The sequence below is a fragment of the Sulfitobacter marinus genome, from assembly GCF_900116285.1.
Taxonomy (GTDB): Bacteria; Pseudomonadota; Alphaproteobacteria; order Rhodobacterales; family Rhodobacteraceae; genus Sulfitobacter; species Sulfitobacter marinus.
In genome coordinates this window covers 1-57,671 of the sequence record NZ_FPAJ01000006.1, presented here as the reverse complement: position 1 = coordinate 57,671, position 57,671 = coordinate 1, and the positions used below count along the sequence as shown (strand labels likewise).

At 57.3% G+C, this 57,671-nt stretch carries 54 protein-coding genes and 1 tRNA gene (1 of these 55 running past the window's edge); 39 read left to right on the top strand and 16 right to left on the bottom strand.

Translation table 11 applies throughout. The features are described 5' to 3' along the window. The 11 genes in view from argF to BM347_RS15285 are tightly spaced (at most 3 nt apart) and all read left to right on the top strand, a layout consistent with a single transcriptional unit that may run on beyond the window. Positions 1-630, top strand: partial view of an ornithine carbamoyltransferase gene (gene argF, locus BM347_RS15335; RefSeq protein WP_093917381.1) — the 3' portion only. 372 nt of this gene lie to the left of the window's left edge; 630 of the gene's 1,002 nt are visible here — the last part of the coding sequence; the start codon falls outside the window, past its left edge; it ends in the stop codon at positions 628-630. Further along, positions 630-1,550 carry a carbamate kinase gene (arcC, locus tag BM347_RS15330; RefSeq protein ID WP_093917380.1) on the top strand — a complete coding sequence of 307 codons (921 nt, stop codon included), beginning with the start codon at positions 630-632 and terminating at the stop codon, positions 1,548-1,550. Before argF ends, arcC begins: the two co-directional genes overlap by 1 nt. Beyond that, positions 1,550-2,947: a F0F1 ATP synthase subunit beta gene (gene atpD, locus BM347_RS15325; protein WP_093917379.1), complete on the top strand. Its 1,398-nt coding sequence runs from the start codon at positions 1,550-1,552 to the stop codon at positions 2,945-2,947. The genes arcC and atpD overlap by 1 nt, the downstream gene beginning before the upstream one ends. Beyond that, on the top strand, positions 2,944-3,354 hold the full coding sequence (locus BM347_RS15320) for an ATPase (RefSeq protein WP_093917378.1): 411 nt from the start codon (positions 2,944-2,946) through the stop codon (positions 3,352-3,354). The genes atpD and BM347_RS15320 overlap by 4 nt, the downstream gene beginning before the upstream one ends. Further along, the gene (locus tag BM347_RS15315) at positions 3,351-3,638 is read left to right on the top strand and encodes an AtpZ/AtpI family protein (protein WP_093917377.1); all 288 of its coding nucleotides are present in this window, start codon (positions 3,351-3,353) and stop codon (positions 3,636-3,638) included. Before BM347_RS15320 ends, BM347_RS15315 begins: the two co-directional genes overlap by 4 nt. Continuing rightward, positions 3,635-3,934, top strand: a complete 300-nt coding sequence (locus BM347_RS15310; RefSeq protein WP_093917376.1) for an N-ATPase subunit AtpR — start codon at positions 3,635-3,637, stop codon at positions 3,932-3,934. Before BM347_RS15315 ends, BM347_RS15310 begins: the two co-directional genes overlap by 4 nt. Then, on the top strand, positions 3,931-4,620 hold the full coding sequence (locus tag BM347_RS15305) for a F0F1 ATP synthase subunit A (protein ID WP_093917375.1): 690 nt from the start codon (positions 3,931-3,933) through the stop codon (positions 4,618-4,620). Before BM347_RS15310 ends, BM347_RS15305 begins: the two co-directional genes overlap by 4 nt. After that, positions 4,617-4,904, top strand: a complete 288-nt coding sequence (locus BM347_RS15300) for a F0F1 ATP synthase subunit C (protein ID WP_093917374.1) — start codon at positions 4,617-4,619, stop codon at positions 4,902-4,904. Before BM347_RS15305 ends, BM347_RS15300 begins: the two co-directional genes overlap by 4 nt. A 3-nt stretch (positions 4,905-4,907) precedes the next feature. After that, positions 4,908-5,678 (top strand): F0F1 ATP synthase subunit B family protein, encoded by a 771-nt coding sequence (locus BM347_RS15295; RefSeq protein WP_093917373.1) that lies wholly within the window; start codon positions 4,908-4,910, stop codon positions 5,676-5,678. Next, positions 5,668-7,206: a F0F1 ATP synthase subunit alpha gene (locus BM347_RS15290; RefSeq protein ID WP_093917372.1), complete on the top strand. Its 1,539-nt coding sequence runs from the start codon at positions 5,668-5,670 to the stop codon at positions 7,204-7,206. Before BM347_RS15295 ends, BM347_RS15290 begins: the two co-directional genes overlap by 11 nt. Beyond that, positions 7,190-8,098, top strand: coding sequence for a F0F1 ATP synthase subunit gamma (locus BM347_RS15285; RefSeq protein ID WP_093917371.1), 909 nt, complete (start codon positions 7,190-7,192; stop codon positions 8,096-8,098). Before BM347_RS15290 ends, BM347_RS15285 begins: the two co-directional genes overlap by 17 nt. 160 nt (positions 8,099-8,258) lie before the next feature. On the opposite strand, the gene BM347_RS15280 is transcribed toward BM347_RS15285, so the two are convergent. From BM347_RS15280 to BM347_RS15265, 4 genes are read right to left on the bottom strand one after another with little or no spacing between them, the layout of a single operon-like run. After that, a complete protein-coding gene (locus tag BM347_RS15280) occupies positions 8,259-9,044 on the bottom strand; it encodes a heme ABC transporter ATP-binding protein (RefSeq protein WP_093917370.1) in 786 nt (261 codons plus the stop codon). Next, complete coding sequence (locus tag BM347_RS15275) at positions 9,041-10,105, bottom strand: FecCD family ABC transporter permease (RefSeq protein WP_175498600.1); 1,065 nt, start codon at positions 10,103-10,105, stop codon at positions 9,041-9,043. The genes BM347_RS15280 and BM347_RS15275 overlap by 4 nt, the downstream gene beginning before the upstream one ends. A 4-nt stretch (positions 10,106-10,109) precedes the next feature. Next, a complete protein-coding gene (locus BM347_RS15270) occupies positions 10,110-10,976 on the bottom strand; it encodes a heme/hemin ABC transporter substrate-binding protein (protein ID WP_093917369.1) in 867 nt (288 codons plus the stop codon). Continuing rightward, entirely contained in the window at positions 10,976-12,031 is a 1,056-nt protein-coding gene (locus tag BM347_RS15265; protein WP_093917474.1) for a hemin-degrading factor, read from the bottom strand. Before BM347_RS15265 ends, BM347_RS15270 begins: the two co-directional genes overlap by 1 nt. A 225-nt stretch (positions 12,032-12,256) precedes the next feature. Here BM347_RS15265 and BM347_RS15260 point away from each other — a divergent pair, with 225 nt between their 5' ends. Then, the gene (locus BM347_RS15260) at positions 12,257-14,287 is read left to right on the top strand and encodes a TonB-dependent receptor domain-containing protein (RefSeq protein ID WP_093917368.1); all 2,031 of its coding nucleotides are present in this window, start codon (positions 12,257-12,259) and stop codon (positions 14,285-14,287) included. A gap of 160 nt (positions 14,288-14,447) precedes the next feature. On the opposite strand, the gene BM347_RS15255 is transcribed toward BM347_RS15260, so the two are convergent. From BM347_RS15255 to BM347_RS15230, 6 genes are all read right to left on the bottom strand, one after another. After that, positions 14,448-15,755, bottom strand: coding sequence for a TRAP transporter large permease (locus BM347_RS15255; RefSeq protein ID WP_093917367.1), 1,308 nt, complete (start codon positions 15,753-15,755; stop codon positions 14,448-14,450). After that, entirely contained in the window at positions 15,755-16,261 is a 507-nt protein-coding gene (locus BM347_RS15250) for a TRAP transporter small permease (RefSeq protein WP_093917366.1), read from the bottom strand. The genes BM347_RS15255 and BM347_RS15250 overlap by 1 nt, the downstream gene beginning before the upstream one ends. Positions 16,262-16,324: 63 nt before the next feature. Further along, positions 16,325-17,320, bottom strand: a complete 996-nt coding sequence (gene dctP, locus BM347_RS15245) for a TRAP transporter substrate-binding protein DctP (RefSeq protein WP_093917365.1) — start codon at positions 17,318-17,320, stop codon at positions 16,325-16,327. A gap of 84 nt (positions 17,321-17,404) precedes the next feature. Beyond that, complete coding sequence (gene leuD, locus BM347_RS15240) at positions 17,405-17,995, bottom strand: 3-isopropylmalate dehydratase small subunit (RefSeq protein ID WP_093917364.1); 591 nt, start codon at positions 17,993-17,995, stop codon at positions 17,405-17,407. Beyond that, positions 17,992-19,389, bottom strand: a complete 1,398-nt coding sequence (gene leuC, locus BM347_RS15235; protein WP_093917363.1) for a 3-isopropylmalate dehydratase large subunit — start codon at positions 19,387-19,389, stop codon at positions 17,992-17,994. Before leuC ends, leuD begins: the two co-directional genes overlap by 4 nt. Then, entirely contained in the window at positions 19,386-20,201 is an 816-nt protein-coding gene (locus BM347_RS15230) for a GntR family transcriptional regulator (protein WP_093917362.1), read from the bottom strand. Before BM347_RS15230 ends, leuC begins: the two co-directional genes overlap by 4 nt. 140 nt (positions 20,202-20,341) lie before the next feature. Between BM347_RS15230 and BM347_RS15225 the strand changes: the two genes are divergently transcribed. From BM347_RS15225 to BM347_RS15175, 11 genes are all read left to right on the top strand, one after another. Next, the gene (locus BM347_RS15225; RefSeq protein ID WP_093917361.1) at positions 20,342-20,908 is read left to right on the top strand and encodes a DUF4440 domain-containing protein; all 567 of its coding nucleotides are present in this window, start codon (positions 20,342-20,344) and stop codon (positions 20,906-20,908) included. Further along, entirely contained in the window at positions 20,905-22,599 is a 1,695-nt protein-coding gene (locus BM347_RS15220) for a hydantoinase B/oxoprolinase family protein (RefSeq protein ID WP_093917360.1), read from the top strand. Before BM347_RS15225 ends, BM347_RS15220 begins: the two co-directional genes overlap by 4 nt. Further along, a complete protein-coding gene (locus tag BM347_RS15215) occupies positions 22,596-24,662 on the top strand; it encodes a hydantoinase/oxoprolinase family protein (RefSeq protein ID WP_093917359.1) in 2,067 nt (688 codons plus the stop codon). The genes BM347_RS15220 and BM347_RS15215 overlap by 4 nt, the downstream gene beginning before the upstream one ends. Continuing rightward, entirely contained in the window at positions 24,659-25,261 is a 603-nt protein-coding gene (locus BM347_RS15210) for a cysteine hydrolase family protein (protein WP_093917358.1), read from the top strand. The genes BM347_RS15215 and BM347_RS15210 overlap by 4 nt, the downstream gene beginning before the upstream one ends. Further along, complete coding sequence (locus tag BM347_RS15205; RefSeq protein ID WP_093917357.1) at positions 25,258-26,118, top strand: isocitrate lyase/PEP mutase family protein; 861 nt, start codon at positions 25,258-25,260, stop codon at positions 26,116-26,118. Before BM347_RS15210 ends, BM347_RS15205 begins: the two co-directional genes overlap by 4 nt. Then, positions 26,105-27,475 (top strand): FAD-dependent oxidoreductase, encoded by a 1,371-nt coding sequence (locus tag BM347_RS15200; RefSeq protein WP_093917356.1) that lies wholly within the window; start codon positions 26,105-26,107, stop codon positions 27,473-27,475. The genes BM347_RS15205 and BM347_RS15200 overlap by 14 nt, the downstream gene beginning before the upstream one ends. 128 nt (positions 27,476-27,603) lie before the next feature. Continuing rightward, positions 27,604-27,680: transfer RNA gene (locus BM347_RS15195), tRNA-Arg, on the top strand. A gap of 276 nt (positions 27,681-27,956) precedes the next feature. Next, positions 27,957-29,585 carry an OpgD/OpgG family glucan biosynthesis protein gene (locus BM347_RS15190; protein ID WP_093917355.1) on the top strand — a complete coding sequence of 543 codons (1,629 nt, stop codon included), beginning with the start codon at positions 27,957-27,959 and terminating at the stop codon, positions 29,583-29,585. Between the two features lie 14 nt (positions 29,586-29,599). Then, positions 29,600-29,809 carry a hypothetical protein gene (locus BM347_RS15185; protein WP_093917354.1) on the top strand — a complete coding sequence of 70 codons (210 nt, stop codon included), beginning with the start codon at positions 29,600-29,602 and terminating at the stop codon, positions 29,807-29,809. Continuing rightward, positions 29,810-31,618 (top strand): glucans biosynthesis glucosyltransferase MdoH, encoded by a 1,809-nt coding sequence (gene mdoH, locus BM347_RS15180; RefSeq protein ID WP_093917353.1) that lies wholly within the window; start codon positions 29,810-29,812, stop codon positions 31,616-31,618. It abuts the gene before it with no gap. Then, a complete protein-coding gene (locus BM347_RS15175) occupies positions 31,521-32,762 on the top strand; it encodes an OpgC family protein (RefSeq protein WP_139226507.1) in 1,242 nt (413 codons plus the stop codon). The genes mdoH and BM347_RS15175 overlap by 98 nt, the downstream gene beginning before the upstream one ends. Before the next feature lie 5 nt (positions 32,763-32,767). Here the strand turns inward: BM347_RS15175 and BM347_RS15170 are convergent, their stop codons facing one another. Then, positions 32,768-34,642: an FAD-binding monooxygenase gene (locus tag BM347_RS15170; protein WP_093917351.1), complete on the bottom strand. Its 1,875-nt coding sequence runs from the start codon at positions 34,640-34,642 to the stop codon at positions 32,768-32,770. A gap of 108 nt (positions 34,643-34,750) precedes the next feature. On the opposite strand from BM347_RS15170, the gene BM347_RS15165 reads away from it, so the two are divergent. The 9 genes from BM347_RS15165 (at position 34,751) to BM347_RS15125 (ending at position 46,399) form a co-directional block, all read left to right on the top strand. Continuing rightward, on the top strand, positions 34,751-35,179 hold the full coding sequence (locus BM347_RS15165; protein ID WP_093917473.1) for a MarR family winged helix-turn-helix transcriptional regulator: 429 nt from the start codon (positions 34,751-34,753) through the stop codon (positions 35,177-35,179). Positions 35,180-35,221: 42 nt separating this feature from the next. After that, positions 35,222-36,502 carry a flavin-dependent oxidoreductase gene (locus tag BM347_RS15160; protein WP_093917350.1) on the top strand — a complete coding sequence of 427 codons (1,281 nt, stop codon included), beginning with the start codon at positions 35,222-35,224 and terminating at the stop codon, positions 36,500-36,502. A 120-nt stretch (positions 36,503-36,622) separates the two neighbouring features. After that, positions 36,623-37,384: an SDR family NAD(P)-dependent oxidoreductase gene (locus BM347_RS15155; RefSeq protein WP_093917349.1), complete on the top strand. Its 762-nt coding sequence runs from the start codon at positions 36,623-36,625 to the stop codon at positions 37,382-37,384. A gap of 26 nt (positions 37,385-37,410) precedes the next feature. After that, on the top strand, positions 37,411-38,571 hold the full coding sequence (locus BM347_RS15150; protein ID WP_093917348.1) for an acetyl-CoA C-acetyltransferase: 1,161 nt from the start codon (positions 37,411-37,413) through the stop codon (positions 38,569-38,571). Between the two features lie 107 nt (positions 38,572-38,678). Beyond that, positions 38,679-39,656, top strand: a complete 978-nt coding sequence (locus tag BM347_RS15145) for an NAD(P)H-dependent flavin oxidoreductase (RefSeq protein ID WP_093917347.1) — start codon at positions 38,679-38,681, stop codon at positions 39,654-39,656. A 91-nt stretch (positions 39,657-39,747) separates the two neighbouring features. Then, a complete protein-coding gene (locus tag BM347_RS15140; RefSeq protein ID WP_093917346.1) occupies positions 39,748-41,313 on the top strand; it encodes a gamma-glutamyltransferase family protein in 1,566 nt (521 codons plus the stop codon). Positions 41,314-41,327: 14 nt separating this feature from the next. Next, positions 41,328-42,599: a glycerate kinase type-2 family protein gene (locus BM347_RS15135; protein WP_093917345.1), complete on the top strand. Its 1,272-nt coding sequence runs from the start codon at positions 41,328-41,330 to the stop codon at positions 42,597-42,599. 367 nt (positions 42,600-42,966) lie between these two features. Further along, entirely contained in the window at positions 42,967-45,948 is a 2,982-nt protein-coding gene (locus BM347_RS15130; protein WP_245764292.1) for a CHASE domain-containing protein, read from the top strand. An 85-nt stretch (positions 45,949-46,033) separates the two neighbouring features. Next, positions 46,034-46,399 (top strand): response regulator, encoded by a 366-nt coding sequence (locus BM347_RS15125; protein WP_093917471.1) that lies wholly within the window; start codon positions 46,034-46,036, stop codon positions 46,397-46,399. A 9-nt stretch (positions 46,400-46,408) separates the two neighbouring features. On the opposite strand, the gene BM347_RS15120 is transcribed toward BM347_RS15125, so the two are convergent. Together BM347_RS15120 and BM347_RS15115 are read right to left on the bottom strand one after the other, a co-directional pair. Further along, positions 46,409-46,726 carry an Hpt domain-containing protein gene (locus tag BM347_RS15120; protein WP_245764291.1) on the bottom strand — a complete coding sequence of 106 codons (318 nt, stop codon included), beginning with the start codon at positions 46,724-46,726 and terminating at the stop codon, positions 46,409-46,411. A 56-nt stretch (positions 46,727-46,782) separates the two neighbouring features. Beyond that, the gene (locus BM347_RS15115) at positions 46,783-47,766 is read right to left on the bottom strand and encodes a response regulator (RefSeq protein WP_093917344.1); all 984 of its coding nucleotides are present in this window, start codon (positions 47,764-47,766) and stop codon (positions 46,783-46,785) included. Between the two features lie 169 nt (positions 47,767-47,935). Between BM347_RS15115 and BM347_RS15110 the strand changes: the two genes are divergently transcribed. The 3 genes from BM347_RS15110 (at position 47,936) to BM347_RS15100 (ending at position 50,793) form a co-directional block, all read left to right on the top strand. Next, complete coding sequence (locus BM347_RS15110) at positions 47,936-48,925, top strand: aldose epimerase family protein (protein WP_093917343.1); 990 nt, start codon at positions 47,936-47,938, stop codon at positions 48,923-48,925. A gap of 129 nt (positions 48,926-49,054) precedes the next feature. Further along, entirely contained in the window at positions 49,055-49,528 is a 474-nt protein-coding gene (locus BM347_RS15105; protein ID WP_093917342.1) for a MarR family winged helix-turn-helix transcriptional regulator, read from the top strand. Beyond that, a complete protein-coding gene (locus BM347_RS15100; protein WP_093917341.1) occupies positions 49,525-50,793 on the top strand; it encodes a multidrug effflux MFS transporter in 1,269 nt (422 codons plus the stop codon). The genes BM347_RS15105 and BM347_RS15100 overlap by 4 nt, the downstream gene beginning before the upstream one ends. A 75-nt stretch (positions 50,794-50,868) precedes the next feature. Here the strand turns inward: BM347_RS15100 and BM347_RS15095 are convergent, their stop codons facing one another. The 3 genes from BM347_RS15095 to BM347_RS15085 are packed head-to-tail and all read right to left on the bottom strand — an operon-like array spanning position 50,869 to position 53,373. Then, the gene (locus BM347_RS15095) at positions 50,869-51,339 is read right to left on the bottom strand and encodes a MaoC family dehydratase (protein WP_093917340.1); all 471 of its coding nucleotides are present in this window, start codon (positions 51,337-51,339) and stop codon (positions 50,869-50,871) included. A gap of 12 nt (positions 51,340-51,351) precedes the next feature. Further along, positions 51,352-52,356, bottom strand: a complete 1,005-nt coding sequence (locus BM347_RS15090) for an NADP-dependent oxidoreductase (RefSeq protein WP_093917339.1) — start codon at positions 52,354-52,356, stop codon at positions 51,352-51,354. Positions 52,357-52,374: 18 nt separating this feature from the next. Beyond that, positions 52,375-53,373 (bottom strand): NADPH:quinone oxidoreductase family protein, encoded by a 999-nt coding sequence (locus tag BM347_RS15085; protein WP_093917338.1) that lies wholly within the window; start codon positions 53,371-53,373, stop codon positions 52,375-52,377. A 127-nt stretch (positions 53,374-53,500) separates the two neighbouring features. Between BM347_RS15085 and BM347_RS15080 the strand changes: the two genes are divergently transcribed. From BM347_RS15080 to BM347_RS15065, 4 genes are read left to right on the top strand one after another with little or no spacing between them, the layout of a single operon-like run. After that, complete coding sequence (locus tag BM347_RS15080) at positions 53,501-54,676, top strand: acyl-CoA dehydrogenase family protein (protein ID WP_093917337.1); 1,176 nt, start codon at positions 53,501-53,503, stop codon at positions 54,674-54,676. 3 nt (positions 54,677-54,679) lie between these two features. Further along, a complete protein-coding gene (locus tag BM347_RS15075; protein ID WP_175498597.1) occupies positions 54,680-55,795 on the top strand; it encodes an acyl-CoA dehydrogenase family protein in 1,116 nt (371 codons plus the stop codon). 3 nt (positions 55,796-55,798) lie between these two features. Further along, positions 55,799-56,620 (top strand): SDR family NAD(P)-dependent oxidoreductase, encoded by an 822-nt coding sequence (locus BM347_RS15070; protein ID WP_093917336.1) that lies wholly within the window; start codon positions 55,799-55,801, stop codon positions 56,618-56,620. Positions 56,621-56,629: 9 nt separating this feature from the next. Then, positions 56,630-57,556 carry an SDR family NAD(P)-dependent oxidoreductase gene (locus tag BM347_RS15065; protein ID WP_093917468.1) on the top strand — a complete coding sequence of 309 codons (927 nt, stop codon included), beginning with the start codon at positions 56,630-56,632 and terminating at the stop codon, positions 57,554-57,556. Positions 57,557-57,671 lie beyond the last annotated feature (115 nt).

Genomic DNA, 57,671 nt, shown 5'->3' with positions numbered 1-57,671 from the left:
CCTGTCTACAACGGGCTGACCAACGAATTTCACCCGACGCAAATCCTTGCTGATTTCCTGACGATGCAAGAGCACGTGGAAAAGCCGCTGCACCGCATGGCCTATGCCTTCTTGGGGGATGCGGGCAACAATATGGGTGACAGCCTGCTGATCGGCGGCGCCAAGATGGGCATGGATGTCCGGCTTTGCGCGCCCCAAGCCTGCTGGCCCGACGCAGAGATCATCAAGGAAGCCGAGGCGATTGCCAAGGAGACCGGCGCGTGCGTCATGGTCACCGAAGACGTGGACAGCGCGGTCAAAGATGTCGATTTTATTTATACGGATGTCTGGTTGTCCATGGGCGAGCCCAAGGAAAAATGGGCCGAGCGTATCAAGCTGTTGAAACCCTATCAGGTCACCGCAGAGGTGATGGCCAAAACGGGCAACCCCCGCACCTGTTTCATGCATTGTCTTCCCGCGTTCCATAACACGGAAACCACCGTCGGAGCCGAGATCAAGGACACGTTCGGGGTGGACTGTATGGAAGTGACCGAAGAGGTTTTTGAAAGCGCGGCTTCGATCGTTTTTGATCAGGCGGAAAACCGACTGCACACGATCAAGGCGGTTCTTGTCGCCACCTTGGGGGCCTGATGCTGGTTGTCGCAGCCATTGGTGGAAATGCACTGTTGCAGCGCGGGCAGCCCTTAACGGCTGCTGCACAGCGCGCGAATGTCGCCGTCGCAGCCAAGGCTTTGGCCGAGATCGTGCGCGCCGGCCACCAGTTGATCGTGACCCATGGGAACGGGCCGCAGGTCGGTCTGCTTGCCTTGCAAGCCGCAGCATATAAACCCGACGAAGCCTATCCGCTGGATGTATTGGGTGCCGAAACCGAGGGTATGATCGGCTATCTGATCGAACAAGAGCTGGAAAACGCCCTTGGCCATGATCATGCGGTTGCGACCCTGCTAACCCAAGTGATTGTCGACGGCACCGATCCTGCCTTCCACAGGCCCACCAAATTTGTCGGCCCGACCTATTCCAAGCAAGAGGCCGAGGCACGGGCGAAAGCTGCGGGTTGGACCATCGCGCAAGACGGACAGTATTGGCGCCGGGTGGTGCCGTCGCCCAAACCCATCGAAATTCCCGATATGCGGGTGGTGCGAATGCTGCTGGATCAAGGGGTGATTGTTATTTGCGCGGGCGGTGGTGGCATCCCTGTTTTGCGCCGTCCCGACGATAGTCTGGTCGGTGTTGAGGCGGTGATAGACAAAGACGCCGCCAGTGGGCTTTTGGCTGGGGATATTGGTGCCGATGCGTTGCTGCTGTTGACGGATGTTGATGCAGTTTATGACGGGTTTGGCACTGACGCCGCCACCCGCATCTGGTCTTTGACGCCGGATCAAGGCCGCGCGCTGGATATGCCAAAGGGGTCGATGGGACCGAAACTGAACGCGGCCTGCGACTTTGCCGATCGCGGCGGGATTGCGGGTATCGGTCGGCTGGCGGATGCATTGTCGATCCTGAACCGTACGGCTGGCACGCTTGTTACCCCAGTAGCAGGGGCGAAATAATGACGGCCAGCGCCCAGCCTGAATCCGCGCCCACACCTACCGACGGCCGCATCAGTGCCATTCGGGGCGGTGTTGTTGATGTGGTCTTTGACGGGGCAGTGCCACGTATCCATGATCTGCTGTATGCAGGCGATATTGCATTGGAAGTCGCGGGCCTGATTGGCCATGGCAAAGTGCGCGCCATGGCGATGGCACCTGTGCGCGGGCTTGGCCTTGGTATGACTGTGACAGCCACGGGCGGCCCGATCAAAGTACCCGTCGGCGATGCTGTTTTGGGCCGCATGTTGGATGTGTTTGGCGCACCAATTGACGGGCGCCGCGCCCCCATCGCAACCGAACATCGGGCCATTCACCAGCCGCCCCCGATGCTAAGTGAACGCGCACCGCAGTCAAAGATTTTGGAGACCGGGATCAAGGCCATTGATTTGCTCTCGCCCATTGAAAGGGGCGGCAAGACCGGATTGTTCGGCGGTGCGGGTGTCGGGAAGACCGTGCTGATCACCGAGCTGATCAACAACACAGTGCAGCACCACAAGGGCGTCAGCCTGTTTTGCGGCATTGGTGAGCGGTCGCGCGAAGCCGAGGAGCTTTACCGTGAGATGGGCGAAGCGGGTGTTCGCGATAAAACCGTGATGCTGTTTGGCCAAATGAACGAAGCCCCCGGCGTGCGCTTTCTGGTGGGCCATTCTGCCCTGACGATGGCCGAATATTTCCGCGACGACAAAGGCCAAGACGTGTTGTTGCTGATCGACAATATCTTTCGCTTTGTACAGGCGGGATCAGAGGTATCGGGCCTATTGGGGCGCATGCCGTCGCGCGTGGGGTATCAACCGACATTGGCCACAGAACTGGCCGGACTAGAGGAACGGATCACATCGACCAAGAGCGGCGCGATCACATCTATTCAAGCGGTCTATGTGCCTGCGGATGATTTCACGGATCCCGCTGCGGCGCATATCTTTTCGCATCTTTCCGCCTCGGTGGTGCTGTCGCGCAAGCGCGCGAGCGAGGGACTTTACCCAGCCGTCGATCCACTGGCGTCTGCGTCGGTGATGTTGACGCCGTCGGTTGTGGGGCAGCGCCACTATGACATCGCGCGCGAGGTGCGCCGGACCCTCGCCGAGTATGAAGAACTGCGCGACATCATCGCGATGCTCGGGCTTGAGGAGCTTTCATCGGCTGACCGTGCCACCGTGGGTCGTGCGCGCCGGTTGGAACGGTTCCTGACGCAACCCTTCTTTACCACGGGGACATTCAGCGGCGTAGAGGGCAAGCTTGTCCCGATCGAAGACACCCTGACGGGCTGCGAAACGATCCTGAGCCAAACCGAGTTCGAATTCCCGGAAAGCGCCTATTACATGATCGGCGGGCTGGATGATCTGGGGGCCGCATCATGAGCATGGCACCGGATATGACCGTCACGCTGCGTCTGCCCACGGTGACATTATTCGAAGGGCAGGCGACCCAACTGACCGGAATGGCCCCGAACGGGTCATTTGGTATTTTGCCGAACCATATGGATTTTGTTACCGCGATTGTGCCCTCGGTCATGACCTTGCGCCAGGCCGACGGCACCGAAGAAATCTTTGGTCTGGATGAGGGGCTGCTGGTCAAAAAAGGCCATCAGGTCACCGTCTGTGTCCTGCGCGGGGTGCGCGGCGACGATCTGGGCACGCTTCAAAACACGGTAGAGGCGAGCTTTACCCAATTGGACGAGGACGAGCGTCAGGCGCGGGCAGCCTTGTCACGGCTTGAGGCGGATATGGTCCGCAGATTTGCCGAGCTGCAAAGGCCGCAGCTATGACGTCAAAACCGGATAAGCCCAGCGGTGACATCATTCGTCAGGCCAAGCGGATGAAATCGCACCGCGACAACCCTAGCCCCAGCCCACTGCGTGGCATCGGGACCTTTGGCATGATCGGTTGGTCCATTGTCGTGCCGACGGTAGGTGGTGCATTTCTGGGTTTGTGGCTGGACCGCACCGCTCCGCAAGATTTCTCGTGGACGCTTGCCTTGATCTTGGGCGGCGTTGTGATCGGCGCAATCATCGCCGCCTCGTGGATCAACAAAGAAAGGAATGACGAATGAGTGGTATCGATTGGGCGCCGGTCCTGATGGGCGCGGCAGTTGGACTGGCCTTGAGTACATTGTTCTTTGCCGGATTAGCGATTGGGATGCGGCAGGCACTGCGCCGTGAAAATCCGGTCATGATGCTGGCCCTCAGCGCCGCGATCAGAATTTCTGTGTTGCTTGCGGTGGGGTGGCTGGTGCTGGGGCAGGGCGGGCTGTGGGCCGCGGCTGGCTATGCCTTGGCGTTTCTTCTGGCACGCCTGATTGCCACTACATTTGCACGCATGGGCATTCCCGCACGAGGCACAACATGAACCTGTCGCCCGATGAAACCATCATGTTCGAGGTCTGGGGCCTACCGATCAACGCCACGATTTTCTACACGTGGATCGTGATGGCATTGCTGGTGGTCGCGTCGATGCTGATCACGCGTAACCTGCGCCCCGACGTTCCACCAAACCGCTGGCGCACAACGCTCGAGGTGATCGTGCAAGGCATCCAAAGCCAGATCAACGAGGTCGCGCGGGGATCCTCTCGCTATCTGCTGTATTATGCGGGAACGCTATTCCTTTTTGTAGCCACGTCGAACCTTTTGCTCGTTGTCCCGGGGTTTGAGCCACCGACATCTTCGCTTTCAACGACCACGGGGCTTGCCATCTCGGTTCTGATCGCCGTGCCGCTCTTTGGGATTAGCAGTCGCGGGATAGGCGGCTACCTTAAAACCTATGTGCAGCCATCGTTCATCATGCTGCCATTCAACATCATTTCGGAATTTTCGCGCGGTATATCGCTGGCCATCCGCCTTTACGGCAACATCATGAGCGGGGCCGTGATTGCGGCGATCCTGCTGTCGGTGGCCCCGTTTTTCTTTCCCGTGGTGATGGATGTGCTGGGTCTGCTGACCGGCATGATCCAAGCCTATATCTTTGCGATTTTGGCGACGGTCTACATCTCCAGCGCCACCGCACCTTCTCCGAAGCCTCAAAAGGATATCCCATGACAGAACTTGCCATCATCGCCGCTGTTTCAATTTTCACCGCAGGGCTGACCGTTTCATTCGGCGCAATCGGCCCGGCCTTGGGGGAAGGGCGCGCAGCCGCGACCGCGCTCAATGCGATTGCCCAGCAACCCGATGCGGCACCGACCATTTCGCGGACGCTATTTGTCAGCCTTGCAATGATCGAATCCACGGCGATTTATTGCTTTGTCGTTGCGATGATCTTGATTTTTGCGAACCCGTTTTGGACCGCGGCAGTCGCCGCCTCCCAAGCCACAGGGGGGTAGGGCATGTCCATCGACTGGATCACGGTCCTTGCCCAAATCGCCAACTTTCTGGTGCTTGTATGGCTTTTGAAACGGTTCTTGTATCGTCCGATACTGGACGGCATCGATGCCCGCGAAGCCGAAATTTCCAACAGAATGGGCGAGGCGGTAGAGGCCAAGGACAAGGCCGCCGCCGTCGAGGCCGAGTATCACGAGAAGCTACGCGCTTTGCACGTCTCACAGGCTGAAATGTCTGAAACCATTCGGAAATCGGCAGAAGACCAGCGTGATGCGCTGCTGGCCGATGCTGCGCAGCAGATGCAAGCCGAACGCGAAAACTGGCAGGCCCATCTGGGCGATGAGGCCCAGAAATTCACCGCAGAGCTGCACCGCGCGGGGACAGAAACCTTGTTGTCATTGACGCGCAAGGCGTTGACCGATCTGGCGGATGAAACCCTTGAGGAACGCATGGCCCACCACCTCGCGGGCGAGCTTGGATCCATGGGGGATGACCTGAAGAAAGCCGCTGGCGACGCAACCCAAGCCACAATCGTGAGCCATGATGCTTTGCCAGCCCATGTTCAGGACAGTCTGAAAGCCGAAGTTTCGGCCCTATTTCCCAAAGCCGCCGTTGTGTTTAAAACCGAGCCCGCCCAAGCGCCGGGTCTTATGCTTCGGTTGGGCGGTGCGCAGATTTCCTGGACGCTCGATTCCTACATTGAGGGGCTAGAAAGCCTGATGCAAGATCGCTTGAGCACGGGTGCCGTGTCAAAGGTGACAGCCGATGCGCTTTGATGCCCAAAAGATTGACACAAACCCCGATGCGCTGGTGCGCTCCCTGCTGGCGTGCCCTGCGCCGCGCCCGCGCCTCAGCGAGATTGGTCAGGTTGCCGAAATCACCGACGGCATCGCCATTGTGACGGGGTTAGAGCGGGCCTTGTCCGACGAGCTGTTGCGATTTGAAAGTGGCGCGCAGGGCATCGTGCTGGATCTGGAGCCCGGCCGGCTTGGCGTTGTGCTTTTGGGCCCCTCGGAAGATGTCGGCGTGGGGCAGAACGTGTTTCGCACCCATACCGTGGTCAGCACGAAAGTGGGTCGCGCGCTGTTGGGTCGGGTGGTTGATGCGCTTGGGAACCCCGTCGATGCCAAGGGTGCGATCAAAACCGATACCCTCCGCCCGGTAGAGGCCGAGGCCCCGGAAATCCTGAGCAGAAAGGCGATTACCCGGCCGTTGGCGACGGGGATCAAAGCGGTGGATGCGGCGGTGCCTATCGGACTTGGCCAGCGTCAATTGGTGATAGGGGACCGGCAAACAGGCAAGACATCATTGGCCGTTGATGCGATCCTGAACCAGAAAGACACCGATGTAATCTGCATCTATTGTGCGGTTGGACAGCGCGGCGATGCGGTGGCCAAGGTGATCGGTGCCATCACGGATGGCGACATGCTGGACCGCACTATTATTGTCGCCGCCGGTGATGCAGACGCACCAGGCTTGGCTTATATCGCACCCTATGCGGCGATGACGATGGCCGAATTTTTCGCTGCTCAGGGTCGTGATGTGCTCGTGGTTTTCGATGACCTAACCCATCACGCGCGATCCTACCGCGAATTGTCCCTGTTGCTGCGCCGCCCCCCGGGACGCGAGGCATTTCCCGGCGATATCTTTTATATCCACGCCCGATTATTGGAACGCGCAGGGCAGTTTGCTGACACTATTGGCGGGGGATCTATCACGGTGCTGCCCGTCGTTGAGACGCAGGCCGAAAATCTGTCTGCCTATATCCCGACCAACCTGATTTCGATCACCGACGGGCAAATTTACCTGTCGCCGCGCCTTGTGCGCAAGAACCAGTTCCCTGCAGTTGATCTGGGTGTATCTGTCAGCCGTGTTGGGGGCAAAGCGCAAAGCCGAGCATTCCGTTCTGTGGCGGGCAACCTGCGCGTAACCCTGTCCCAGTTCGAGGAGCTGGAGGATTTCGCCCGCTTTGGCACAAGGCTGGATGACGCGACCCGTGCGCGGCTGGTCCGTGGGGCGGCAGTGCGCGCGTCCCTGCGCCAGGCCGAAGGCGACCCCATACCAGCTGTCGAACAATTGGCGGTGTTGGTCGCCGCAATGGAAGGACAGTTTGATGGTCTGAACGAGGCTGACACCTTTGCCGTGATGGCAGCCATCAGAACCGCCGCGGCCCATGATCTGGGCGAGATTGCCGAACAGATTGCCCGGAACGAGCCCTTCGAAGACGCCGCGCGTACGCGGATGATCGCCCTTGGGAAACAAGCGCGCGCTGCATTGGAAAGCCCCAATGACGCAATCGCTTGAAAGCCTGTCGCGGCGCATCACCAGTATGCAGGGCATTCGCAGCGTCGTGCATACGATGAAATCTTTGTCGGTGATCAATTCTGCGCCCTATGAACAGGCTGCCCGCGCGATAGAGGCCTATCATGAAACGGTTCTGACGGGGCTGCATGCGCTGCTGTCGCAATCTGGCCCGATCCAAACCGCAGGTATAGGGGCCACGGCCCGCATTATCGTGGTGTTCGGGTCTGATCACGGGCTGTGTGGCAATTATAACGAGGCGCTGGCCGAGCATGTGCACACCCATATCGCGGGCGATGCTCAGACTGACACGACCGTGCTGTGCATCGGGGCTCAAATGGAAGGGGCGCTTTCTGACATGGGCGTTGCGGTGCACGAGACGTTCTTGCCGCCCGCCTCTGTTGACGGGATCGGGCGGCTTGCCAATCTTTTAACGCAAAAGCTTGATGACCTTCGCCGCGCCCGCCGCCCCCATGATATATCCGTAACTCTGGCGTATTTCGCGCGCTCGGATCTGGGCGCGCAGGCCCCTAAGGTTGACGCCCTGCTGCCGCTTGATCCCGATCTGGTTCGTGACCTGCAGTCTGCGCCTTGGGTCTCGCGCAGCTTGCCCCATTTTTCGATGGCACCCGAGGATCTGTTCATATGGCTTATTCGCGGGCATCTTTTCGCCTCTCTTTTTCACGCAGCCGCCGAAGCATTGGTGACAGAAAACGCGGCCCGGCTGGCGCTGATGCAACAAGCTGAACAATCTGTAGATGACAAACTGGATGCATTGAAATCCGAGACCCGCGCCCTGCGCCAAAATGAGATCACGACAGAGCTTTTGGACGTGATCATCGGCTTTGAAGCGCTCAAGAAAGAGAGAAGACCGGATCAGGATGTGGATCGCTAATGGCCATCATATGGGTGGCAAAACCGCTTGTTGACGCACCTTACAAATGCGCCGAGTTTCTGGGGCGTGTGGAGCACATAATCGCCGTAGGTCGGATCGAAAAACCACTCTCTCCGTCTGACGCTACATGCGCAGCGACAGCATGTTCGCCTCCCTTAATCTAAAGCGCGGCCACATGCGGCAGGAGAAAACTGCTGTTATCCACCGGTGCCTGATTAACCCTTAGCGAGCATCCATATGCCTGCGACAGCACCGTGTCTGTCATCACATCCTGTGGTGCGCCTGCCGAAAGGATGCCGCCCTGAACCACCATGACCATGTGATCGGCAAACATCGCCGATAGGTTCAGGTCGTGCATCACCGCTACAACCCCACCGCCGCGCGCGGTGTAGTCTTTTAGTAGACGCATGACCATCAGTTGGTGACCGATATCAAGGCTGGCAACGGGTTCATCCAGCAAGAGCCACCGAGGGTTGTTCTCTTGAGTAACAGGGGTCCACACTTGGCACAGAACCCGGGCCAGTTGGACCCGTTGCTGTTCGCCGCCTGACAGCTCTTGGTATAATCTGCGGCTGTACCCTTCCAGCCCGACACGGGCCAGCGCGGTCTCGGGCAGGTGCTCTTGCTGGCCCGAATGACCGCTGAGCAGCCCCATGCGTACGACTTCGATCACGGTAAAGGGAAACGCAAGCGTGGTGGATTGCGGCAGAACCCCCCGAATCGCGGCGAGTTCCCAAGGGCGGACCTGCTCGGCGTCGTCGCCATTGAAACGCACCTCGCCCTCGAAATCGATCTCGTCTGTGATTGCTTTGAGAAGGCTCGATTTACCTGCACCATTGGGGCCAACGATAGCGGTAATCTGCCCGGCGCTCGCACGAAAGGACACGTCTTGAAGGATGGTTTTAGGACCAATCCACGCCCTATCTATATTTGCGGTCAGCATCATAGGTCCACCAACCCGCGGCGGCGCAGCAATATCCACAAGAAAACAGGCGACCCAAGAACAGCCGTAATAATCCCGATCGGCAGCTCGGCAGGGGAAATGATTACCCGGCTGATCATATCTGCAATCAGCAAAAGGCTCGCGCCCAGTAATGCAACATTTATCAGCAATGGCCGGTGATCGGGTCCTGTTGCCAAACGCATCAGATGTGGAACAACGATCCCGATAAAGCCGATGCCACCGGACACCGCAACCGCAGCGCCTGTTGCAGCAGCGACAGTCAGTATCGCGGTATTTTTGACCCGCTGAACTGGGATACCCATATGCGCAGCCGTCGCTTCGCCGAAGGCAAGACCGTTCAGGCCCCGGCCCAGACCTATTGCAACCCCAAGGGCAAGGATAACCACCGGGGCGCTGACCAGAACCTTTTGCCACGTGGCCCCCGCAAGTGACCCAAGGCCCCAAAAGGTCAGATCGCGCAGCTGTGCATCATCGGCCATATAGATCAGGATACCCGACACGGCAGCCGCTAACGCGGCCAAGGCGATACCCGCCAGCAGCATGGTCGCCACTGATGTACGGCCCCGTCTGGTGGAAATCCGGTACAGCAACATTGTCGTCCCCCAACCGCCGATAAAGGCAGCAATCGGTACCAGCCAAAACCCAAGCGCACCCCTAAGCCACAGTGGCAAAAAACCACCCAACACGATCGCGCAAATGGCACCCAAACCGGCACCCGCGCTGACGCCGACCAAGCCCGGGTCGGCAAGGGGGTTGCGAAACAGCCCCTGCAAAACCGCCCCTGACACGGCCAAGGACGCCCCTACACAGATACCCATAATAACCCGCGGTAACCGAATGTCCCATAAAACGATCCGTTCCATTTGGGTCAGCGGTTCGCCGATCACCAGCTTTTGCAGCGCACCCCATAGCGACGTGCCCGACGCGCCAATGGCAAGGCTGATAATACTGATGACCACCAACGCACCGGCCAGCCAGAAATGGGCCAGCCGGGCGGTGGTGCGACGGTCGCGTGGCATCGCGATATCTGCAACCTGTGTCATTCGGTCAGCTGCCGTATAGCGCGGCAGACAGATCAGACACGGCATCCGCAGTCCGCGGACCGAACCCCAAAAGATACAGACCATCCATGCGGATCACTGCGCTTTTTTGACCGGCAGGTGTCAATGCAACCGCGGGCAGCGCCACAAGTTCAGCGACTGTACTATTATGGTCGCCCCCCCGGTCCATCATCAAAATCACGTCCGGTGCGGCTGAGATCACTGCTTCGTCTGTCATAGGTTTGTAGCCTTCAAACCCTGTTGCAGCGTTCTGAGCCCCTGCCATTTCGATCATCGCAGATGCAGCAGTGTTTTGCCCCGACGCCATAATCCGGCCGCCTTGGGTGCTGAGGACAAAGAGCACTTTCTTAGGCGCTTGCCCTGCTTTTTGCTGGGCTGTCTGCACAACCGCATCAAGCTGCGTCTTTAGGTCAGCAGCCAGTTGCGCCGCCTTTTCCGGTTCGCCAATCGCCTGACCGACAACGTTGATCTTGGACGTAATACCCTCGGCGGTGTAATCGTCGGGCACGGTCATGAACGGGATATTCGCCGCCTCAAGCACGTTAATCGTCTCAAGCGGGCCAGCACCATCTTCCGAGATGATCATCTTGGGATCGACAGAAAGCACCCCCTCGGGGGACAGCGCGCGCATATATCCAACATCGGGCAGCGCTTGCGCTTCGGCTGGATAATTTGACGTGGTATCCCGCGCAATCAAACGGTCGCTGGCACCCAGAGCGTAAATAATCTCGGTGATTGAACCGCCGATGGCAACGATGCCATCGGGTTTTTCCTGGGCCGACACCGGCAAAGCCGTTGCAACAAACAGCGCAAAAATTGATGCCCTTAGGGTGAAACCTGATCGACAACACATCATGCTGGCACCTCGGACTTCAGACCTTCAAGGCCTTCCACAAGCTTGCCCCATGCCGGACGGCTGTCACGCCCCTCTTTGCCGACGCCAAAGACTTGAAAGATCAGCCCGCCGTCTTTGTTAAATGCCTCAACCGATACGGCCGGGCCGCGCTGCGTTGGTTTCTCGACAGCCCACACTTCGGCGATGTGATCCAGCCGCAGGTGCAGGTTAAACCGCGGGTCCAGCACGTTTTGCCAAGGTCCCATCGCCTTGAGCGTTTCGATCGGACCGGAGTGGATTTGGATACATCCCCGGTTGCCGGTAAACACCATGATTTCCAGATCGCTGGCCGCGACCTGTTGCAGCATCTGATCGACGGCACCCGGCTCCAACGCGCGCACGAACGGTGCCCCAGCGATGCGATATGCCCCCAAACGGTTCATCTTAAGCTTCGATGTCAGACGCATAAACTGATGCGTGTCGGTCATTCTGGCCCATTCCTTGCGCAGGATATCGACTTTGGACTCGTCCGCCTTTGGCGTCTCGTCTGGCTTGCGCTCCGACACCTCCACGGTTTGCGACTGGTCGTCCAGCTTCAGGTCTTCTTTGGCTTGCGCCCATGCGTTCAAATCGGACCCGTCGCGCAGGAAAATCTTGTGAACCGCATCACCTGCCGCATCAAACACCTGCAGACTGCGCCGTACGCCCGTTTCAATTTCTTTTTCAACCATAAAGGCGTGGCACCAATGGCTGGGGAAAATCCTCAGATCGATGTCATCGTTCAGGATCATCGACGCATGCGGGCCTGAACGGTAGTTATCATACACGCCAACCTTTTCATTTACGCAAGATGGGTTGCGCGTCAGGGCCATCACCTCGCCCAGGGTTTGGGCCGCCCCCATCACCTTGTCGGGGTGTGCATCAATCCGGGTGACCCCTTCACCACAGGACGCGGCGATCAACTGTGCCTCACTTATGTTTAGCTTGTCTGCAACGTCGCGCTCGCGCAGTTTGGCATGCTCGGCGCGGAATTCGCGGATATATGCGGGGGTTACCGCAGCTGTATTGGTCATGATGCACCCTATTGGCTGAAATTTATGGTCAGTTGGCAGGCTGGCATCGTGCACCAAAGCACGGGCTGGCAAAGTCAGAGTGAAACACTGATCTTTATTGTTGACACTTTTAGTCAGCCTTTTTAGTAACCGCAAGAGCGCATTGATCATCGATGCAATTATCACCAAACGCCGCTGCCAGCCCATAGCAAGCATTAGGCCCCCTGAACGCTTGCGAGGCAAAAAATGACCCCGACCAGAAAACGTGCCCTCTTATTGGGTACTACCAGCCTATTGTTTATCACGATCCACACTGCGACGTTGCACGCGCAAGAAGCCGACCAAGGGTTTCTAGGCACGCTGGTTCTGGGCGAAAGTAAACGTAAGGTTCAAACAGATACGGCTGTTGCACAGACAACTGTTGATCAGGATGAGATCGATGACCGCCAAGCCGGCACTGTTGCTCAGCTGATCGATTCTGTGCCGGGCGTCAGCTTGGTGAACGGCTCCACACCTCAGGGGTCTGGCATTAACATTCGGGGCTTTGGTGCCAACAGCACTTATGGGACCGACCACAAAGTCGCGGTTCAGATTGATGGCGCAGATGTCGGTGCGGAAGAACTCTACCGGATCGGGACGCAGTTGTTTACGGACCCCTTCTTGTACAAGAACGTTAGCGTCATCCGCGGCACCGTGGGCAGCTTTGAATACGGCTCCGGCATTGTTGGTGGCGTGGTTCGGCTGGAAACCAAAGACGCCTCTGACCTGACGGGCGGCGAGCTGGGATATGTCCTGGGACAAACGCTTGAGTTTTCGAGCAACGGCGATGGCCTGACGTCCTCGAGCGTGCTGGCATGGCAGCCATCCCAGGATATGGAGTTCATGCTGAATTACACATGGCGTGATCAAGATAACCAGAAAGACGGTGATGGTGACGATATCGGCAATAGCGCCTTTACCCTGCCGTCCGGTTTGCTCAAGGCAAAATACACCTTTGGTGAGAATCGCGATCAATCGCTGACGTTCAGTTTGACCAACACCACATCCAGCGAACGCGATGCGCCCTATGACAGCTTTACGACCACAACGGATTCCTTTGGTAACGTTGATCGTGACATCACATCACGCGCTGCAACACTGACCTATAACTTTAACCCCGAAGATAATAATTTGATCGATCTGGACGTGCAGCTTAGCTATGCCGATCAACAAATCGATCAGACCTACATTTCGGGCAGTTCATCGCTTGAGGGCACCTCGCAAGCAGCCAGCCTATTGGCGCTGACCAATGCGGACCACCGCTATCAGACCACCAAACTGTCATTTAAAAACACCAGCCTGTTTGACACCGATGCGATCAGCCATGAATTGCGCAGCGGTCTTGAGCTGATCCGCAAGGAGCGGCTTGACGCGAATTCGGCACCCGGCGGTGTCGACGACCGAGTTGCGCTTTACGTTGTTGATGACATGCAAATTGGCAACGCTTGGACAATCACGCCAGCGTTGCGCTATGAGACCTCTGAAATCACCGGGTCCACTGCTCCCAATAATGGCGTTTATAACAATGAAGCACTGATGGGTGGTCTGTCTCTGCGCTACGCTTTTGACAACGGTTTTGCCGTCTTCGGTAGCGGTGCGTATACTGAATCGCTTCCTATCGTGGACGACCTCAACAACGCGACATATATGACAATGTCCGAAAAGGCGAAAACCTTCGAAATCGGCGCCTCCTATGACGGAAACGATCTGTTCCGCAGCGGTGACAGCTTCGCGATCAAGGCCAATCTTTACAGAACCAAACTTTACGATGTGACATCCTATACGACTGGCGTCGGCCGTCCTGCGCCGGCCCTAGAGGGCGTCGATACAGAAGGTCTAGAGCTTGAGGCCTCTTACGCGATGGAAAGCGGTCTGTACCTTGATTTGAATGCCAACATCACGGACGGCACACAGATCGCCCCCGGTGGTGTCGAAACTGACTGGAAATTTACAGCAGCTGATTCATTGCGCTTCACTGTGGGTAAAAAATTCGGCGAAGAGCTGGACCTGAGCTGGGAAATGGTTGCCAACGCATCAATCGATATCAACGGCACCGAAACAACGGGCTTTGGCGTTCACAACTTGCGCGCCACCTATATCCCTCAGCAAGGTGTGTTGAAAGACACGCAAATCCGTGTCGGTTTGGAAAACCTGTTTGACCGCGATTACACGCCGCATCAGTCGACGCGCGCCGCACCGGGCCGCAACCTCAAGCTGACGTTGTCGCGTACATTCTAAGACAAACGGGGCAGACTGCGCATTCTGCATGGTCTGCCCCTAAAGAATCTGCTGGGCTTGATTGGTGGCTTTAGCAGACGGCGGGGTGCCCATTCTCTCGGGTGGGTGCCTCGTTAACGTTACTTCTCTGCACAACTGAAGCTCTACTTAGGCGCGTGCCCTACATCCCGGGCAGCCAGAGGGCCAGTTGCGGAAACAGGATCAACAGCGCCACCAGCAGCATCGAGCAACCCATATAGGGAAATGCTGACAGATAGATCTCGCGCATGGTCGTGTCTTTGGGGGCCACCCCCTTCATGACGAACAGCAGCAACCCAAAAGGCGGGGTGGTAAAGCTGATCTCGAGCGCGAGCAGGATGATCAAACCGAACCAGATCGGATCAAAGCCAAGGCTTGCTGCCAAAGGAAAGAAGATCGGCACGGTCAAGAGCATCATCGAAATCTGCTCCATGAACATGCCTAGCAACAGCAACACGCCGAACATGACCAACAGCATCGCAACAGGTGCCAGATCAAACGACGTCGCCCAGCGGATCAAACCCGATGACGCGCCCGAAAAGGCCAACAATTGACTGAATGTGGCGGAGCCGAACACGATCAGATAGGCCATCAGGGTGACGCGCAATGCGCCCACGACGGATTTTTTCATCGCTTCCCAGCTTAGGCAACGGAACAGAACGGCAAGGATCAGCACGCCAAGCGCGCCGAATGCCGCCGCCTCGGACGGGGTGATCAGACCGCCGACCATACCAATTACGATCAGGACCATGACCGACAGCATCGGCATCACATCCCCGAACAGCAGCCGCATCTTTTGACCCCAGCTTAGCGTCTCGACATCATAGGCGGGCGCGGCCGACGGGTCGATCTTGGTCTGGATGTAAATCGTCGCGATATAAAAGCTGGCAAGGATCAAACCGGGGATGATCCCCGCAATCAACAAGGCACCCACATCGATCCGCGCCAGTGTCGCCAGCAGCACGGCCAAGGCCGATGGCGGGATGATGATAGCCAGACCGCCCGTGCCGAGGATCGGCCCGATCGACATGTGTTTCTTGTAGCCGCGCGTTGTCATCTCGGGCACCATCAGACTGCCCAGCAACGCCGTTGATCCCATCGATGACCCTGACAATGTTGAAAACGCAGTACCACCGAGAACGGTGACATAGGATAAGCGGCCCGGCAATTTACCTAACAACCGGTCAATCGCGTTGAACATCCGCGCCCCAAGACCGGTGTGAAAGAAAATTTCACCCATCAGCAAAAACAGCGGGATCGGGACAAGCGCATAGTTCGTCAGCCCGCCAAAACCGTTGTTCAGCAATAGGGTAATGCCCTTGGCACCGCCCATAAAGAACCACGCCCCCAGAATATTGGCGGCCAAAAAGGCCAGCGCCACCGGCATTCCAATCGCCATCAAAACAAGGATCGAGCCCAGCAAAAGGGCCAGCGATTCAAACCATTCCATTATTCGTGTATCCCTGCTTCGCCGGAATGCATCAGGTTGTCGCCAAAAACAAAACGGGAAAATTCAATTGCCATCAGGCCAAAGCTGACCGGAAAGGCGATGGTGAGTATCCATTTGGGGAAATAATACGCGCGTACATCCAGATCGTTGCGCGTGATATTTCCCAAGAGCAGCTCGGCCCCTTTCCACGCAAGGATCAGCGACACCAACACGCAAAGCAGGGCCACCAAGCGGCTGACTACCCTCCGCATTCCTATGGGCAATGCCGCCGTCACCAGTTCGATATGCACATGGCCCTTTTCGCGCACCAGCCAAGGGGCACCCAGCATGGTCATGTAAAGGATCGCATATTCAGACGATGTGAACAGCCACGCAAAGGGCTGTAGCCCGCTGTTGCGCATTACGACGGACATGATCACGGAAATCATCAGCCAAACCAGCATGACCCCGGCAATACCCGCCATCGCATAGAGGAACCCCCGATATAATTTGCCGACCGTTTCCATATGCTGCCCCTCGTTCACAAAAATGCGGCGCGCCAGATATCCGGCGCGCCGTCTAGGGTTCTACTATTTATAGAAAAGCTCGATCAGCTTATCATAGTTACCATCACCCTGTGGACTTTCGGCCATCAGGCCTTTCATGCGATCCCAGGTCTTTTGCGTCGCAGCCGCCAGATAGGCGTCAGCAGCATCACCTTCCAAGGTGACAACCTTCATGCCCGCCGCTTCCAGCTTGGCAAAGTCTTCGTCACGCACTGCACCCAGCTTCTCGGAGCTTTCGGCCTCATGCGCGATTGCGACATCCTGAACGATTGTGCGGGCTTCTTCGGACAGCGAATTCCACTTTTCCAGATTCACAACTGTGCCCAAGTCGGTCGAGAAAAAGCACGGCTCGATCCGGTAGTTCAGGAACTCGTTCCATTTCAGATCGATCAGGCCAATCTGGGTCCAGCCCGTCGCATCAACCACACCACGTTCAAGCGCTGAATAAACCTCGGTCGTGGGCAAATCGATAACCTGCGCGCCAAGGTAATCGGTGAAGAACGCATTATAAACGGCGTTGCCGCGCAGTTTCAGGCCCGACACATCAAGGTTGCCGCCATCGTCCAGCGTTGGCTCATTGCGGGTCCATAGGTTGTAGCAAACACCTGAATCGAACCAGCCCAGATATTTCAGGCCCATCTTCTCTTGATGGATCTGGTCGATCAATTCGATACCGCCATTGGCGCGGGTCTCGGCTGCGGTCATGTTTGACGTCACCAGCGCGTCTTTTTCTGGCAATGCGCCCGCGTAAAAACTGCCCGGTGTGTACACCATATCAACGACGCCATCGCGCACCGCGTCAGGCTGTTGGAACATGCCGATGGCCTCTGGCCCGCCGCGCACTTCGATCTGAACCACGCCTTCGCCGGCTGCATTTACCTTGTCGACAAACTCAAGAAACGACTTGGTATAGATCAGTGATTCAGGGAAGGCGTGAACGGCTGTAATGGTTTCTTGGGCAAAGGCCGTCGATGTCAGCGCCGTGGTGGCAAGAATGCCGCCGAAAATTGTATGTTTCATAGTTTCGTTACTCCCAGTTGGTTGGGTTCCTTTGTGGACCCCTTTTGATTTTTGTCTCCGGCCACTGTGCGGCGCGAAAACGTCTTAAGGTGCGGGCAAAGCCCACGGGTGCGCCGCAAATCGTGCGGTGCGAAACTTGGTAATCTGATCGCTGTGCTGGGCCGTCAGATCGATATCATCCCAGCCATTCACCAGCTTTTGCTGCCATGCCGGATCCAGATCAAAAGACAGCTGCTGCCCGCCGATCACCGCGGTGCCGGTGTTCAAATCAACGGTCGCTGGCGCGTCCTTCTGGCCCATCTGATCAATCAGCGTTTCGACTTCATCTTCGGTCAGGCGGGCAGGGAGCAAACCGTTGTTCACCGCATTGCTGGCGAATATATCGCCAAAGCTAGGGGCAAAGACGGCTTTGATCCCGAAATCCACCAACGCATAAACAGCCGCCTCGCGGCTGGAACCACTGCCAAAGTTGCGGCGCGTGACCAGCACATCGGCGCGCTTGTATCTATTGAGCACATGATCCGCCTGATCCTGCTGGGCGTCATGCAACAAGAACCGGCCATACCCTTCACTGCGCGGTGCCGACATGAACCGCGCGGCAATCAGTTGATCGGTATCGATATTGGCCTGCGGCAGTGCCACGGCGCGGCCTGTTATTGTGGTCCAACCGCTCATGATCGCCCCTCCAATAGGGGGCGCACATCGGCGAGGTGCCCGGAAACAGCTGCGGCGGCGACCATAGCGGGGCTCATCAAATGGGTGCGCGCGCCGCGCCCTTGGCGCCCCTTGAAGTTCCGATTCGTGGACGACGCGCAACGTTTGCCTGCATCGACACGGTCGCCGTTCATGCCGACGCACATGGAACAGCCTGAATCGGCCCATTCCAACCCGGCCTCTGTAAAAATCTGCGCCAGTCCTTCGGCCTCGGCCTGTTTCTTGACCCTGGCCGATCCGGGCGACACCAGACCTGGCACCTTGGTCTTGCGCCCCGCCAACACCTTGGCCGCCAGTCGCAAATCCTCGATCCGGCCATTGGTGCAAGATCCAATAAACACCTCATCGACGGCTACATCCTTTAGCGGCATACCGGCGATCAACCCCATATAGTCTAACGCCGCGCGCGCCTGTCCCTGCTTGGCCGGGCCAAGTTGATCAGGGTCGGGGACATGGCCGGTAATGGGCAGCGCATCCTCGGGCGATGTGCCCCATGTCACAGTGGGCGAGACATCCGCTGCGTCGAAGGACACCTCTTGGTCAAATGCGGCCCCTGCATCTGTTTTAAGCTGGGTCCAATATTCAACCGCCTGATCCCACGCTGGCCCTTTGGGGGCAAAGTTACGGCCTTTCAAATACTCGAACGTCACCTGATCCGGCGCGACCAACCCCAGACGGGCACCGCCTTCGATGCTCAGGTTGCACAGGGTCAGCCGACCCTCCATGCTCAGTGCCTCGACGGCGGGACCGGCATATTCAATCGCATGCCCGCGCGCGCCATCGGCCCCCAGCTTGGCAATCCAATGCAGCGCCATATCCTTGGCCGACACCCCCACACCCAAGACACCATCAAAGGTAATACGCATGGTCTTGGGACGTTTTTGCCAGATCGTTTGGGTGGCAAGAATATGCGCCACTTCGGTTGCGCCCACACCAAAGGCAAGTGCCCCAAACGCCCCATGGGTTGATGTATGGCTATCGCCGCAATTGATCAGCAAACCGGGCAAGGTCAGACCCTGCTCCGGCCCGATCACATGCACGATCCCCTGGCCCGGGTCGCGCAGATCGAACAAACGAACGCCATGCGCCTTGGCATTGCGGCCCAACGTGTCGATCATCCGCCGGATATCCGGTGCCACATCCCCCGCACGCGTCGGCGCATAATGGTCAACCACGCCGAACGTCAGCTCAGGGAACGCGACTTTCTTGCCGCGGCTGTCCAGCTTGGCAAAAGCGTGATGCGATCCTTCGTGTACAAAATGCCGGTCCACCCAAAGCAATGAAGTCCCGTCTTCGCGCTGCATGATTTCATGCGCCGCCCAGAGCTTGGCCAACAAGGTTTGGGCCGTGGTCATTCCGCCGCCTCTTTACGGGCCGGCTTGATTACCGGTTCCCAGTGGCGAGCCTTGCCGTCGCCGACGCGGGTCAAATCCATCTCAAGCTTGAACATGTCAGGGCGGTAAAGCGCTGACAGGTATTCAACCCCACGCCCTTCGGCGTCTTTGACAACGCGGTCGAGCGACAACAAAGGCGCACCAACGCTTAGACCCAGCACATCCGCCACATCTGGCGAGGCGAGCGTCGCACTGACCGTCTGATGCGCGGCATCTACCTTGACGCCGGACCGCTCTAACAAGCGAAACAGCGGTGTCGTGGCCAGCTCAGCCTCGGTATAGTTTTGGGCGATTTCCTCGGGCACCCATGTGGTGAGGTGGGAAAACGGCTCCCCCTCGACCAGACGCAGGCGCACAGCGGCCTGCACACGCGATTGTGCCGTTAACCCCAACGCGGTCGCAACCCCGCCCGGTGCACCGCCATAGCTGAACGACAACAGCCGCGCGGTCGTGTTTTGACCCATCTCGACCAGTTGTGGCATCAGCGCGTTAAAGTCCGCCGCCATCGATGGAAATGCTTTTGGCGCACGCACCGTTGTGCCCGACCCTGCGCGCCGCTCAATCAGGCCGTCGTTTTCCAAGGCATCCAATGCACGGCGCACGGTGACCCGCGACACGTCCAGCGTGACCGCCAGCTTTTGCTCTCCGGGCAATAGCGCACCAGCGGGGTAAATGCCGCGCGCAATCTCTTCGTGAAGATGCAAGTATACTCGCCGCGCCTTGCCCCCCTCAGGCAGCCCCCTGCGTTTCAAAGATGTGATTCCATGCGCCATTACGACCCTTTCAATTCAGTTCAACCCTAGCGGCGGATTTTTTAAACGCAAGAAATCTATCTTATAAAACGCAAAATATTTGACCTATGCATGTCATTTAATCTGTATTACAAAAAATACAGTTTGGCGAAGGAGACCCAATGCCCGTAATCGAGCTTCATGTCATGAAAGGGTATAGCGACACCGATAAATCTCGCCTTTGCGAGGCCCTGACCCACGCCGTTCGGATCGTGGTCCCTGCGCCGCCAGAGGCTGTTACTGTCATGATCCATGAGCTTGACCCCGCCGGATACATGCGCGGTGGCCAGTACCGCAAACCCGCCTCGGCTCTGCCTGATCCCGCGACTCTGGTCCGTGAGTATCTCTTTGCGATGGAAGCGCGCGATATCGACAAGGCCAGCGGGATGCTTGGCGCTGGATTTACCATGGTGTTTCCGGGCGCCGAGCCGATGACCAAACTTGAACAACTGATCGACTGGGCCGCACCCCGCTATAAATTTGTTACCAAAACCTATGAAGGTTTTGATGCGCTGCAAACGCCGGGCGACGCCGCCGTGGTGTATTGCCGTGGTACATTATCAGGTGAATGGCCGGACGGGACACCGTTTGACAGCATCCGGTTTATTGACCGGTTCGAATTAACCGACGGCCACCTCACACGGCAGGACGTCTGGAACGACATCGCAGAGACAAAGGCAAACTCATGACCCAAGATATTGACCCGATCACCCTCGCGGTTTTGGCTGGGCGCATGGAGCAGATCGCAGACGAAATGGATGCAACCCTGTTTCGCGCTGCCTTTAACCCGATTATTGCCGAAGCGCATGATGCCTCGCATGGCCTGTATCACGCTGTGTCCGGCGATACGTTGGTGCAGGGCAAATCGGGCCTGCCGATCTTTGTCGGGGTCATGTCCTTTGCCGTAAAGGCGGTGATCGACAAAGCGGCCGAGAATGGCGATCTGGAAGACGGCGATATCTATATCTTTAACGATGCCCATCTTGGCGGCACGCATCTAAGCGATATGCGCCTTGTTAGACCCTATTTTCACGATGGAAAGCTGTTTTGCTACCTCGCCTCTGTCGGCCATTGGCATGACGTGGGCGGTGCGGTGCCCGGCAACTATAATCCCGCCGCGACCGACGCTTTTCAAGAAGCGTTTGTGCTGCCGCCGGTGCGTCTGGCCAAGGCGGGAACGATCCAGACCGATATCATCGACATCCTCATGCGCAACACCCGTTTGCCGCAATCTGCTCAGGGCGATCTGAACGGTCAGCTTGGTGCGCTGGACTTGGGCGTGAAACGGCTGGATGAATTGCTTGCCGAATATGGGGCAGACACTGTGCGCGCCGCGCTTGACGCGCTTGGCGACCGGGCCGAGGTGCTGATGCGCTCGGAGCTGACGGACCTGCCTGATGGTCGCTGGGAGGCAGAGGATTTTCTCGATAATGACGGGATCACTGACGTGCCCCTCAAGATCAAAGCCGCGCTTGAGATCAGCGGTGATACCATGACGCTGGATTTTGCCGGCACCGCCGATCGCTGCGCGGGGCCGGTGAACATCGCATTGCCCACTGCCGTGGCGACCGCCTATGTCGCGATCAAACATATCTTTCCCAGCTTGCCGGCCAACGCCGGTGTCATGCGTCCGATTGATGTGATAATTCCAGACGGCTCGCTGCTCTCGGCCCCTTTCCCGGCCCCCGTAGGTGGATATACCGAAACTATTTTGCGTATGATTGATGTGATCTTTGCCGCTGCCTCAAACGCGGCACCTGATCGTGTGGTCGCCAACGCCTATGGCACGATCAACGCGCTTTCCATCTCGGGCAAGCGCGCAAATGGGCAGCCGTGGGTGATGTTCAGCTTTTACGGCGGCGGTCATGGCGGGTCGATTGAAACGGATGGCCTGAACCACGGCAACGCGCCCATTTCCACGGCAACAATCCCCCCGATGGAGATTCTGGAGGCCGCATACCCCGTCATGTTCAAGCAATGGGCCCTGCGCCCCGACAGCGCCGGTGCCGGAACGCATCGCGGCGGCATGGGGGCCACCTACGAGATTGAAGTGCTTGAGGAATCCGCGACTGCGTTTCTGTTTGGTGAACGCGGCCGCTTTGCCCCCAAGGGCGCGGCGGGGGGCGGCGATGCAGCCATGAACGTGTTTGCCTATGAACAGGACGACGGGTGGCACAATCCGCCGATGACATCGAAAATGGTGGGCATCAAGTTGCAACGCGGCCAGTCCGTACGGCTCGATACGCCCGGCGGCGGTGGTTATGGCCCCGCTGCGAACCGCGCGCCTGCCGATGTGGCGCGTGACGTCGCGGGCGGGTTGCTTACCGACACTTACGCCACAGAAACCTACGGCCCCGCTTGGAAAGAGATCTCGCTATGACCAGTACAAACCGCATGATCGGCGTCGATGTTGGCGGCACATTCACCGATATTTTCGTGCTGGACGAGGCAACGGGCATCGCCGAGGTCGCCAAAGTACCCACCACCCGTCCCGATCAATCCGGCGGTTTCCTTAGTGGGATCGGCCAACGTGTTGACGATCTATCGACCGTTTCGGTGGTGGTTCACGGCACGACAGCAGGCACCAACGCCCTGCTTGAACGCAAGGGTGCCAAGATCGGCGTTATCACCACCATGGGCCTGCGCGACGTTTTGGAAATGCGGCGCCGTGACAGGCCGCAAACATGGGGGCTTCGGGGTAATTTCTCCCCCGTGGTTGACCGCGCGCTGCGGCTAGAGGTGCCCGAACGCACCCTTGCCGATGGCACCATCCGGACGCCCGTCGATCTGGACGCCGTACGCATGGCCGCCCAGCAGTTGATTGACGACGGCTGCCTTGCCTGCGCGATCCTGTTTGCGAACAGCTATGCGAATGCCGAAAACGAACGCCTCGCCGTTGAAGCGGTGCGCGAGATTTGGCCAAACGCACATGTCTCCGCCTCCTCCGAAATTTTGCCAGAAATTCGCGAGTTTGAACGGTTTTCCACCACAGCGCTGAATGCCTACCTCCAACCTGAGGTGTCAGGCTATTTGGCAAGGTTAGAGACGGCTTTGAAGGAAGGCGGCTTTGCCGGTGAATTCATGATCGTCCAGTCAAACGGCGGCGTCATGGATGTGGATACTGCCGCCAAATTGCCCGTACGTACTGCGCTATCCGGCCCTGCGGCGGGGGTGATCGCGGCGGGGTACATCGCCCAAGCTGCGGGTTATCCCGATGTCATCACAGGCGACATGGGCGGCACGTCTTTCGACGTCAGCCTGATTGCCAAAGGTCAGTCGATGCTGTCGCCGCAAACCTCGATCGATTTCGGGATGGTTGTCCGGTCGCCTATGATCGAGATTACCACTATCGGTGCCGGTGGCGGCTCAATCGCGTGGGTCGATAAAGGCGGGTTGCTGAACATCGGCCCCGAAAGCGCAGGTTCAACACCCGGGCCCGTCGCCTATGGTCAGGGCAATACTCGTCCCACCGTGACAGATGCCAATGTGGTCTTGGGCCGGATCGATCCCGATAACCCGATCGGCGGCAAGCTCGACCGTTTGGACGTCGAAGCTGCCAAGGAAGCCATTCTGAAACATGTCGGAAAGCCCCTGAACCTTGATGCGCTTCAGGCTGCTGAGGCGATCTTGCGGGTTGCCAACAGCCGCATGGCCGGTGCGTTGCGATTAGTCTCTATTGAACGGGGTTTTGACCCTAAACGCTTTGCCTTCATGCCTTTCGGTGGGGGCGGGGCCCTGCATTCAGCGGCCATGATGAACGAGGTCGGGCTCGCCAGATCCATCGTGCCCCGCTATCCTGGTGTGACCTCTGCCATGGGCTGCGTCATCGCGGATATGCGGCAGGATTTCGTTCAAACCATCAATGCCACGCTTTCGAGCATCGACTTGCCCGGCCTCACCGGTTTTATGCAAGAGCATGTGGACAGCGGGTTTGCCACGTTGGATGCGGCCCGTACCCATTTTGAAGGGCGTGATACCGAATTTACCTTGGATATGGCCTATCTCGGGCAGACCCATACCGTATCAGTACCTTTGCCCGTCGTACTCACCGACGGCACGGTGACGCCCCCCACGGAACAAGACATCGCCGCCGCGTTTGATGCTGCATATCGCGCGACCTACGGCAGGTTGCTTGAAAACGGCACCAGACGGGTCATCAACCTGCGCTCTGCCATCACAGGTCGCCGCCCGCGGTTTGACCTCGCAACCCTGGCCCCCAAAGGTGGCAGTGTCGAGGCCGCGTTCAAAGGCGCACGCCAAGTGCATTTTGGGGATAGCTGGTATGAAACAATGCTATACAATCGGTTGGAGCTGCCCGTGGGGGCCGAAATCGCGGGGCCTGCCATCCTTGAACAGCCCGATACAACCGTGCTGATTGAACCCGGTCTGGTGGGCAAAGTTGACGCGTACGGGAACACATTGATCGAAAGGGCCGCTGAATGACCCCGTCATCAACCGCATTGCTGACCATTGATCTGCAGAACGACTTTCTGCACCCCGATGGGGCCTATGGACGTGCCGGGCAGGGGGCAGATAGTATTCTTGCGCTGCCCGACCGTATAGCGGCCCTAAAACAGGCTCTAACCCGTGCCGGAGGGACGTATATCTCGGCCCAGTTCACCTTGGTGCCGGGCAGGGATGACGAGCCTTTGATCGCGGCGCATCTGAAAAAGCTGCGCCCGTTTCTGACCAAGGGCGATTTCGCGCCGGGCAAGTTTGGCCATGCGCTGGTTGATACCCTCGCTCCCGCTGATTTCACCATTGAAAAGGTCGCTTATTCCGCCTTTTACCAAACCCGGCTCGAATACATCCTGCGCGCGATGAAGATTGATACGCTGATCATCGGCGGTATCGTCACAAATGGCGGCGTTGCCAGCACTGTGCGCGACGCACATCTGCGCAATATTCATACGGTGCTTTTGTCCGATGGCTGCGCTGCGTTTAACGCTGATGTGCATGACGCAACGCTAAAATCGCTTGGTTCAGTGACTGAAATCATGACATGTGCCGTTGCCACTGAAATGATTGGAAAAGCGACATGACCCTTCGCAAACGCTTGACCGCCCCCGATATTCTGATCGCGCCGGGTGTATATGACGGTCTGACCGCAGCCCTTGCCACCGACGCAGGGTTCGAGGCGCTGTATCTATCCGGTGCGGCGGTTGCCTATACACGTTTGGGGCGGCCCGACATCGGGCTAAGCACCGCATCGGAAATGACAGATACGATGGCCTTGATTGCGGACCGGACGGATTTGCCCGTTATCATGGATGCGGATACAGGCTTTGGCAACGCGCTGAACGCCCGCCGCACCATGCAAAGCTATGAACGGGCAGGGGCGTCCGCCCTTCAGGTCGAGGATCAGACTTATCCCAAGAAATGTGGGCATCTTTCAGATAAGTCACTGATTAAAAAAGATGAAATGTGCGGTAAGATCGCGGCTATGGCGGATGCCCGGCGTCACGACACGCTGATCATCGCCCGCACGGATGCCATTGCCGTCGAAGGGTTCGATGCGGCGATTGATCGCGCGGGCAGCTATATTGATGCCGGCGCTGACGTGCTGTTTATTGAGGCCCCTCGCGACAGTTCAGAACTGTCAAAGATCGCGGATGCCTTTAGGGGGCGGGTGCCGCTACTAGTGAACATGGTCGAAGGAGGCGCGACGCCCATATCTTCCGCAACGGCCCTGCAAGACATGGGTTTTGACATTGTGATCTTCCCCGGTGGCATTGTTCGCGCGCTCGCCAAAACCGCCGAAGATTACTATGCGAGCCTGAAAAAAGCAGGGTCTAACAAGCCGTTTTTGGACAGAATGCATGATTTTGACGGCTTGAACGCCGCGATTGGCACGCCCGAAATGCTGGCCATGGGGAAAAAATTTGATGGCAGCGCCTGACGTCGCAGCGCCGCCCGACCGCTTTGACCTTGAGGTCGAGACGCTTATCATCGGGGCGGGTGCATGTGGACTGGTCGCCGCCCTCGCGGCCCATGAGACTGACCAAGACGTTCTACTCATCGAGGCCGATGCCGTGCCGTCCGGCTCAACGGCGCTTAGCGCGGGCCTGATCCCGGCACCGGGGACCCGTTTTCAGCGCGACGCAGGTATCGATGACAGTCCAGATCTCTTTGCGCGAGACATCCAAGCTAAGGCGCATGGCGAAAATGATCCCGATCTGGTGCAGGCGATGGCCGATACCGTGGGACCGGTGATTGAATGGCTTGCCGACACGCACGGTTTGCCCTTTTCGTTGGTTGCTGATTTTGATTACCCCGGTCACAGCCGCCGCCGCATGCATGGCTTGCCTTCCCGCTCAGGCCGGGAATTGATTGATGCGTTGCGGACCCGTGTTGAGACCTTGGATATTCCCCTGATCTGCGACCGCCGCGCGACGCGGCTGTTTGCCCAAGGATCGCGGATGGCAGGCGCGCAGTTGACCCTGCCGGATGGCAGCACCGAGACGGTCGGTTGTGATCGTCTGATCCTCGCTTGCAACGGCTTCGGCGGAAACCGTGCCATGGTGTCGGAACATATGGCCGAGATCGACAACGCCATTTGGTTTGGTCATGACGGCAATAGGGGCGAGGCTGTGCAGTGGGGGCACGCGTTGGGAGCCAGAACACGCCATCTGGGCGCGTATCAGGGCCACGGTAATGTTGCCCACCCGCATGGCATTCTAATCACTTGGGCCACTGTGACCGAGGGCGGTATACAGGTGAACACCCATGGCAATCGGTTTTGGAACGAGGCCCAAGGATACTCCGAGGCCGCACGTGCTGTGTTGAAGCAACCGGATGGCATCGCTTGGGTCGTTTTCGACGCGCGGATTGCAGAGATTGCCCGCCAGTTTGAGGATTTTAAAAACGCCGAAAATCAGGGGGCTGTGTTAAACGACGAAACCTTGGACGGTTTGGCGCATAAAACCGGCTTGCCAGCGGATGCGTTGCGCGAGGCCGTCACTGACATTCCCGCAGACGGCTCTGACGCGTTCGGCAGGATGTGGGGGCTACCTGCTCTTGCCCCGCCGTTCTGCGCGGTCAAGGTGACAGGCGCGTTGTTTCACACGCAAGGGGGCCTTGAGGTTGATCCCAACACCGCCAAAGTGTGCAAAACGTCGGGCGGCGGTTTTGATAATCTATACGCCGCCGGTGGTGCGGCTTGTGGCGTGTCGGGCAAGGGGGACAGTGGCTATCTTTCGGGCAATGGCCTGCTCGCCGCTGTCACCTTGGGTTTTATCGCAGGGCGCAGGCTGTGAGAATTTCAATCACTTTACACGCAGGGGCAGCACTGGGGGACGTCATCTGATCTGTTTTGCGCCCCGAGACGTTTGACGATATTTAGCTTTGATCATCTGCAGCAAACTAGGTATGAGCATCCCACAGCGGTCCCGTAGCTCAACTGGATAGAGCACCTGACTTCTAATCAGGGGGTTGGGGGTTCGAGTCCTCCCGGGATCGCCAGTATTCATTCTACGTCGTCGTGACAGGATAACGTGGAACATTTCCCCGCGATTTAAACCCTAGCCGTGTGAAAACACCCTCAGCGTGCCAAAACTTGCCTGTTTAGCCGGAGTAAATTTGCGAGAAATCGCCTGTTCTCAATTGGCCGTGCATAATTCTGTGGCGGTGCATCGAAACCGGACATAAGGGATCATCTGGCACGGATATGTCCGGCGCTGAGTCGTTTCGGCGAGGGTCAACTTTCGCTAACTAAGGTATTGGGTTGCAATGTTAAATATGCTTGGATCTCAGGCGCAGGATTTCTCCCGCCTTACCCGCCGCAGCCTTTTGGGTGCGCTTGGCAGCTCTGTTGCTGCGATGGCGGTAACGCGCGGGGTAATGGCGCAGGATATTGCCGCTGCCGACGTCGAAGCAGTGCCTGAAAAAGCGATGTCTACGGGACCGCAAACATTCTCTTTTGAATGGCTCGACGCGCGGATGAAACAAGCATCTGAGGCGGAATATGCGCCCACCGGTGACGCACCCGAGGTCATCGAAAACCTTGATTATGATGACTACCGCAAAATCCAGTTCGATCCGAAGCGGTCGCGTTGGCAGGATGACGGTGTGTTGTTCCATTTGCACGCCTTTCACCCCGGGTGGCTGTACAAGCAAACCGTCGCCATTCACGAGGTCGTGGACGGGATGCAAACGCCGATGGGCTTTTCCACGGATGATTTCCTTTATTACGAAGACCTTGCCCCACGGGTCCCACAGCATGTCGAATTACCCGGCGTGGCTGGGTTTCGTCTGAATACGCCCCTGAACCGGGCCGATATGTTTGATGAGTTGGTCGCCTTTGTCGGGGCCTCGTATTTTCGCGCTTTGGCACGGGATAGCAGCTATGGCCTGTCGGCGCGGGGCCTTGCGATCAACACAGGGCTGGGCCGCGAAGAGGAGTTTCCACGGTTCACCGAATTTTGGCTGGAGCGGCCCACGGCAGGGCAGGAAAACGTTGTGGTTTATGCCGCGCTCGATAGCCCGTCCTGCACCGGGGCCTATCGCTTTGTCATTCGACCGGGCGCTGAAACCACCATCGACGTCACGGCCAAGCTGCATTTCCGCAAAGATATAGAACAGCTGGGCGTGGCCGCGTTGACATCGATGTTCCTGTTTGACGAAAAGAACAGCGACACATTCGACGATTACCGCCCTCAGGTCCATGACAGCAACGCGCTGATGGTTGTGCGCACCGATGGTGACGTTTTGTGGCGGCCCCTGAATAATCCGCCGCGTTTGGCCAGCACCTATTTGAACGAACCGAACCTCAAATCCTTTGGCCTGATCCAGCGCGACCGTGATTTCACCGATTACCAAGATGCAGGCGCACAGTACCAAGACCGCCCGTCCGTTTTGGTCGAACCAAAGGGCGAGTGGGGTGCCGGTGCGATACGGTTGGTTGAGATTCCGTCCGACCTTGAAGGCAATGACAATATCGTCAGCTTTTGGGTGCCGTCGGAAAAACCGCGCGCTGGCGAAAGCCGCGAGTATGCGTACCGCTTGCGGTGGGGGACACTAGGCACCAACCGTGACGGCGACCGCGCGTGGATCGTGAACACGCTAGCAGGGCAGGGCGGTACGTCGGGTGTTTCCGGGGCCAAAGCATCCTTGCGCAAGTTCGTGATCGACTTTGATGGCGGTCTGATGGCCGATCTTCCGCCTGATGCCCAGATGGAGCCTGTGGTGACCCTGTCGCACGGTAAAATCCAGCACATTGCACTGTCCAAGATCGAAAACACGACCAAGTGGCGCCTTGTGATCGACGTTGATGGCGAAAATGAACGTCTTGTGGAACTGGTTGCCCATGTCGCGGGTTTCGGTCGGAAGCTGACCGAAACATGGATTTATCAATGGATGCGAACATGAGTACCCAGAGTGCTATGAATTCACTATCCGACCTCTCGACATTCGAAATCCGCAAAGCGGCTATTTTGCGCGATGCTGCTTTGCCCGATGCCCCGATGGCGATGCCGCAACAGGTGATCGAACTGCCACGCGTCACCACCGTGGATGCTGCAGAACGCGGCTTGCGGCGGATGATGTCTGTCATCGCTCACAGCTTTGGCTTTGTGGCGCGTGGCCGCCCCTAGATGAACGCTAAATCCTTCTCGAGTAACGTGCTGTCGGCGCGGGTCTTTTCATTGGTTATGAGCATCGGCCTCGGCGCTGGTGCCGCTGCGCTGTTTTTACAGTTTGGTGCCGCGGATGGCTATCAGCTGGTCGACGGGGTGCGCGCCGCTTTGGTGTTTATTACAACGTTTTGGCTGGCTTGGGGCGCGATGCAGTCGGTCGCGGGGCTGATTACCATGCGCCGACCTGCCGCCCCGATGATAACACCGATCACCACCCGCACGGCAATCCTCATGCCCGTCTATAACGAAGATCCCGGCGCGGTTTTTGCCCGTGTGGCCGCCATGGATGACGCTATCGCGCGCCTTGGGCTGACGGATTACTTTGATTTTGCGCTCCTGTCAGATACGCAGGATGCTGCCGTGGCGGCTGAGGAGGAACGCTGGTTTGTGCATCTGTGGGAGGATCGCCAGCAAGATGCCCGCAAAGCTGGCGGTAAAGCCCAACGGTTTTTCTATCGCCGGCGCCATCGCAACACCGGGCGCAAGGCGGGCAATATTCAGGATTTCTTTGAAACCTCCGGGGCGAATTACGATTTTGCGCTGATCCTTGATGCGGACAGTTTGATGGAAGGGGCGACCATTGCGGAAATGGTGCGCCGGATGCAGGCCGCGCCAGAGTTGGGGCTGTTGCAGACCTTGCCACGGATCATCGAGGCGCGGTCCCGCTTTGGCCGTGCGATGCAATTCGCGGCGGGGTTTTACTCACCGGTATTTGCCCAAGGGCAGGCCGCAATGCAGGGGGCCACGGGGGCGTTCTGGGGTCACAATGCCTTGGTCCGTGTGCGCGCTTTTGCAGAAAGCTGTGCACTTCCTGAACTGTCTGGCCCGCCCCCCTTTGGCGGCCATATCCTGAGCCATGATTATGTCGAGGCTGCGCTTTTGGCACGTGCGGGCTGGGTGGTGCACGTTGATCCCGACCTTGACGGGTCCTTTGAGGAAGGGCCGGAAAACATGATCGACTTTGCCAAGCGCGACCGGCGTTGGTGTCAGGGAAACCTGCAACATATCCGCGTGATTTCCGCGCCGGGGTTGAAAACCTGGTCGCGGTTCGCGCTGTTCCAAGGGATCCTGAGCTATATTGCGCCGCTGTTCTGGATGATGTTCCTAGCGTCCAATTTATACGCCACGGCAACCGCGCCTGAGCCTGATTTTTTCCCTGAACCCTTCCAATTATTTCCGGTTTTCCCGTCGGATCAAACCTCAAAAGCCGTCGGTGTTGCGGTTGGTGTGTTTGGTTTGCTGGTCCTTCCCAAGGTGCTGATCCTGCTGGATGCGGTCTTGCGGGGGCGGGTGTCACAATTTGGCGGTGCGCTGACTGCCCTGCGGGGGATGCTGCGGGAATTGGTGATGTCGTCGATCAACGCACCGATCATGCTGATGTGGCAAACCCGCGCCGTGCTGCAGGTGCTCAGCGGGCGCGATGGCGGTTGGCCCGCGCAAACCCGCGGCGACGGTCGGTTGACCCTGTCCGAGGCCTTTGCCGCCGGGTGGTGGATACAAGTCTGGGGGATCGGGATCATTTTGCTGACCTATAGTTTTGCAGCCAACCTGCTGCTTTGGGTTTTGCCGATTGGTATCCCGCTGCTGTCGGCCCCTGTGGTGATTTGGTTCACGTCGCAGCCCTCGACCGGGGTGGTTTTCGCTACACCGGAGGAGTTGTCGCCGCCCCGTGTCATTGCGGATCATCATCGGATCATGGGCCAATGGGCGCAAACCCCGATTTCATTCGCGTCGCCCGCTGCGCATTCCGCGCCTGTTCCTGCTTGAAGTGTCTGCACCCATGACCCCAGTCGGCCACCCTGCGTCCGCACGCGACCCGCGTCTTGATTTCTTTCGCGGCTTGGCGCTGGTGATGATTTTCATCAACCATGTGCCGGGCAACCCGCTCGAGGTTTTTACAAACCGTACCTTCGGCTTTTCCGACGCGGCCGAGGGGTTTGTGTTTATGTCAGGCATGGCGGCTGGTTTGGCCTATCCGATGGCATTTGTACGCCTGCCGCTTTGGCGCGCCGTGGCCAAATGCTGGGGTCGCGCCTGGACGCTGTATTCGGTGCATCTGGTCATCACTATGATCAGTTTGGCGATTATGATGGGCGCGGCTTATTGGTTTGGTGCTGAAAAGATGTGGGGCATCAACAATGTCGCCCCGTGGATTGAGGCACCTGTTCAGGCCACCATCGGCATCGCCACTTTGGGGCATCAGTTCGGGTATCTGAATATCCTGCCGATGTATGCGGCTTTGCTGCTGATGACGCCGGCCATGATCTTGGTCGCGCAGCGGAATATGTGGGTCATGCTGGGCGGGTCGTTGTTGTTGTGGGTAGTTACTGGCGAAACCCGGCTGAACATCCCCGCGTTTCCCAATGCAGGCGGGTGGTTTTTTAACCCGTTTGCGTGGCAATTTCTGTTCGCGATTGGTTTGGCCACGGGGATGCGGCTGAAATCCGGCAGACGGCTTGTGCCGAATGTCGCCTGGGCGAAATGGCTGTCGCTGGCGTTTTTGATCTTTGTTCTGGCGTGGATGAAAATCGATATCGTTCAGTTCTACGGTCGGGCCGGGCTGTCGTTCCTGCGCGACCACGGGTTTCCCTTCTACATCACAAGTTTCGACAAAACCTTCCTTGCCGCGCCGCGTTTGCTGCACCTTTTGGCGCTGGTCTATTTTCTGTCGACGCAAACCTGGGTTCTGCGCCTATCGGCAAGCCGTTGGGTCTGGCCCGTTGAGTTGATGGGGCGGTTTGGCCTGGCTTGTTTCGCGCTTGGGACCGTGTTGTCTATCTTGGGCCAGTCGATCAAAGCGGCGTTGATTTACGACCCCTGGATTTTTGACATGGGATTTGTTTTCGTAGGTCTTGCGCTGCAAATGGGGTTCGCGCGGATCAAATGGCAATTGGCGCAAAAACCGGCGTGACGAAGTTAAGAAGTCAGAGCCGTTTCAAAGAATTCCGACAGTTCGGAATATGCGTTCAAGGGCAGGATTTCAGCGATGTACTGATCCGGCCGCACGATCACGATGCACCCGTTTTTCCTGTCGATGTCGCGTAGCGTGAAGATATCGGAGGAGGGATCAACGCTGAAAACTTTTTCATAATCCGTAAGCTGGTGTTTGCCCTTCCGGGGCAGCAGCAACGCGGGCAAACTGCGCAAGTCAATGTCGCGGTGCGGGGTTTGATAAATGGTCCGCAGATCAATAACGGAATCGATATCAGCGCCATCGGGCGTCACTTTGACAATGAGCGAGGATTTAGACCCTAAATAGCTGCATAGGGCCTGTAAATCGCCGTCTTCTCCAGCGAAGGCCAGAATGCGCCAGCGGCCATCCGCCTTTAACATATGCCCCAGATGCACCGGTTTTGCATCTGCGACGCGGATCACGGGTGCCGAAGGAAAACGCATGCCGACAACCAGACCTTTTGCCAGATTTTGGTGCCGTGCGTCGCTGGTCAGGGCGGAGGGGCCATAATGCACGGAGGTTCCGGCGGTAAAGCGCCCCTGTTTTTGGAAATAGCGCTGAAATTCTGCCGGATCTACGGTGTCTTGCCCGGCATCCTGCGCTGTCTTAGGCCGCGCGCTGAACATCTTGGCAAAGGCACGGTCAAAATCGATCAACTCCTGCGCGATGGCCTGACGCTCAGCCGAGTAGCTGTGCAAAAGTGAAGGGGCAGATTGCCCGCGCAACACCGACGCCAGTTTCCAGCCCAGATTAAAGGCATCGCCCATCGAGACATTCATGCCTTGCCCCGCTTTGGGGCTGTGGGTGTGACCGGCATCGCCGGCGATAAACACCCGTGGGTCGGTGCCATCGTCAGCATCATCAAACTGGTCGCACAGACGTTGGCCGATCTCGTAAACGGACCACCACGCAATTTCCTTCACCTCCAACGTATAGGGTGCCATGATCCGCTGCGCGGCGGCGATCAGTTGCGGCGCGGTGATGTTTTTCTGCGAGACGCGTTCATCCGGGTTCAGCTTGTCCAGCTCGATATACAGGCGCACAAGATAACCGCCTTCGCGCGGGATGATCAGAACGGAGCCTTCGGTGGCTGAATGGATCACGGATTTCAGTCGGATATCGGGAAAGTCTGTTTCGACCAGCACATCCATAACGCCCCATGCCTGATTGGCCGCGTCGCCGGTCAGATCGCGCCCAATCGCCCGGCGCACCCCGCTGCGCGCACCATCGCAGCCGATGACATAACGGGCATGGATTGTCTCAATGACAGGGTCCGCACCATCGGGCATATATTCAACAATCACAGTTACGGGGTATTCTGCGTCATTATCGCGGGTCAGGCTGATGAATTTGCGATCATAATGCGGCTCTAACCGACGGGGGCCCTGCCGCATCACATCAAGATAGAAATCATGCACCCGCGCTTGACTTAGGATCGCATGAGGCATTTCCGAAAGACCCGGTTCGGTGTCTTGGATGCGGCCACTGCGGGCGATGTGATCTGGCTGTGCGGGGTCTGGTTTCCAGAATGTCGTTTCATTCACCCAATAGGCTTCGCGCAGCACACGTTCGGAGAACCCGAACGCTTCGAACATCTCGACCGAGCGGCAGGCAATGCCATCGGCCTGTCCCATCTGCAAAGGGCCGGATTTCTGGTCAATAATGCAGGTCGATATATCGCTAAACGCAGATAGCTGCGCGGCAAGGGTTAGCCCGGCAGGGCCACACCCAACGATCAGAACGTCAACCCGCGCGGGCGGTGCGGAGGAATGGCCGGTGCCGGTGGGGGCTGCTACGTCTGGGTTGCCGGTGCGAAAGCCATTTAGGTGATATTGCATTAGGAACATCCAATTTAATAAGTGTACTTACTATAAGGGGTCTTTCGCGCCGACGTCAATATGGTAAGTATGCATATTAATTCGAGGTGTCACATGCCCATAAACGCCATGCCCGGCCATTTGATTCGGCGGTTGCATCAGCTTTCGACCGCCACGTTTTCCGAGCAGATGAAAGCTGCGGGTATCGATATGACGTCGGTGCAGTTCGCGGCGTTGCAGACGATCCACGAAGCGCCCGGCATCGATCAGGCGCGTCTTGCGCATCATATCGCCTATGATCGGGCCACCATTGGCGGCGTCGTTGACCGGCTGGAGCGTAAAGGCTGGGTCACCCGCAGCATCAACCCCGAGGATAAACGCGCACGGCGGGTCGCGCTGACCGGACGGGGGCGGGCGGTTTTGCAAAAGGCCGCGCCGATTATCAGCGCGTTGCAGGGGAATATCCTGAGCGGGCTGTCGGATGCGGAGTGTGCGCAGTTTATCGCATTGGCCGCCAAGGCGGTGGCGGTTGAGGGTGGGTTTGACCCGTCGCGGTGATCTGCTAACACATCTTAAATTTTTTCAAAGGCGGTAAGTATTATGTCCCAACCCCATGTCTTGATCGCTGGTGGTGGCATTGGTGGGCTGGCCCTTGCCCTTACGCTTGATCAGATTGGCGTGCGCTGCACTGTGTTTGAATCGGTGCGTGAATTGAAACCCTTGGGCGTCGGGATCAATATTCAGCCAAACGCCGTGCGGGAATTGTTTGATATGGGCATCACCGCCGCCGATCTGGATCAGGTCGGGTTGCCAGCTCGTGAATGGGCCTTGGTCGGGCAGCAGGGGCAGGAAATCTACGCCGAACCGCGTGGGACCGAGGCGGGCTATCACTGGCCGCAATATGCAGCGCATCGGGGCAAGCTGCATATGCTGATGTACGACACGCTGATCGCACGGGCGGGCCGTGATGCTGTGCAATTAGGGGCAAAGGTTACCGGATATATCCAGAATGAAGACGGGACTGTCAGCGCGCAGATCTCGCAGGCCGGTGGTCGCGAGAGCGTTGAAACAGGCACGTTGCTGATTGGGGCAGATGGTATTCATTCAGCAATCCGTGCGCAGATGCACCCCGATCAGCCGCCGATCCATTGGGGCGGCGCCTTGATGTGGCGCGGCACGACGCGGGCAAAACCCAGCCGGACGGGCTCGTCCTTTATTGGGCTGGGCACGCATCTGCAACGCATGGTGATCTATCCGATTTCGCAGGTGGATGATCAGGGCTATGCCGATATCAATTGGATCGCCGAAGTGACCTTTGACGAAACCGAAGAGCGCAAAAGCGGCTGGTACAAGCCCGCCAAAGTATCTGATTTCATCCATCATTTCGAGGGCTGGACATATGACTGGCTTGATGTACCTGCCTTACTGAACGGCGCCGAAATTGCCTATGAAAACCCGATGATCGACCGTGATCCGGTTGAAACTTGGGTCGATGGGTCTGTGGCGTTGATGGGGGACGCTGCCCACGCGATGTATCCGACCGGGTCAAACGGAGCCAGCCAAGCAATCATCGATGCCCGGACCATCGGGGTGCTGATGCTGGAACACGGTGTGACACCCGCCGCGTTGAAAGCATATGATGACGCGCTTTGTGGCCCTGTGTCAGAGCTGATCTTGCGCAACCGCGGGGCAGGGCCGTTTGGCCTGTTGAATATGGTGAATGATCGCTGCGCAGGGGTCTTTACCGACATTAATGATGTGGTCCCCGAGGAAGAGCGCAACGCCTTTATGGCAAGATACAAAGCCGCGGCTGGTTTTGCGATTGAGCAGCTGAACAATGCATCTCCTACGATTTCCCAAGGTGCCAAGGTAACGCAGTAACGGGCTGCGACATATTCTGCATCTTTCCGGCTTTTCGATTGAATTCCCCCGCGCTCCGCGCAACATTCCCGTGAAATTCAAAAACGGGGGCGGCGCAGGCTGCCAGGGGGAAGACAGACTATGGAACTTCAAGGACAGGCGGCGATTGTAACCGGCGGCGCATCTGGTTTGGGCGGTGCGACCGCTGAAATGCTGGCCAAGGCGGGTGCCAAGGTTGCGATATTTGACATGAATTCAGACATGGGAGAGGCCAAAGCCGCCGAGATCGGTGGCACCTTTTTCAAGGTAAATGTGACGGATGAAGACGCCGTGGCGACCGCGATTGCAGATGCAGAAGGCGTGCATGGCAAAGCGCGTATCTTGGTAAACTGTGCCGGCATCGGGCCACCGGCCAAGGTTGTGAGCCGCGAAGGCGCCGCGCTGCCGCTGGACAGCTTTGCCGGTGTCATCAACGTCAATCTTTTGGGGTCTTTCAACGTCTTGTCGAAATTCGCAGCGGCGCTGCACAAGGCCGACCCCATCGGGGAAGAACGCGGCGTGATCATCAACACGGCCTCGGTCGCAGCATTCGACGGGCAAATCGGACAAGCCGCCTATGCCGCGTCCAAGGGTGGGATTGTGGGCATGACCTTGCCGATTGCCCGCGAGCTGGCGCGCTATGGCATCCGCGTGATGACAATCGCACCGGGTCTGTTCCTGACGCCCCTGCTGGCCAGCCTGCCCGAAGAGGCGCAAACGTCGCTGGGCGCACAGGTGCCGTTCCCAAGCCGGTTGGGTGACCCATCGGAATACGCAAAAATGGTGGGCGCGATTATCGATAATCCAATGCTGAACGGGGAAACGATCCGTATTGATGGCGCGATCCGTATGGCACCAAAATAATATCCGTTTCCGGGAGGGGAATAACAATGGCAGACGCATATATCGTTGAAACTGTTCGCACCGCTGGCGGGCGCCGTGGCGGGGCATTGCGCGATTGGCACCCGGCAAATCTGGGTGCCGAGGTGCTGAATGCGCTGGTTGAACGCAGTGGCATTGAAGGCGGGGTCATCGACGATGTGATCGTCGGCTGTGTGACGCAGGCGGGTGAGCAATCCTTCGCGTTCGGGCGGAATTGCGTCCTCGCATCAAAGCTTCCGCAATCTGTGCCTGCCGTGACGATCGACCGGCAATGTGGCAGTTCGCAACAGGCGGTGCAATTCGCCGCGCAAGCGGTGATGTCGGGCACGCAAGATGTTGTCGTTGCCATGGGTGTCGAAAGCATGACGCGCGTTCCGATGATGTCGAACGTGACTTTGCACGCCAAGGCAGGTTTGGGTGAGGGGCCTTTCAGTGACCGTATCGCCGAACGCTATGGTACCAAGAACTTTAGCCAGTTTATCGGGGCCGAGATGGTCGCGCAAAAACACGGCTTTAACCGCGAAGAGCTGGATAGCTTTGCCTTGGAAAGCCACCGGCGGGCCACTGCGGCCAGTAATGCGGGCGCGTTTGATGCTGAAATCGTGCCACTTGCCGTCGAAGGCGGCATGCACACCCGCGACGAAGGCATTCGCGATGATGCCACATTAGAGTCTATTTCGAACGTAAAGCTGCTGGATCCGAACGGCATGATCTCGGCCGCGAATGCGTCGCAGATTTGCGATGGCGCGGCAGCCGTGTTGGTCGTGTCCGAGGCCGCGTTAAAGAAATACAACCTGACCGCCAAGGCGCGGGTTGTGAACCTGACGGTGACGGCGGGCGACCCGATGATCATGCTCGAAGAGCCATTGCCCGCAACCGACCGGGCATTGGAACGTGCGGGGATGAAGATCGACGATATTGATCTGTTCGAGGTGAACGAAGCATTTGCACCGATCCCTATGGCTTGGCTGAAGCACACGGGTGCCGATCCTGAGAAGCTGAACGTCAATGGCGGCGCTATTGCGCTTGGCCATCCGTTGGGGGCGTCCGGCGCGCGGTTGATGACGACGCTGGTGCACAGCCTGAATGCGCAAGGCAAGAAATACGGGTTGCAAACCATGTGCGAGGGCGGCGGTATCGCCAACGTCACAATCATCGAAGCGGTCTAGGCCCTAAATCATGCCAATAGGGGATGAGGGACGCAACGTCTGTCATTCCCAAATCTTTAGCATCCTGACAAGTTGCAGGGCAAAGAACGCTTCCCGGAGGAACCCCCATGACGCTACCCGCAATTTTCGACAATCTGCGCATTCCGCTGATTGGCAGCCCGTTGTTTATCATCTCTAACCCTGATCTGGTTATCGCGCAGTGTAAGGCAGGGATCGTCGGTAGCTTTCCGGCGCTCAATGCCCGGGAGGCCGAAGGCGAACCGATCGAGCTGGACCGGTGGCTGACCCGCATCAAAGAAGAGCTGGACCGCCACAACCAAGCAAACCCCGACAATCCGGCAGCTCCCTATGCGGTGAACCAGATTGTGCATAAATCGAACGCGCGGCTGGAACGCGATGTCGAAATTTGCGTGAAGCACGAGGTGCCTTTGTGGATTACGTCGCTGGGTGCGCAAAACTGGCTGAACGATGCGGCCCATGGTGCGGGCGGCGTGGTGTTGCACGATGTGATCAACAACCGCTTTGCACATAAGGCGATTGAAAAAGGGGCTGATGGCCTGATCGCTGTGGCGGCTGGGGCAGGGGGGCATGCGGGTGCGTTGTCGCCGCTGGCCTTGATCCAGGAAATTCGCGAATGGTTTGATGGGCCGTTGTTCTTGTCAGGCGCTATTGCAAGCGGTGCCAGTTTGCTGGCGGCGCAGGCTATGGGCGCTGATGGTGGATATGCCGGGTCGGCGTTTATTGCGACCAAAGAAGCGAATGCGGATGAACGCTACAAACAGATGATCGCGGATTCGGGCGCATCTGATATTGTGTATTCCGATCTGTTCACCGGCGTCTGGGGCAACTACCTCAAGCCGTCGATCGAGGCGCAAGGCATGGACCCGAACAACCTTGAGCGGTCGGACCCGTCGAATATGAATTTTGGGACCGACCGTGAAAAACCCAAAAGCTGGAAAGAGATTTGGGGCGCGGGTCAGGGCATTGGCGCTGTTAAGTCAGTGGTCCCCGCCGCGGAGCTGGTTGAGCGTTTTGCGACAGAATACGCAGCGGCGCGCCAGCGGTTGATTGATCAGACTGCATAAGTTGGGTGCGGGAAACCGCATCATTTCTGAACGACCATAATATGCGATTTATCTGCTTGCGTCCGGCTTAATTCCGGTCGCAGGATGGCGTATGAAATTTGATACACCCTATGATATTCGCCGCGGCCCTTTGCTGGCCCGTAATGTGGTCGCAACATCGCAACCTTTGGCCGCACAAGCCGGGCTTTCGATGCTGTATAAGGGTGGAAACGCCATTGATGCTGCCCTTGCCGCTGCGATTGCGCTGACGGTTGTTGAACCTTCGGGCAATGGCCTTGGCAGTGACGCATTTGCGATTTTATGGGATGGCGATGCGCTGCACGGGTTAAACGCATCCGGTAGATCACCAGCTGGATTGACCGCGACTGAAGTCACAGAACGTGGCTGGGGAAGCGTCACAGTACCGGGGGCGGTATCGGGCTGGGTCGCGCTGTCGGACCGGTTTGGCGCGTTGCCGTTCGAGACCTTGTTCGGCCCTGCGATAAACTATGCGGAAAACGGGTTTCCTGTGTCGCCGATCATCGCGCGGCTGTGGGAAATAGCAGGCAAGAATTTGGGCCAGCAACCGGGGTTTGCCGATTGCTTTTTGCCCAATGGCCGCGCGCCCAAAGCAGGCGAGATTTTTCGCAACCCTGCGCAAGCCAAGTCGCTAAGGTTAATTGCCGAAACCAAGGGTGCCGCTTTCTATACTGGTGTGCTGGCCGAGCAGATTGTTGCAGATGCGGCGCGCCATGGGTCGGCCTTGGCTATGTCGGATTTGGCCGACCACAGCCCTGATTGGTGCGGCACGTTGAGCCAAGATTACGCTGGCGTGGCCTTGCATGAAATTCCGCCAAACGGGCAAGGTATCGCGGCGCTAAGCGCGCTAGGTATTCTAGGTCATTTTGATCTGGCCAGCCACGCCCCCGATAGCCCGCAAGCGCTGCATTTGCAGATCGAGGCGATCAAACTGGGCCTTGCCGATGCGGAGGCCTTTGTCGCGGATCCTGCGCATATGGACGTCACGCCAGACGAAATGCTGAACCCCGACTATTTGGCACGGCGGGCGGCAGAGATTGATCCTGACGCCGCCAAAGTCGCGGTTGAGGGCGCGCCAAAACATGGCGGCACCGTCTATATTACCGCAGCGGATGCGTCGGGTAAGATGGTGTCTTTGATCCAGTCGAATTATATGGGGTTCGGGTCAGGCGTTGTTGTGCCTGACACAGGGATAAGTCTGCAAAATCGCGGGGCAGGGTTTGTAGAAACTCCCGGTCACGCAAACCAGATCGGCCCAAGCAAGCGGCCGTTCCAAACAATTATCCCCGGCTTTGTCATGCAAGACGGTGCCCCCCTGATGAGCTTTGGCGTCATGGGTGGACCGATGCAGGCGCAGGGGCATGTGCAGATGGTGACGCGGATGATGGTACACGGGCAATCGCCGCAAGCGGCCAGTGATGCGCCGCGCTGGCGTTTCGTGGCCGGGCTTGAGGTGGCCGTTGAAAGCACCATGCCGGATGAAACCGTCGCCGCTCTGGAAGGAATGGGTCACAAAATCACCCGCGAAGCGCCTGATAACGCGTTTGGATTTGGCGGTGCGCAGCTGGTCGCGCGGCAGGGTGACGGCTATGTCGCCGGGTCGGACCACCGCAAAGACGGTTGTGCGGTGGGGTTCTAGGGTAGGGCAAAGCTATGGCATCCATCGATCCTGAAACGTTGCTGCGCGATCTGTTCGATGTGGCTGTCGAAGTGGCTGACCCGATGCAAAGTCTGGCGCGGTTCCTGCCGCCGCGCCCTGCGGGGCGGGTTGTGGTGATCGGGGCGGGCAAGGCCAGTGCGCGCATGGCCGAGGCGGTCGAGGCCGAATGGGGCCCTTGCGAGGGGTTGGTCATCACCCGCTATGGATACGCACGGCTCTGTCAGGGGATCGAGATTGTCGAAGCGGCGCATCCCGTGCCCGATCAGGCCGGTGTCACGGCCACGAAACGTATGATCGCGTTGATGGAAGGTTTGGGCGACGAAGATTTTGTCTTGGCGCTGATATCAGGCGGTGCGTCCTCTTTGCTGGTGGCCCCGTTGGGAGAAATCACGCTCTCCGAGAAACAAGCCGTTAACCAAGGGCTGCTTGCGTCCGGCGCGCCGATCCAGAAGATGAACGTGGTGCGCAAGCATCTTTCCCGCGTCAAAGGCGGGCAATTGGCGGCGGCGGTTTATCCTGCGCGGATGCTAACCCTGATGATTTCCGATGTGCCGGGTGACGATATGGCGATGATCGGATCGGGGCCTACGGTTGGGGATGCGAGCACCGCGGCCGATGCGCTGGCCATCTTGGAAGATTGGGATATTTCGGTGCCCCCCTCTGTCAGCGCCGCGCTAGCCCAAGGATCGCAGGTGATCGCACCCGGGGATTTGCGACTGTCACGGGTGACTAATCAAATTTACGCGGCGCCCAAGCAATCACTGGACGCTGCAGAGGCGCGGGCTCGGTCGCTGGGTTTCGACGTTGTCCGGCTGGGCAATGATCTGGAAGGCGAGGCTCGCGATGTGGCCAAAGAACACGCACAGCTTGCCCTTGCCACACAGGCCAAGCTGATGCCCGGTGATCCGCCGGTCGTGATCCTGTCAGGTGGCGAATTGACTGTGACACGGCGCGGCGACGGAAACGGCGGACCAAATGCGGAATATTGTCTGGCCTTAGCGCTTGCGCTCAATAGTGCCCCAAACCTGTGGGCACTGGCCTGCGATACGGATGGTGTTGATGGTGGCGATGAGGTTGCGGGGGCACGTATCGGCCCAAATACGCTCAAAAAGGCTGAAAACCTATCAGTCGACCCCGATAAATCATTGATAGAAAATGATTCACACGAATTTTTTATGCAGATTGGCGGCCAAATTGTTACGGGCCCAACCTTGACAAATGTTAACGATTTTCGAGCAATACTTGTGTATCCAATCACTTCGTAAGCCTGAAGGATGCCTTGATTGAGCGTATTGTTTCACCTTTTGCAACAATATCTCGTAATTTGCAGGCTTTTGGGTTGTTTGAGAGTTTTGCTCAACCTATAACTGCATGACGGCGTCCTTGATTAACCGATTATGCGAAAGCGGCGGGTGCTGGCACAAGACGAAATGGGTTAAGTGGTTGTTTAAACGTCTCGATATAATACTGGTGGTCTTGTGTGTTTTGGTAACCTTCGGGGTTTTCGCCGAAAGTTCACGGACGACCAAAGCGGCGGCCAATGCAGAATTTCAACGCATTACTGATGTCGCTCTTCAGGCGTTAAGAACGCGATTGGACATTTACCTCCAAAGTCTCAATGGCGCGGCTGGCATGATGCGCGCATCAGAAAACACCGAAGTTAACGATTTCGATATGTTTGCCAGCAGTCTGGATTTGACAGAAACCCTGCCGGGGATAAACGGAATTGGCTTTATCGAACCGGTACCTGCGGATGAGGTGCCGGAATTTGTCGCCGGTATGCGCGCAGATGGTGTTGAGAATTTTACCGTACATCCGGAAACGGAAAGCGATGTAAAATATATCATCAAGTATATTGCGCCAACCGACATCAACGCAGAGGCGGTAGGCCTAGATATCAGTTTTGAGCAAGGACGCCGGGACGCCGCGAACCGTGCCCGCGAAACAGGATTACCACAGTTAACCCCGCGCATTCTTTTGGTGCAGGATGACACGGCGCAACCCGGTTTTCTTTTGTTGCGGCCATATTTCGAAGCGGACGATTTTAAAGGTTGGGTCTATGCGCCTTTTGTCGGGCGTAACCTGCTAGAGGGCTTGAATCCTCAGCAGGGACAGCTGTTTGAATTCCAAGTATATGATGGTAGCGGAATTGACGACGATGCTTTGATTTATAGCACGCATGAACATGAACACATGGATTGGCTTTATACTGCCAATTATACTGTGGATATGTTCGGGCGCCAATGGACGCTTCACTATCACAGCACGGCCCTATTCGACGAGGTTCACTCGACGCGCGGGCCGTTTTTCATTCTGATTGGCGGATTGCTGCTTTCTATGATGTTGGCGTTCGCAATGCGTGCACTGCGCGTGCGCAACGAAAGCCTAGCTGAGGTCGCCAGATTGCGGGCGAAAAAGATCAACGCTCGCGAGGAAGAAAACCGGTCATTGGTCGAAAACACGGTCGTTGCCGTAATGATCCTGGACGAAGAACGTAAGGTCGTATTTGCCAACCATGCGGCGACCAATTGCTTCGACGGAAAGCGTGACGGACTAAAGGGGCGGCCTTTCTCTGAGTTTGTTACCAAACTTGCCGAAGATGAAGCGCACCAAAATTATAACGCCTTGGGTCATACGCTAAGCGGGCGCGAACTGTTTCTTGATCTGCATACAAACGGCTGGGTGGCATCGTCCGGCAAAAGCCGAACGACCGTGATCTTGCGCGATGTCACTGCCGATGTCGAAATAGCCGATGAACTGGTGGTGACCAAACAACGTTTTGACGCGGCCTTGTCCGGCTCGCAAATCGGGGTGTTTGAAATTGACCTCAAGACTGGCAAGTCGGTCGTTTCCCACACCTGGCTTGATATTATGGACATCGATCAAGAAATCGAAAGCCCACAAGATGTGTTTATGGAGCGGATCCACCCAGATGACATGACCCTGCTGCTGGAGGCAGATCGCAGGTGCATAAGGGGCGAAACGGTCCGTTCTATCGCCGAGTATCGGGTGGCATTTGGTGACAAATGGCGTTGGATGCGATCGGATGCGGTGGTTGTTGAGCGCGACGAGGATGGCAAAGCCATACGCATGGTTGGCACGCAAACCGATGTGACCGAATTGCGCCATTCCCGCAATGCGCTTGAGGCCAGCGAAAAGCGATTCCGCGTTGTGCTTGAGGCGGCCCCCGTTGGCATGGCGACGCTTAATAGTGGTGGTTTTTTTATCGGCGTTAACCCGGCCCTGACCGAATTGACAGGGTACTCAGATGTAGAGATGCTCAAGGATTTCAATATCGAGCGGATCATCCCCAAAGACGATATGGACCGGATGATCGCCGCCGTTCTAAGCACCGTGCGTGCAGGGAACCAAGATGTTTACCGTGAGGAATTTAGAATTCGCCACAAGAACGGCGGGCATCGTTGGGGCTTGTTCAACATCACTTGGACCTATGACAAGAATATCGGCTCTTACGTCTATATCGCGCAGGTCGTCGACATCACTGACAAAAAGAAGATGGAGCAGATCAAGAGCGAATTTGTATCCACGGTCAGCCATGAATTGCGCACGCCGCTTACGTCAATCAAGGGCGCGTTGGGCCTGATTGAAATGGCGGCCCGCGACAAGCTGCCCGCCTCTGCCCTGCGGCTGGTTCAGATCGCGCAATCTAACTCGGACAGGCTGACGGATATCGTGAATGATATTCTGGACCTTGAAAAGATCTCCTCCGGTGAGATCAGCTTTAATCTGGTCGAGATTGAACTATGCGGATTGGTGCGGGCAGCCCAAAGTGAAATGATGCCTTTCGCGGTAACGCATAAGACGAAGCTTGAGCTTATTTTACCAGACGAAGAACTGTTTGTTGTCGCGGATTCAGGGCGCATGATGCAGGTCATGGCTAACTTGATTTCGAATGCGTGCAAATATTCTTATGATGATACCGACGTCACGGTCACGGTCGAAAAGCTGGACGAAGTCGCGATCATCTATGTTCAGAATATCGGGGCAGGGGTGCCTGAATCGTTTAAAGGGCGCATTTTCCAACGTTTCTCGCAGGCGGATGGGTCCGACACACGTGCCAAGGGCGGGACCGGTCTGGGCCTGAACATCACCCGCGAGATTGTCTGGCGGCAGGGCGGTGAAATCGGTTTCGAAAGCAAGCCCGATGGCCCGACTGTGTTCTGGTTCACCTGCCCGATCTCGCAACCAACCGAGGGGGCAGCCCCCGCAACAGAGCGGTTGTCACGGCCCGTTCAGGGAAAGCGGTTAAGAATTTTGCACCTCGAAGATGACGAGGATTTTGCCGAAGTGATCCACGCGGGGCTAAACACCTATGCTGATGTGCATAACGTGACCCGGATAAAATCTGCCCGCAGCTTTCTTTCGGACGAGACGTGGGATGTCATCATTCTGGACTGGACCGTCCCAGATGGGGATGCCGCCAGCTTGCTGGATCAGATTACACAAGAGCAACCAGAGGCACGTGTTGTTGTGCTGACGTCTGATGGTACCCGCGCAAAAGATGATCGAGTCGACGAGCATATCGTGAAATCTCACGCTGATATGGATCGCATTATCGAATGCGTAATAAATTTATCCGAAAGCAAGGCATAGTTTAGCATGATTGAAAAAATCTGGACTGTGTGTGGCGACGAATTGCACCTTTTGGGGCGTTCACTTTTCTCTTGGGAGGTTAATGGTGATTAAAATTCTTCACGTTGAGGACGACGAGTCGATACGCGAGATCGTGGAGCTGGCGTTAGAGATGGCGGGCGGTTTTGAGGTCGTCCAATGTCACAGCGGTGAAGACGCCCTGACGCGGTCGCTAGACTATATCCCCGATGTGTTGCTGCTCGATATGATGATGCCCGGATTGACAGGACGCCAGACGCTAGAGCGGCTGCGGGAACGGCCAGAATTTGTAGAGATTCCTGCGATCTTTATGACCGCGCGGGCGCAGCCTAACGAGATGGACGAATTGCGTCAGATCGGGGCGGTTGATGTAATCAGCAAACCCTTCGATCCGATCACTTTGGGCGATCAGATCAAGGCGGTGGTGGGCTGACGTACCAGTTTAGGACGGTTCCAGCGTTTCGGGATGTGCATCCAGTACGGTCTGGCAAAGCTGCACAAAGCTATCAAGCTGGAAAAACAAAGGGCTTGGGCAGATGGCCAGATCAGCGTCAGGGCCGGCTAGATGTGCATCAATCTCGGTCTCAATGCTGCGCGCTTGGTTTCCCAAGTCCTCAAAGCCAAGCGATCCGGCGGTGCCGGCAATCTGGTGTAGCAATGTGCGCGCCAGTGTCAAACTGCCGTTGATTTCTTCCAGCTCATAGCTTTCCCAAGCCGTCAACGCATATTCTGCAATTGAAATTTGACGGGTCTTCAACATCTCAAGAAATCGACTTCGAATTCGATCAATTCCCGGAAGTGTAAGTTTTTGGTGCATCATCCAGTCAGACCAATTTGCCACGCATTTTTTTGCGCATCTTCATGGGCAGCAACAGACTCCTCGGCCGAGGCATGTGCTGCCGAAATTGCGTCCATAACGGTCGCGCTTGTTTTCCACATTAGCCTAATCGCCTCACCAGCGCAAACGCGCGGTTCGATCTGCTGACCTTGATTGTCGAACAATTCTGTCTTTGCGAGGGTTAGGTTAACACTAAGCCCAAGCGCCTTCATATCAGGCTGCCAGCCGCTTTCAGTGATACAAATGAAAGTGCCGTTGCCCGCATAAGACATCAGGAACTGGCCATCGCCAAGTGTGTCGGAGATCACTTCGGCGACGTCTGTCAAAAGCGAATAGAACTCAAACGGTGACATTGTGGCGTGATACTGCGCGATGTCGCGAATCGTAAACGCAAACGCGGTCGAGCCGAACAAATCGTTCCGGCTGAGTTGACGTATGTAATTTTCGAAAGCCATGAAATCGATCAGATTGTCGATTTCATAAAGTGCCACCGGATCAAAGAGATCGATCGGCGCCGTGCCGGTTTCCTGGCTAGGGTTCAATTTTTGGGCTGCAAAAATTTTTGTTGTGCGTGCTTCACGCGCAGCAAAGGCACGTTCCACAAGCGCCAGCCGTGCCTTGAGCTCGAACATCTCGAAGGGTTTCGTGACATAGTCAGTGGCACCAGCAGCAAACGCCGCGTCAATGTAATCTTTCTCGGACATCGCGGTGAGCATCAGGATGGGCGTATCGACATAGGCATCCATCGTGCGGATCTGACCAGCAAGAGCAATGCCATCTGTTCCCGGCATCTGGATATCCAGCAAGAAACAATCAAAAGATCCAGGGGCATTCGTTTTGATTGTTTCAATAGCATCATCCGCACAAGAGGCCATAACCAGCTTGTGTTCTGTCATTGTCTCGATGAAATGCGCCAGCAGTTCAAGGATGATTGGATCGTCATCAACCGCAAGAATTTTCATTTAACTAGCCCCACTAAAAATAACCTGCAAAGCAAAATTGCCCGCCAAAAGTGTTAACAACTTGTAAGGGAAACATGTCAAAATATGGGCAATATCTATACATTATCAGGGAATCTCTGTGTACAGGTACACTTTATCAGGGAACAGTGGCAGCAAAACAGGTGGTTTGATGATCTATAATTTTGGTGCCGATCTTAATGGTACATTGGTTCAGGCGTGTGAATTGCGCGCAGGTGGCACCTTCGCGAGGGTCCTATCCTGGGGTGCCACAGTTCAGGATTACAGGGTAGCGGGCATTGATCACAGTCTGGTTCTGGGCGGCGAAACGATTGATTCGTACTTTGACCAAATGCAATATTTCGGTGCCATTGTCGGGCCCGTCGCCAATCGTATCGCCAAAGGGCGGATGCAGATTAATGGCGAAACGTTTGAGTTGGACATAAATGAAAACGGTACTACGACCTTGCACAGTGGATGCGCGGGCTTCAGTGATCGCAACTGGACCTTTACCCAAACGTCTGATGATGCTTGTGAATTGACGTTAGAACACCCCGATGGCTTGGGCGGTTTTCCCGGTAATCTTATCGCGACGGTCGTCTATCGGCTGACCGCATCTGGTGCCTTGGAGGTCGAGATTTCGGGTCGAGCAGACGCGGATGTTTTCTTTAGCCCAGCCTTTCACGGATACTGGAATTTGTCCGGACAGGACGATCTGTCGGATCACATGCTGACGGTCCCGGCCGAGACATATTTACCCGTGGACGCTGACCAAATTCCCATCGGTTCCCCTGCACCCGTAAGCAGCACGGCATTCGATTATCGACAGCCGCGCCCTATCGGTCCGGTGTTGGATCACAACTTCTGCCTTGGCCCCTGTGATGCGCCGATGCAGACAGCGTGCCGGGTGGAAGCGTCAGGCATCGTGTTGGAGGTTCAGACCGATCAACCCGGCGTACAGATTTACAATGGCTCTAACATTGATACGACACCATTTAACGGGCATCTTGGCAGGCCCTACGGCGCTTGTGCGGGGTTGGCGATCGAGCCGCAGTTCTGGCCGGATACGCCCAATCAATCCAGTTTTCCCTCTAGCTTGCTCAAGGCGGGGCAGCGTTTCGTCATCCGGTCCCGTTTCGTGGTTTCTGATTTACGCACATGAAACAGCCGCCGGGGCAGCCCTGCGCCTCGTTACGTTAAGTTCGTTAACGATAAAATTTGACAGGGGCGGGACAGATGCTAACTCTCACATATAGTAAGGCAAGCTAACAAAGAGATAGTTACCCCCCTGATGCGCACGAAGATAGACACCGACAGCTTTGGTTTTTTATTTAACGATATTGCGCGGATCACCCGTGGCGTATTCGCCCGCGAAATCGAAGCGAGTCGGCTGCCCGTTACCGCAGCCGAGGCGCGCGTTATGGCACATATGGCCCGGTCTGGTCCCACCCGCCAGCACTTGTTGGCCGAAAGCCTTGGGATGACCCCCATGAGTCTGACCGGATTTCTGGACCGTCTCGAGGCGGCAGGGCTGGTTGCGCGGGAAGCTGATCCAAAAGACCGCCGCGCCAAGATCGTGACGCTTAGCCCGAAAGCGGCGGGTACGTTGGCGCAGATTGCCCAAGCAGGCGAGCGGACGGAACAATTGATTTCAAACGGTCTTTGCCCGGAGGATTGGCAAACTTTCCTCAAAACCGCGCGCCAGCTGCGCGCCCACATTGATGGCCCGCGCGGTGCCGCTTCGAAGGCGGAAGACACGGTATGACCGCCCCCATAATGACCGAACGCAGGGTCAGCATTATCGGCGCGATGCTGGTCGCCATCGGGCCCGTTTCCATGGCGCTTTATACCCCGGCGATGACCGAGCTCGTACGCCATTTCGGGTCAACTGAATCGGTGATCAAGCTGACCCTGACCTTGTATTTTGGGGGGTTTGCCTGTGCGCAACTGGTGGCGGGGCCGCTATCGGATGCGTTGGGGCGGCGCCCCGTCACGATTGCATTCATGGGGCTATACTGCGTTGCAAGTCTGGCTGCGATGCTATCCCCCTCGGTTGAAGTGTTGATGGGCGCGCGGTTTGTCCAAGGGATTGGCGCGTCTGTCGGGGTGGCGATTTCACGCGCGTTGGTGCGTGATCTGTTCACCGATGATCAATCGTCGCGGATCATGAACTTGATCGGGATTATTCTGGCGCTTGGGCCTGCGCTGGCCCCTTCAATCGGCGGTCTGATGTTGCCCTTGTTCGGCTGGCGGTCGATTTTTTTATTAATGACGGCGTTCGGCATCGGGATTATCGCGGTCGTTATCTTTGCGTTGAAAGAAACCGTTGTTCCCGACCGATCGCGGCTGAACTTTCCAGCGCTCGGGCGCACTTACAAGATGCTCTTGACCAACAAGCACTTTATTTCAGCGTCATTGGTCATGGGCGGCGCATTGGGTGCGATTTATGCGCAGGCGACGTTTCTACCGTTCATCTTGATGAATGAGGTCGGCCTGTCCCCCGCGCAATTCGGGGTGTCGATGTTGGCGCAATCGGGCAGCTTTTTCGCAGCTTCGCTGATCTGCCGCAAGCTGATGGGACGATACGGCGCGAACGCATTGGTGGCCCCTGGCCTTGTGTTCGTAGCCTTAGGCAGCATCGGAACGTTGACCTTGCTGATGTGGTCGCCCAGCTTTTTGCACGTGATGATTCCGGTGGGGGTCTATTCCTTTGGCATCGCATTCGTGATGCCCGCCATGTCGACGGCCGCTCTTGCCCCGTTTGGCCGTGCTGCGGGCGCGGCTGCATCCTTGCTGGGGTTCATTCAAATGGGGTCCGGCCTGCTGGTGGGGTCGCTGGGTGCTTTGATGGGGAATGCCGTGATTGCGATGGGCACGTTGATCCCGATCATGGGTGCCACTGCGTGCTTGTCGTTTGTCTGGTATCGCAAGCTTGGCCCCGCTGTGGCCAAGCCTTTGCCCGATCAGGTGCAAGGTCAACGTGGGCCTTTGACTGCCCAATCCACCCCGGTGACGGCCCCCGACAAATAGGCAAATGGCCTAAGCGCCAGAAACGCAAAAGGCTGCCCCATACAAGGCGGCCTTTGTTGCTAAATGCGAAACGATCTAGTCCTTGAAAACGGCAAGTCCCAGCCATTCTGCGATCAAAGCTGGGGTTTCCTCGCCTTCGATCTCGACCGTGAGTAGATTTTCCCGCAACATGTCTGTCGCATTTCGCGCTGTGACATTTTGCAAGGTAAACCGACCACGCAGGCGCGATCCGGCAACAACGGGCCGCAAAAAACGCATTTTATTCATGCCGTAATTGATGCCCATCACCTGACCCGGCATCATGTTAAAACAATCATAGGCAAAGCGGCTGGCCAGCGACAATGTCAAAAAGCCATGGGCAATGGTGCCGCCAAACGGCGTTTCTGCAGCGGCCCGTTCAGGATCAATGTGGATCCATTGCATATCGTGGGTCGTTTTTGCGAACTGGTCGATCATGTCTTGGTCAACGGTAATCCAATCCGATACACCGACTTCGGTTCCGATCAGGGTCTCGCTGTGCTCAACTGCTCTTTTCAATGAAGACATGGTGGCTTCCTCCTATGCTGGATCAGCGGCAACACGCACCATACGCTTGCCCTTGTTTTCGCCTGCCAACAGGCCAATCAACGCTTGCGGCGCGTTCTCCAGACCTTCGACAATGTCTTCGGTGACCTTGATCTGACCGTTTGCGACCCAAGTCTGCAACGCGCGCAGGGCTTTGGCATCGTCATGGGCCCAGTCCATTACGATGAAACCTTCCATGCGCAGACGTTTGACCACGACCAGACCGGGCAGGTTGCGTGGGCCGGTTGGTGTTTCGGTATCGTATTGGCTGATGGCACCGCAGCAGACGATGCGGCCCTTTTCGTTCATGCTGAACAGCGCGGTTTCCAATACAGCGCCCCCGACATTGTCGAAATACACATCAACCCCGTCAGGGCAGGCCGCGCGCAATGCCTTGCCCAGGCCCGGCGCGCGATAATCAATGCAGTCGTCAAAGCCCATTTCTTCTTTGACCCATTTGCATTTGTCAGCACCGCCCGCGATCCCGACAACGCGACACCCAAGCGCCTTGGCAATCTGGCCCACATAGCCGCCGACCGATCCGGCCGCCGCCGATACCAACACGGTTTCACCCGCAATAGGCTTACCGACGGAGATCAGCCCGTGAAAGGCGGTTTTGCCTGCGATGCCGTAAACCGACATCAGGTTGGACAGCTCTGGCACCTTGGGCAGCTTTTCGCATTTGCGTGCCTCGGCGACGATGTAATCCGACCACGTCGCCTCGGCCGCGACGATATCACCAACGGCCAGACGGTCTGACTTGGTTTCGATGACTTCGCAGATTGCATAGGTCGGCATGGGGTCACCGGCATTTACGGCGGCGCGGTACGTCGCGCCCTTCATCCACGACCGGTTGGCCGCGTCGATGGACATCAAAATGACCTTGAGAACCACCTGACCGTCGCCAGCCTTGGGCATATCGGTTGTGGTTTCTTTGAAATGTGCGGGGGTCAGCGCGTCGGTCGGCAGCTCGGCGATAACGATTTGTCGGTTAGTCATATTACGTTCCTTTCAGGATCAATCAACGTCGAGCACGACTTTGCCCAGAACCTTGCGGTCCTGCATGAGGTTCAAAGCATCAGCAGCCCTTTCCAACGGGAAGCGCGCAGAGATGCGGGGTTTGATCTGGCCGCTTGCGTACATGCGGAACAGGTCGGCCATGTTTTCGGCATGGGCCTTTGGTTCGCGGGCCGTGTGTGCCCCCCAAAAAACGCCAACGATTTGGCACCCCTTAAGCAATGTCAGGTTCAACGGGATTTTTGGGATACCGGCAGGGAAACCAACGACCAGATAGCGGCCTTTCCACGCCAACGCGCGCACGGCGGGTTCTGCATATGCACCGCCAACGGCATCATAAACGACATCAACACCATCACCGCCTGCCAGCTTTTTGATCTCGTTAGAAAACTCTTTTTGCGTAGCGCGGTCATCCATATCACGGCTGTAGACGATGGTTTCATCGGCCCCCAAGTCGCGGCAGAACTGCGCCTTTTCCTCGGACGACACGGCGGCGATCACTTTGGCACCGGCAGCCTTGCCCAATTCAATCGCGGCAGCACCCACGCCGCCCGCAGCGCCAAGGATCAACAAAGATTCGCCCGCCTTGATTTCAGCGCGATTTTTCAACGCGTGATGCGATGTGCCGTAGGTCAGCACCAAACATGACGCTTCGTCATATGGCATCGCATCGGGGATTTTCATGACCCGACCGGCATCAATACACATATCTGTCGCAAAGCCACCAAAGCCGGTCATCGCCAGCACGCGGTCCCCGACGGCAACGTTTGTGACCCCTTCACCAACCGCATCAATATCGCCTGCAACCTCGCCACCGGGGGCAAAGGGGCGGGGGGGCTTCATCTGGTAAAGATCCTGAATAATCAATGTGTCAGGGAAATTCAGCCCAGCAGCACGGACCCGAATGCGGACTTCGCCCTTCTTTGGTTCGGGCTGCGGCAGCTCTGTCAGTTCTAGGGTTTCAGGGCCACCAGGTGCGGTGCTTAGCATGGCTTTCATTTCGACGTTCCTCCTCAAGAATTTGCAAAGCAATAGGCGCGGTCAGAAACTGTCTTGTCAATCGAATTTCGAAATGCAATTTTGCAGTGCGGAATTGTTATCCGCAAAATTGAGGGGGGAGAATACGATGCAGTCCAATCAGGAGCTGGAGGGTTTCCGAGTTGAACTGCGCGACTGGCTAGAGGCAAATTGCCCGGCCGAAATGCGCGGTGGCGAAGCCAGTGAATCATCCATTTGTTGGGGTGGCAAGAATTTTGAGTTTGCATCAGACGCACAACGCGACTGGATGGAACGCGCTGCATCTAAAGGGTACACTGTGCCCACATGGCCGGTCGAATACGGCGGTGCCGGGCTAAACCGCGCGCAGGAAAAGATTTTCAAAGAAGAAATGGACCGTATCGGTGCCCGCAGTCCGCTGGACAGCTTTGGCATCTGGATGCTTGGACCCGCCTTGCTGCACTTTGGGTCGCACGAACAAAAACTGCATTATTTGCCGCCGATCGCCCGCGGTGAAATCCGCTGGTGCCAAGGCTATTCCGAGCCGGGTGCCGGGTCGGATTTGGCCAGCGTTCAAACCAAAGGCGAAGACAAGGGCGACCACTGGCTGGTAAACGGCCAGAAAATCTGGACCTCTTACGCCGATAAGGCTGATTGGATTTTCGCGCTAATCCGCACAGACCGCGAAGCGCCCAAACACAAAGGCATTTCCTTCCTGCTGATCAACATGGAAGACGCAGGCGTTGAAACACGGCCGATCAAACTGATCTCGGGCGCGTCGGTTTTCTGCGAAACGTTCTTTACCGATGTGAAGGTGCCAAAGCACCAGATCGTTGGCACCGAAAACCGGGGCTGGGACGTTGCGAAATACCTGCTGACCCACGAACGCGAGATGATCTCGGGCGGCGGTCAGGGTCTGTCAGGTGGGCGTGCTTTGGGCGCGGTGCTGAATGAATCTCTGGGCGAAGGTCAGGAAATGGAAACAACCCTGCGCGCCGATGCAATGCGTTGCGAGGTCGACGCACTGGCCACCGGGTTGACGCTGGAGCGTTACAAAGACCAAGCCGAGGCTGGAACCGGTGCAGGTGATGCATCGGCGATGCTAAAATACATGGGCACCGAACTGAACAAGCAACGCCACGAGTTGCTGATGGCTGCGGGCGGGTCTGATGCGTTGGAATGGGACGGCCCTTTGGGTAACCGTCCTGCGGATTGGCTGCGTACCAAAGCGAATTCCATCGAAGGCGGCACATCCGAGGTGATGCTGAGCATCGTATCGCGTCGCGTTCTTGGGCTGGGGGCATAAATCATGGCAAACTTGGTAATGACCGAAGACGAAACCATGCTAGCCGATGCGGCGCGGGGGTTTCTGGATAAATCCGCCCCCGTCAAAGCGTTCCGTGATCTGCGCGATGCGGGCAAAACCCATGATGCGAAGATGTGGAAAGAAATGGCCGACATGGGCTGGGCCGGTGTGCTGGTCCCTGAATCCGCCGGTGGGTCCGACATGGGCCATGCCGCTGCGGGCGTTCTGGCGCATGAGATGGGCAAAACATTGGTCGTCAGCCCGTTTTTGTCGACAGCCGTGATTGCCGCGACTGCGCTGCGCAATGTCAGCGATGCGCGGGCGGAAAAGGCGCTTGCCGCAATTGCCACGGGCGATGTGACCTATGCGCTCGCGGTCGACGAGACGTCAAAGTTCAACCCCGAAGCGACATCGATGGTTGCAACGCGCGAGGGGAATGGTTTCCGGCTCAGCGGTAAGAAAACATTCGTCGTCGATGGCGCATTGGCCGACCGTTTGCTGGTGCTGGCGAAAACCGATGACGGTTTGACCCTGTTCGATATCCCGGCTGACCGCGCAGGTATCACCCGCAACGCGCAAAACATGATCGACGCACGGGATTCCGCGCGGATCGATTTCGACAATGTCGAGGCGACGGGCGAAGATGTCTTGGGTCAAGTGGACAGCGCGATGAGCGTGTTGAAACCCGCCATTGAAGCAGGTCAGGCAGCGTTGGCCGCTGAAATGGCCGGGCTGTCGGCCGGTGCCTTTGGCATGACGGTCGCCTACCTGAAAGAGCGCAAGCAATTCGGCACTGTCATCGGTAACTTTCAGGCGTTGCAACACCGCGCTGCGCATTTGTGGTGCGAGATCGAAGTGACAGCGTCTGCGATCGTGAATGCAGGCCGCTTGTTGGACGAAGACCCGGATAACGCCATCATGGCCGTATCACTGGCCAAAGCCCGCGCCACATCGACAGCACAACTGGCGGTGCAAGAGGGTGTTCAGATGCATGGCGGGATTGGCATGACCGACGCTTATGACATCGGATTTTATATGAAACGCGCCCGTGTGGGTGCTGAGTGGCTGGGCGATTACGGTTATCACGCGAACCAAGTCGCCAAGCACAGAGGATTTTAAGCCATGGATATCAATACACTTTTCGGTCTTGAGGGTAAAACTGCCCTTGTCACAGGTGGTGCGACAGGCATTGGCCGTATGGCCGCCGAAGGTTTGGTGCGTGCAGGCGCGACCGTGCTGATTGCCAGCCGCAAGGGTGATGCCTGCGAGGCTGTCGCGAAAGAGCTGAACGCCATGGGTGCCAGCGGCAAGGCCATCGGCTTTGCGGGCGATGTCGGCACCGAGGAGGGCGTGGATGCAATGGTGGAGGCCGTGAAGGCCCATACAGATCGCCTTGATATCCTGATGAATAACGCTGGTATTACATGGGGCGCACCCATGGGCGACTTCCCGTTCAAGGCTTGGGAAAAGGTGATGGCGGTGAATGTGGCGGGCCTGTTCGATCTGACGCAAAAGCTGCTGCCCATGCTCAAGAAACACGCGACCATCGAAGACCCTGCGCGGGTTGTGAATGTCGGGTCGGTCATGGGCGAACGCGAGATGGGCGATGGTGCCTATAGCTATTCCGCGTCCAAGGCCGCTGTGATCCACCTAAGCAAAATTCTGGCCAAGGAACTGGCGGGTGACGCGATCACCGTGAACGCCTTGGCACCGGGGCCGTTCGTGTCGCGCATGACGGCGTTTGCCACCCATGACAAAGATATGCGCAGCAAGGTGGGCCAAGACGTGCCGCTGCGTCGCGTAGGAACTGATACTGACATCGCGGGCTGTATGCTGTTTCTTTGCGGTATTGGCGGTGCCTATATCACCGGCGCTGTCATTCCGGTCAGCGGTGGCATCAACGTGATGAGCGGGCCGAACATCTTTGAACAAGCACTGCACTAAGGGGCGATGATGGACATCCGATTTGATAACCGCGTGGCGATTGTCACAGGTGCCGGTACGGGTCTTGGCCGCAGCCACGCCTTGGGGCTGGCCGCACGTGGCGCGCGCGTTATGGTTAACGATCTGGGCGTGACAACAGACGGGCAGGGGGCATCCTCTGCCGCCGCCGAAGCCGTCGCACAAGAAATCCGCGATGCGGGTGGCGAGGCGATGGCCCACGGTTGCGATGTGTCGGACGAGGTTGGCGTGGCCGATATGGTCGCACAGGTGATGGAGGCATGGGGACGCATCGATATCTTGGTGAACAACGCCGGTATCCTGCGCGACAAAACGTTTTCCAAGATGGAGATGTCTGATTTCCGCAAAGTCGTTGACGTCCATCTGATCGGCTCTGCCAATGTGACCCACGCGTGCTGGCCGATCATGCGCCAACAGAAATACGGACGCATCGTGCTGACGTCGTCGGCGTCGGGGCTTTATGGCAACTTTGGCCAGTCCAACTATGGGGCGGCCAAGGCGGCGATGATGGGCTTGATGAACGTCCTGCATCTGGAAGGCGCGCGCGATAATATCCGCGTCAACACGCTGGCCCCCACGGCCGCGACCCGGATGACCGCCGATTTGCTGCCCGAACAGGCGCAGGAATTGCTGGCCCCTGAAACCATTACCCCTGGCCTGCTATACCTTGTTAGCGAGGACGGCCCCAGCCGGGTGATCCTTGGCGCAGGGGCAGGCAGCTTTGCCCAGACACGGGTTTACGAAACGGAAGGCGTGACGTTGACCGGTCAGGACAATACCCCTGAGGGCGTCGCAGCTGCATTCGACAAAATCACGAACGAGGCAGGCCAGCAAGAGCTGACCGATGCCTTTAGCCAGACCAAGAAGTACGCGCTCAATGCAGCCAAGGCCCAAGGTCTTGATCTGGATTGGGGCTAACAGATTAAATTTAAAGGGAGATCACCATGCGTGACGCAGTAATCGTATCCACAGCCCGCACCCCGATTGGCAAAGCCTATCGCGGCGCATTCAATGCCACCACACCTCAGGCTCT

Coding starts and splice junctions, on each gene's coding strand:
- arcC (WP_093917380.1), top strand. CDS start 630: ATGCTGGTTGTCGCAGCCATTGGTGGAAATGCACTGTTGCAGCGCGGG.
- atpD (WP_093917379.1), top strand. CDS start 1,550: ATGACGGCCAGCGCCCAGCCTGAATCCGCGCCCACACCTACCGACGGC.
- BM347_RS15320 (WP_093917378.1), top strand. CDS start 2,944: ATGAGCATGGCACCGGATATGACCGTCACGCTGCGTCTGCCCACGGTG.
- BM347_RS15315 (WP_093917377.1), top strand. CDS start 3,351: ATGACGTCAAAACCGGATAAGCCCAGCGGTGACATCATTCGTCAGGCC.
- BM347_RS15310 (WP_093917376.1), top strand. CDS start 3,635: ATGAGTGGTATCGATTGGGCGCCGGTCCTGATGGGCGCGGCAGTTGGA.
- BM347_RS15305 (WP_093917375.1), top strand. CDS start 3,931: ATGAACCTGTCGCCCGATGAAACCATCATGTTCGAGGTCTGGGGCCTA.
- BM347_RS15300 (WP_093917374.1), top strand. CDS start 4,617: ATGACAGAACTTGCCATCATCGCCGCTGTTTCAATTTTCACCGCAGGG.
- BM347_RS15295 (WP_093917373.1), top strand. CDS start 4,908: ATGTCCATCGACTGGATCACGGTCCTTGCCCAAATCGCCAACTTTCTG.
- BM347_RS15290 (WP_093917372.1), top strand. CDS start 5,668: ATGCGCTTTGATGCCCAAAAGATTGACACAAACCCCGATGCGCTGGTG.
- BM347_RS15285 (WP_093917371.1), top strand. CDS start 7,190: ATGACGCAATCGCTTGAAAGCCTGTCGCGGCGCATCACCAGTATGCAG.
- BM347_RS15280 (WP_093917370.1), bottom strand. CDS start 9,044: ATGATGCTGACCGCAAATATAGATAGGGCGTGGATTGGTCCTAAAACC.
- BM347_RS15275 (WP_175498600.1), bottom strand. CDS start 10,105: ATGACACAGGTTGCAGATATCGCGATGCCACGCGACCGTCGCACCACC.
- BM347_RS15270 (WP_093917369.1), bottom strand. CDS start 10,976: ATGTGTTGTCGATCAGGTTTCACCCTAAGGGCATCAATTTTTGCGCTG.
- BM347_RS15265 (WP_093917474.1), bottom strand. CDS start 12,031: ATGACCAATACAGCTGCGGTAACCCCCGCATATATCCGCGAATTCCGC.
- BM347_RS15260 (WP_093917368.1), top strand. CDS start 12,257: ATGACCCCGACCAGAAAACGTGCCCTCTTATTGGGTACTACCAGCCTA.
- BM347_RS15255 (WP_093917367.1), bottom strand. CDS start 15,755: ATGGAATGGTTTGAATCGCTGGCCCTTTTGCTGGGCTCGATCCTTGTT.
- BM347_RS15250 (WP_093917366.1), bottom strand. CDS start 16,261: ATGGAAACGGTCGGCAAATTATATCGGGGGTTCCTCTATGCGATGGCG.
- dctP (WP_093917365.1), bottom strand. CDS start 17,320: ATGAAACATACAATTTTCGGCGGCATTCTTGCCACCACGGCGCTGACA.
- leuD (WP_093917364.1), bottom strand. CDS start 17,995: ATGAGCGGTTGGACCACAATAACAGGCCGCGCCGTGGCACTGCCGCAG.
- leuC (WP_093917363.1), bottom strand. CDS start 19,389: ATGACCACGGCCCAAACCTTGTTGGCCAAGCTCTGGGCGGCGCATGAA.
- BM347_RS15230 (WP_093917362.1), bottom strand. CDS start 20,201: ATGGCGCATGGAATCACATCTTTGAAACGCAGGGGGCTGCCTGAGGGG.
- BM347_RS15225 (WP_093917361.1), top strand. CDS start 20,342: ATGCCCGTAATCGAGCTTCATGTCATGAAAGGGTATAGCGACACCGAT.
- BM347_RS15220 (WP_093917360.1), top strand. CDS start 20,905: ATGACCCAAGATATTGACCCGATCACCCTCGCGGTTTTGGCTGGGCGC.
- BM347_RS15215 (WP_093917359.1), top strand. CDS start 22,596: ATGACCAGTACAAACCGCATGATCGGCGTCGATGTTGGCGGCACATTC.
- BM347_RS15210 (WP_093917358.1), top strand. CDS start 24,659: ATGACCCCGTCATCAACCGCATTGCTGACCATTGATCTGCAGAACGAC.
- BM347_RS15205 (WP_093917357.1), top strand. CDS start 25,258: ATGACCCTTCGCAAACGCTTGACCGCCCCCGATATTCTGATCGCGCCG.
- BM347_RS15200 (WP_093917356.1), top strand. CDS start 26,105: ATGGCAGCGCCTGACGTCGCAGCGCCGCCCGACCGCTTTGACCTTGAG.
- BM347_RS15190 (WP_093917355.1), top strand. CDS start 27,957: ATGCTTGGATCTCAGGCGCAGGATTTCTCCCGCCTTACCCGCCGCAGC.
- BM347_RS15185 (WP_093917354.1), top strand. CDS start 29,600: ATGAATTCACTATCCGACCTCTCGACATTCGAAATCCGCAAAGCGGCT.
- mdoH (WP_093917353.1), top strand. CDS start 29,810: ATGAACGCTAAATCCTTCTCGAGTAACGTGCTGTCGGCGCGGGTCTTT.
- BM347_RS15170 (WP_093917351.1), bottom strand. CDS start 34,642: ATGCAATATCACCTAAATGGCTTTCGCACCGGCAACCCAGACGTAGCA.
- BM347_RS15165 (WP_093917473.1), top strand. CDS start 34,751: ATGCCCGGCCATTTGATTCGGCGGTTGCATCAGCTTTCGACCGCCACG.
- BM347_RS15160 (WP_093917350.1), top strand. CDS start 35,222: ATGTCCCAACCCCATGTCTTGATCGCTGGTGGTGGCATTGGTGGGCTG.
- BM347_RS15155 (WP_093917349.1), top strand. CDS start 36,623: ATGGAACTTCAAGGACAGGCGGCGATTGTAACCGGCGGCGCATCTGGT.
- BM347_RS15150 (WP_093917348.1), top strand. CDS start 37,411: ATGGCAGACGCATATATCGTTGAAACTGTTCGCACCGCTGGCGGGCGC.
- BM347_RS15145 (WP_093917347.1), top strand. CDS start 38,679: ATGACGCTACCCGCAATTTTCGACAATCTGCGCATTCCGCTGATTGGC.
- BM347_RS15140 (WP_093917346.1), top strand. CDS start 39,748: ATGAAATTTGATACACCCTATGATATTCGCCGCGGCCCTTTGCTGGCC.
- BM347_RS15135 (WP_093917345.1), top strand. CDS start 41,328: ATGGCATCCATCGATCCTGAAACGTTGCTGCGCGATCTGTTCGATGTG.
- BM347_RS15130 (WP_245764292.1), top strand. CDS start 42,967: ATGATGCGCGCATCAGAAAACACCGAAGTTAACGATTTCGATATGTTT.
- BM347_RS15120 (WP_245764291.1), bottom strand. CDS start 46,726: ATGTTGAAGACCCGTCAAATTTCAATTGCAGAATATGCGTTGACGGCT.
- BM347_RS15115 (WP_093917344.1), bottom strand. CDS start 47,766: ATGAAAATTCTTGCGGTTGATGACGATCCAATCATCCTTGAACTGCTG.
- BM347_RS15110 (WP_093917343.1), top strand. CDS start 47,936: ATGATCTATAATTTTGGTGCCGATCTTAATGGTACATTGGTTCAGGCG.
- BM347_RS15105 (WP_093917342.1), top strand. CDS start 49,055: ATGCGCACGAAGATAGACACCGACAGCTTTGGTTTTTTATTTAACGAT.
- BM347_RS15100 (WP_093917341.1), top strand. CDS start 49,525: ATGACCGCCCCCATAATGACCGAACGCAGGGTCAGCATTATCGGCGCG.
- BM347_RS15095 (WP_093917340.1), bottom strand. CDS start 51,339: ATGTCTTCATTGAAAAGAGCAGTTGAGCACAGCGAGACCCTGATCGGA.
- BM347_RS15090 (WP_093917339.1), bottom strand. CDS start 52,356: ATGACTAACCGACAAATCGTTATCGCCGAGCTGCCGACCGACGCGCTG.
- BM347_RS15085 (WP_093917338.1), bottom strand. CDS start 53,373: ATGAAAGCCATGCTAAGCACCGCACCTGGTGGCCCTGAAACCCTAGAA.
- BM347_RS15080 (WP_093917337.1), top strand. CDS start 53,501: ATGCAGTCCAATCAGGAGCTGGAGGGTTTCCGAGTTGAACTGCGCGAC.
- BM347_RS15075 (WP_175498597.1), top strand. CDS start 54,680: ATGGCAAACTTGGTAATGACCGAAGACGAAACCATGCTAGCCGATGCG.
- BM347_RS15070 (WP_093917336.1), top strand. CDS start 55,799: ATGGATATCAATACACTTTTCGGTCTTGAGGGTAAAACTGCCCTTGTC.
- BM347_RS15065 (WP_093917468.1), top strand. CDS start 56,630: ATGGACATCCGATTTGATAACCGCGTGGCGATTGTCACAGGTGCCGGT.